The organism is Caulobacter ginsengisoli (genome assembly GCF_030814835.1).
Classification (GTDB): Bacteria; Pseudomonadota; Alphaproteobacteria; order Caulobacterales; family Caulobacteraceae; genus Caulobacter; species Caulobacter ginsengisoli.
In genome coordinates this window covers 220520-276571 of record NZ_JAUSVS010000006.1, presented here as the reverse complement: position 1 = coordinate 276571, position 56052 = coordinate 220520, and the positions used below count along the sequence as shown (strand labels likewise).

The following is a 56052-nucleotide window of genomic DNA, read 5'->3' as shown; positions in this document are numbered from 1 at the left end:
GACCCAGCCCGCTTGCGGTCTCTTCGACCAGGGACCCAACGGCCTACGCCCGCCAACATCAGGCATCAGCCCAACACCATCTGCAATACACAGGGGACCCAGGTGTTTTTCGTAGCTGACTTTCGGCCGCCCAGACCTGTCAGAACCGCCCCAAACAGCAAAAAGCCTGGGTCCCCGCTTTCGCGGGGATGAGCGGAATTAGGCCGAGGCCGGCTGAGCCTGCAGCGTCGCGCCGCGCTCGACGGGCGCGGCCAGGGCCGGGTTGGCGGGGGCGATCAGGCGCAGGGCCTCGAGCAGTTCGCGCAGCTCCTCGCGGGCCACCAGCCGGGGCGAGGCCATCGGCACGGGCCGCACGCCCGGCGACAGGTCGGCGATGGTCAGGCCGAACGGGAACATCTCGCGATAGGCCACCCGCTCGCCCAGGGACGGGCCCAGCCGGAAGCCGACCTGCGGCCCCAGCTGCTGCAACACCTCGAGCAGTCGGCGGCGGTTGCGGGCGTCGGACGCGCCCATGCGGTTGCGCACCACCACCCAGTCCAGACGGCGGCCATGCTCGTTGCGGATCTTCCGGGCGTCCAGCACCACCCGGCTGTAGAGGCTGGGCCGCAGCAGACGCAGGGTCAGCGGATCGACGGTCGCCAGCATGTCGAAATCGACGAAGCTGTCGTTCATCGGCGAGACCACCAGGTCGGCCTGCAGATGGGCGGCCCGGCCGACCGGGGAGTCGCCCCCGGGGGTGTCGACGACGACCAGGTCGGTGTCGGCCATGGCCATGCGCACCGCCTCGCCGAACCGCGCGACGATCTCGTCGGGGGAGGCCTCGGCCAGGGTGACGGTGTCCTCGGCCAGCTTGTATTCCAGCGGCACCGGGGCGGTGACGCCGGCGGCCGGCAGCCAGCGGCGGCGATTGGCGTAGAAGCGGCTCATGGTCTGCTGGCGCAGGTCCAGATCGATGACCGCCACCCGGGCGCCGCGATAGAGCATGGCCGTGGCGACCAGGGCCGCCAGGGTCGATTTGCCGGCCCCGCCCTTCTCGTTGGCGAAAACCACCACCCGCCCGGCCGCCGGGCCCCGGCTGGCCGCCTGGCGGCGGTGGGCCAGCATTGAAATGGGATCGTTGGTCATCTGCGCGCCGCCCCGTCACCGAACTGTCAGGAAAAACTCAATCCCCACAGCAACTTTCAGTAAAAAACCTTGGCCAGCACAACAGCGTTGTCAACCGCACTCGCGTCCGCCGCGTCATAACGCCCGGCCCTTCGCCCGCCGCGTGCCGTGGCTAACGCGCGATGCCGAAGACTTTGGCGTTGTTGGCCGGCCATGAGGGTTGGGGGGGAGGGCTGAAGCCTTCCGGGATCGATCGAAAGCGGACTGGTCGCTAGTGGCGCAGAGCCCAGAGGGCCAGGACCGACACCAGGATCCAGGGGATGGCGTTGAACACCAGCTGGCCCAGGCTCGGCGGGCCGCCGTCGCCGCGCGGCGTGAGATCGAAGAACTGCACCAGCCTGATCCTCGAAAGGACCGCCCCTCCCGTGAGTGGCGTGATGACAGGCATCTTACGCACGAGTCGGAAAAAATCTCTGAAAGAGTCGTCTCGGTTGCGCTCGCGGCCAGCGACCAAACGACGCGCGATCGGGCAGGTTGGCCCGAATTCGGCCCTAAGCCCGGCGGTTCATTGGCGCGTCAGGTTGCGGTCGCTATCGTGACCGCTTTCCTGCGCCAGAGCGGGTTGAGGAAAAGTGCGAAGCGGTTTTCCGCCCGCAACCCGGTCTGACTCTTAGATTTCGACGAGCACGATGAAATCGTGCTCTAGGAGCCGCGTTTTGTCTGAACCCTCTGTACTGGCGATCCGGGATCTCAAGGTCAGCTTCCAGACCCATGACGGCGTCATCGAGGCCGTCCGCGGCGTCTCGCTCGATGTCGCCCCCGGCCAGTGTCTGGGCGTGGTCGGCGAGAGCGGCTCGGGCAAGAGCCAGACCTTCATGGCGGTCATGGGCCTCCTGGCCCAGAACGGCCAGGCCAGCGGTTCGGCCAGGCTGATGGGGCAGGAACTGCTGGGCCTGAAGCCCCGCGATCTCAACCACTACCGCGGCTCGAAGATGACCATGATCTTCCAGGATCCGCTGACGGCCCTGACCCCGCATGTCCGCATCGGCGACCAGATCGCCGAGCCGCTGAAGCTGCATCTGGGCCTGTCGGACCGCGAGGCCAAGGCCCATGCGCTGGACTGGCTGCAGCGGGTCCGCATCCCCGACGCCCGCCAGCGGATGCGGCGGTATCCGCACGAGCTTTCCGGCGGCATGCGCCAGCGGGTGATGATCGCCCAGGCCATGGCCTGCGGCCCGACCCTGCTGATCGCCGACGAGCCGACCACGGCCCTGGACGTCACCGTCCAGGCCGAGATCCTCGACCTGATGGACGAGCTGAGGCATGAAACCGGCGCGGCCATGGTGCTGATCACCCATGACATGGGCGTCATCGCCCGCCTGGCCGACCAGGTCTGCGTGATGAAGGACGGCGAATATGTCGAGGCCGGGCCGGTCGGGGAGATTTTCTCCAGTCCCAAGACCGCCTACACCCAGGCCCTGCTGGCCGCCATTCCCCGCCTGGACCGCGACGACCGCGGCGGCCGTCCCATCCCGGGCCCGCCCGCCGCCGACGCTCCCGTCATCGTCGAGGGCAAGGATATCCAGGTCCATTTCCCGGTCAGCCAGGGGCTGTTCGGCAAGCTGCTGCTGCGGGCGGTCGACGGGGTCGATTTCCAGATCCGCCAGGGCGAGACCCTGGGCGTGGTCGGCGAGAGCGGCTGCGGCAAGTCCACCCTCTCGCGGGCGGTGCTCAAGCTGCTGCCCGAGAACAGCGCCGAGCTGCATGGAGCCATCACGGTCCTCGGCCGCGACATCACCGAAGCCGACCAGAAGTCGATGCGGGCCTCGCGCCGCGACCTGCAGATCGTCTTCCAGGACCCGCTGGCCAGCCTGGACCCGCGCATGACCATCGGCGATTCCATCGCCGAGCCGCTCAAGGTCCACCGCCCCGGCCTGACCCGCGCCCAGCGCGACCTGGAAGTGGCCGGCATGATGCAGCGGGCCGGCCTGCTGCCCACCCTGATCAACCGCTATCCGCACGAGCTTTCCGGCGGCCAGAACCAGCGGGTCGGCATCGCCCGGGCCATGATCCTCAAGCCCAAGCTGGTCATCTGCGACGAAGCGGTCAGCGCCCTCGACGTCTCCATCCGCGCCCAGATCATCGACCTCTTGATCGACCTGCAGAAGGAGATGGGCCTGGCGATGATGTTCATCAGCCACGACCTGGCGGTGGTCCGCGAGATCAGCCACCGGGTGATGGTGCTCTATCTGGGCCGGGTCATGGAGGTCGCCAGCCGCGAGCAGATCTACAGCGACGCCCGCCACCCCTACACCAAGGCCCTGCTCTCGGCCGCCCCGATCCCCGACCCCCGGATCGAGCGCCACCGCAAACGCGTGAAGCTGGCCGGCGAGCCCCCCTCGCCCACCGACCCCAGGGCGGCGTTGAGGTTCCTGCCCTCGCGGCTGGACAGCGAGCCGCTCTATCGGCCGAAACTGCTGGAGGTCGGCCCCGGCCACCTGGTCAGCGAGTTCGATCCGGTCTGAGCCGAAGGCCCTCCAGAAGTCGCCGGGCCGCCGTCCAGGCCTTGGCCCGCGCCGACTGGGCGTCCTTCGCCTGGGCGATGGCGGTCCCGGCCTGGGCCAGGGCGCCGAGCAGCAGATGGGCCAGCATGTCCACGCCATCGGAGTCGATCTCGCCGGCCGTCGCACAGGCCCTCAGCCCCGCCCGTAGCCGCGCCAGGGTGTAGAGCCCCTCGATCCGCCGCACCTCGTCCAGGCCCAGCACGGACGGAGCGTCGAGCAGGGATATCCGGCGGATTTCCGGGTCCAGGCAGGCCTCGAGGAAGGCCTGGCACCCCGCCATCAGCCCCCCCCAGGGGTCGGCCGCCCCCGACGCCGCCGCCGTCACGCGGTCGGCGAGCTCGGCCTCCAGGGTCTCGAACACCGCCAGAAAGATCGCCGCCTTGCCGTTGAAGTGGTGGTAGAGGGCCCCGCGCGTCACCCCCGCCTGGCCCAGAATCTCCTCGATCGAGGTCTCGGCGAAGCCTTGGCTCGCGAACAGCCGCCGGGCCGCCGCCATCACCGCGCCACGGGTGGCGCCCGACCGCTCCTCCTGGGTTCGTCTGCCCGCCGCCATGGCGCCTCCGTTTCGCTGCCGCGAGCCTAGCCGAGGGGCAGGCCGGTTGACAGGGCCGGGGATCCAGATAAAAACCGACTGTCGGTTTGTTTTATCGGGAGGATGAAATGGCGTTTTCGCAAGCGGCGGCCTGGCGGTCGCCGGACCTGGGCGAGCGGCGGATGGTGGAAACCCCGGCCGGACCGATGGCGGTCCATGAGCGCGGGGCCGGCCGCCCGCTGGTCTTCGTCCACGGCTGGCTGGCCAACGCCAACCTCTGGCGCGGGGTGACGGCGAAGCTGGCGCAGCGGTTTCGGACGGTGGCGCTGGACCTGCCGCTGGGCTCGCATCTGACCGCCATGGCGCCGGGCGCCGACCTTTCCCCGGCCGGCGTCGCCGATCTGATCCTGGCCGCGCTCGAACAGCTGGACCTGCGGGACGCGGTGCTGGTCGGCAACGACTCCGGCGGGGCCTACAGCCGGATCGCCCTGGCCAAGGACGCCAGCCGCGTCGCCGCCCTGGTCCTCAACGCCTCCGAGACGCCGGGGGTCTCCTGGCCGCCGGCGGTCTTCGCCCCGCTGCAGGCCGGGGCCCGGGCCGGACACCTGCGCGCCAGTCTGAAGTCCCTGCGCGACCCGGCCCTGCGGATGCTGGACGGCGCCTACGGTCTGGTGGTCGGCAAGCCGCTCGATCGCGCCGCCGGGGACAGCTACGTGCTGCCCGCCCTTGAGGATGACGGGGTGCTGGCCGACGTCCAGGCCGCTATTGCCCTGGCCACGACCGAGGCCATCGACGCCGCCTCGGCCCAGGTGGTCGCCAGTTTCGAGCGGCCGGTCGCCCTGATCTGGCCGGCCGACGACCAGGTCTTCCCGGAGGGTCTGGCCCGCGCCTACGCCGCGGCGCTGAAGGACGGCCGGTTCGAGACCATCGCCGACGCCCGCAGCTTCACGCCCGAGGATCAACCCGAGGCCCTGGCCGACCGGATCGCGGCCTTCGCCGACAGCCTGCCGCCGGCCCGGACATAGGCGGCGCGGGCCTTCTCCAACGCGTCCCGGGCCTGCGCCTCCCGCGCCTGCCAGTCCTCGCGCGCCGCCATCTCCTCGGCGACCAGCGCCTTGCGCCGCTCGGCGAAGTCGCGGGCCAGGGTCTTTTCCTCTTCGGCCAGCGCGGACAGCGCCTTCTCGGCGGTCGTCAGCCTGGCGCGATCCGGCGCCGGCCGTTTCGCCGTCTCGCCCTTCGGCAGCTTCGGCGCGCCCGCCTCCGCCTTGAACGCCCCCTTGTCCCCGATCGGCCGCAGCAGCGGCGCGCCCGGCTGGGCCAGGGCCGCCTTGATGGCGTCAGGGTCGTCGGCCTCTCGCGCCATGCCCTCGGCGAACAGGTCCTGGCGCACGCCCCAGGCCTCCAGCGCCTTGGGCCGGCTGGTCGTGGCCACCACGCTGTCGTGGAAGCCGAAGCTCGCCTGGAAGACCTTCAGTTTGGCCATGGGCGTGAAAGACCGGGCCCCGCCTGTCGGTTCCGTAACTTGACGATGGCCGCAATGCCCGCCCCACTGCCCCCAGCAAGCTGGGGAGATTTGCGCCATGGACCGCCGCCGCCTTCTGTTCACCGCCGCCGCCGGCGCCTTCACCCTGGCCACGGCCGCCACAGCCGCCAGCGCTGACGTCGTCCGCCGCACCCAGGGAAGCCTTTCCCTCGAAAACGTCCCCGAGACCCCGCCGGCCGTGCGCGAGGCGATCCGGCGCTACCAGAACGCCCGCTCGGCCAACTTCCAAGACTGGCTGCCCGACGGCTCGATGCTGATCACCACCCGGTTCGGTTCGACCAGCCAGCTGCATCATGTCGCCGGCCCCGGCCAGGAGCGGTTCCAGCTGACCTTCTTCGACGAGCCCATCGCCGGGGCGGCCGCCCAGCCGGGCTCGGACAACCGCTACCTGTTCACCCGCGATGTCGGCGGCGGGGAATATTTCCAGGGCTTCATGGCCGGCCTGACCGGCCCCGAGACGGTGGTCACCGAGCCGAACACCCGCAACCAGAGCTTCATCTTCTCGCGCGATGGCGCGCTGCTGCTGTGGAGCCGGGTCACCCCCGGTTCCGGCGACTACGACATCATGGCCATGGCCCCGGGCCAGCCAGCATCGCGCCGGGTCGTCTGGAAGGGCACGGGCGCGGTCCAGCCCCTGGCCATCAGCGACGACAAGACCCGGGTGCTGGTCCAGCGCGACATCTCCGCCACCTCGGGCGGCCTCTTCCTGCTCGACTACGCCAGCGGCCAGGTGAAGCCGATCAATCCGTCGGCCGAGGAGATCGCCTATGGCGGCGGCGTCTTCGCCCCCGGCGGCCAGTCGATCCTGGTGCTCGACGACGAGGGCAGCGACTTCAAGCGGCTGGTCCAGATCGACCTGGCCACCAACGCCAAGACGGTGCTGACCCCGCCGGACCTGAAATGGGATGTCGAGACCTTCGACCTCTCGCCCGACGGCAGGGTCCTGGCCTACGCCGTCAATGAGGGCGGCCAGTCCAAGGTCGTGGTCCGCGACTTCAGGACCAAACGGGCCCTGCCCCAGCCCAGCCTGCCGGTCGGGGTGCTGGGAGCGCTGAAGTTCTCGCCCGACAGCAAGAGCCTGGCCATCGGCCTGAACACCGCCACCGCCCCGGGCGACGTCTGGGCCTGGGACGTCGCCGGCGGCAGGCTGACCCGCTGGACCACCAGCGAGAGTGGCGGCCTCGATCCCAAGGCCCTGGCCGAGCCGACCCTGACCAAGGTCAGGTCGTTCGACGGCCTGGAGGTCCCGGCCTGGGTCTACCGGCCCGGAAAGATCAAGGGCCGAGCCCCGGTGATCATCGACATCCATGGCGGCCCGGAAAGCCAGGACCGCCCCTTCTTCAACAGCCGCCGCCAGTACTGGGCCGCGGAGCTCGGCATCGTCACGATCGCCCCCAACGTCCGCGGCTCGGACGGCTACGGCAAGGCCTACCTCAAGCTCGACAACGGCCCCAAGCGCCAGGACAGCGTCCGCGACATCGGCGCCCTGCTGGACTGGATCGCCGCCCAGCCCGACCTCGATCCGAAACGCGTCGTCGTCTATGGCGGCAGCTACGGCGGCTTCATGGTCCTGGCCTGCCTGGCCCTCTATAACGACCGCCTGGCCGGCGCCGTCGACATCGTCGGCATCTCCAGCTTCACCACCTTCCTGACCAACACCGAGGGCTACCGCCGCGACCTGCGCCGGGTCGAATACGGCGACGAGCGCGACCCGGCCATGAAGGCCATCTTCGACCAGATCAGCCCCCTGAACCTGACCGACAAAATGACCAAGCCGCTCTTCGTCATCGCCGGCAAGAACGACCCCCGCGTCCCCTGGACCGAGGGCCAGCAGATGGTCGAGAAGCTGCGCGCCAAGGGCGGCGAGGCCTGGTTCATGCTGGCCGCCGACGAGGGCCACGGCTTCAGGAAGAAGCAGAACGTCGACGCCCAGCGCGAGGCGGAGACGATGTTCCTGAGCAAGGTGTTCGGGCTGTGACCACCGCGCCCGGCACGACCTGGACCTGGTTCTCCCGACGGTGGACACCCGCAGGCGCCGTCAAAGGGCCCGGGTTGACCTATGCTCGCCTGCGACTGGTCACCGCCCTGCTGGTTTTTGCGCTGTGCGTTTTGATCCTGGCGGCCGGTCTCACCGCGGCCTTCCTCCACAGCCAGGGCGCGCTTGTGGCGGCCCTGCTTCTCACGGCCGCCAGCGTGGCCTGCACGGCGACCAACCACGGCGCCATGGCCTGGGCCGTACTCCGCATTGGAGCCTGGACTCTCAAGTCGCGTGAGCGGGTCCGGCGCGACGAACAGCCGGGTCGATTCTGGCTCCATCTCGTCCCGCAGATCGTCTACGCCATCCTTTTCGCGGCGACGGCCGTGTTGCTTGCGGTGGCGGCCGTCTCGGCGGCCAGCATGTCGTCGGACCTCTAGGCTGGTTGTCCGCCTGCGCGCGGGAGCCTCTCAACCCTCCCGAAAGGGTTGCGGCATTAAGCATGGTCGGCTTTCGCATGCTTAGGGGCGCGCCTTGGACATCTCGGTCGTCAAACCGCTGGAGCTGACCGGCATCGCCGTCGAGCGCTGGGCTGAGCTGCAGGCGGCCAATCCGGCCTTCGACACCCCCTTCCTGTCGCCCTATTGGGCCCGCGCGGTCGAGGCCGCCCAGGGCGAGAAGTCGGGGCTGCGGGTCGCGGTGATCGGCGACAACGACGGGTTCCTGGCCGTGCGCAAGGGCGCCTTCACCGCCATCCCCGCTGGGGCCCCGATGAACGACTACCAGGGCGTGGTCACCGCGCCCGGCGTCGAGGTCGACGCGGTGAAACTGGTCCAGGCGCTGGGCGTCGGCCGGCTCGACTTCAGCCACATGCTGGAGGACCAGGCCGCCTTCGCCCCCTTCAGCCGCGGCAAGAGCTTTTCCTGGGTCATCGATGTCGCGGGCGGCTACGAGGCCTACGAGGCCGACCGTCGGGCCCAGACCTCCTGCCTCAAGGACATCGACAAGAAGCGCCGCAAGGTCGAGCGGGAGCTCGGCCCCGTCACCTTCACCGCCTATAGCCGCTCGCGCACGGACCTCGACCAGCTGATCGCCTGGAAGCGCGGCCAGTGGCAGGCCACCGGCCAGACCGACCTCTTCGACACCCCCTGGACGCTCAGGCTGCTCGGCAGCCTGTTCGAAAGCCGCCAGCCCGACTTCGGCGGGGTGCTGTTCACCCTGCATATCGGCGACCGCCTGGCCGCCGCCCAGCTGGACCTGCGGGGCAACCGCACGATCCACAGCTGGATCATCGCCCACGACGCCGAGTTCGAGCGCTATAGCCCGGGCCTGATCCTCTTCCAGGACATCCTGCGCTGGATGGACACGACCCCCTATTCCAGCCTCGACCTGGGCGCGGGCGACTACCGCTTCAAGCGCGAGCTTTCCAACGCCCAGCGCTTCGTCAGCCATGGCTTCGTCGGCGTCGCCTCTCCCGCCGCCTTGGTGCGCCAGGCGGCCTACGGCATCCGGGCGGCGGCCGAATCCCTGCCGCTGGGCCAGTTCTCGGAACTTCCGGGCAAGGCCATGCGGCGCCTCGACCTCATGCGGGGGTTGCGGTGAGCTTGAAGGGCCCCTAAGCCCCTCGGGCGATGACCCTGACCCTCGACGACATCAAAGCGGCCGCCCAGCGACTGGAAGGCCATATCGAACGCACGCCGATCCGGCATTCCCGCACCCTCAGCGAGATTACCGGGGCCGAGGTGTGGGTGAAGTTCGAGAACCTGCAGTTCACCGCCGCCTACAAGGAGCGCGGAGCCCTCAACAAGCTGATGCTGCTCAGCGACGAGCAGCGCCAGAAGGGCGTCATCGCCGCCAGCGCCGGCAACCACGCCCAGGGCCTGGCCTATCATGGCGCCCGGCTCGGCGTGCCCGTCACCATCGTCATGCCCAAGGGCACGCCCTTCGTGAAGGTCGAGCACACCCGCCAGCACGGCGCCGAGGTGATCATCGCCGGCGAGACCTATGACGACGCCTATGGCCACGCCATGGTGCTGATGGCCGAGCGCGGCCTGACCTTCGTCCACCCCTTCGACGACCTGGACGTCATGGCCGGCCAGGGCACCATCGCCCTGGAGATGCTGGAAGAGGTCCCCGACCTCGAAGTCCTGCCGGTGCCGATCGGCGGCGGCGGGCTGATCGCCGGGGTGGCCACCGCCGCCCTGGCCCTCAAGCCCAACATCAAGATCTTCGGCTGCGAGCCGGCCATGTATCCCAGCTTCACCGCCCGCATGCGCGGGGTGATCCCCAACGCCGGCGGCCAGACCATCGCCGAGGGCATCGCGGTCAAGCAGGTCGGCAACCTGACCTATTCCATCGTCCGCCCGCTGCTCGAGGACGTGCTGCTGCTCGACGAGCCCTATTTCGAGCGCGGCATCTCGCTGCTGGCCAATGTCGAGAAGACCATCGCCGAGGGCGCCGGCGCCGCCAGCTTGGCCGCCCTGCTGGCCTATCCGGAACGGTTCCGGGGCAAGAAGTGCGGCCTGATCCTCACCGGCGGCAATATCGACACGCGCCTCCTGGCCTCGGTCCTGACCCGCGAACTGGTGCGGGCCCAGCGGCTGGTGTCCCTGCGCATCATCGGCGACGACCGCCCGGGTCTCCTGGCCACGGTCAGCATGGTGATCGGCGAGCATGGCGGCAACATCATCGAGGTGGCCCACAATCGCCTGGCCCTCGACGTGCCGGCCAAGGGCGCGGAGTTCGACATCATGATCGAGACCCGCGACGCCCAGCACACCCAGGAAATCATGGATAGCCTGCGCGAACGCGGCTACCCGCCCAGATTCGTTTAGAGCCATAGGAACGTCGATGAACCGTCTGCTGCTGGCGCTCGCCGCCGTCCTGGCCCTCGTCGCCTGCAAGCCCGGCCCCAAGGCCGCCGCCCCCATGGACGCCGCCGCCAGCGCCGCGGCCGCCAAGGCCTTCATGGACTCCAACGGCAAGAAGCCTGGGGTCGTGACCCTGCCGTCGGGCGTGCAGTACAAGGTCGTCCATTCCGGTCCGGCCGGCGGTGTGCACCCCGGCCTCAACGACGAGGTCAAGGTTCACTACGAGCTCAAGCTGCTGAACGGCGAGGTCATCGACTCCTCGTTCGAGCGCGGCGCCCCCGAGGTCATGGACCTGCGCAGCCTGGTCGGCGCCTGGAAGCTGACCCTGCCGGAAATGCGCCCGGGCGACGAATGGACCATCTGGGCCCCACCGGCCCTGGGCTACGGCGACGAGGACAAGGGCCCCATCCCCGCCAACAGCGTGCTGGAATTCAGGGTGCAGCTGATCGACGTGCTGCCCGAGGGCGGGGTTGTCGGGCGGGGCTGAGGCCCCGAGGGAATAGGGGCTAGGGACTAGCGCTTCTTCTGGCCCCTAATCCCTCGCCCCTAGCCCCTAATCCGTAAACACAACCGTCTTGCGCCCGTTCAACAGCACCCGGTCCTCCAGCCGCCAGCGCAGGGCCCGGGCCAGCACCCGCCGTTCGATATCGCGGCCCTTGCGGACCAGGTCGTCGGGACTGTCGCGGTGGCTGATGCGTTCGACGTCCTGCTCGATGATCGGCCCCTCGTCGAGGTCGCCGGTGACATAGTGGGCGGTGGCCCCGATCAGCTTGACGCCCCGCACATGCGCCTGGTGATAGGGCCGCGCGCCCTTGAAGCCCGGCAGGAAGCTGTGGTGGATGTTGATGCACCGCCCCTCCAGCTTGGCGGCCAGGCCGTCGGACAGCACCTGCATGTAGCGGGCGAGCACGACGATGTCGGTCCCCGTCGACTGGATCAGCGCCCACAGCGCCGCCTCCTGCTCCAGCTTGGTGTCGCGGGCGACCGGCAGGTGGTGGAAGTCGATCCCCGTGAAGTCGATGGCCGGATAGGTCTGCTCGGGGTGGTTGGAGACCACGGCGCTGATGTCCATGGCCAGCTCGCCGATCCGCCAGCGGTAGATCAGGTCGGCCAGGCAATGATCCGACTTGCTGGTCAGGATCATCACACGGTAGCGCTGCGAAGGATCGCGCAGGGTCCAGCGCATGGCCAGTTCATCGGCGATGGCCATGAATTGCGCCCGCAGGGCGTCGGCGTCCTGACCGTCGGGGGCGAACACCACCCGCATGAAGAAGGCCCCGGTCTCCGGGTCGTCATACTGCTGGGCGTCGAGGATGTTGCAGCCCCGCTCGAACAGGAAGGCCGACACCTTGGCGACGATGCCGCGGCGGTCGGGGCAGGAGAGGGTGAGGGTCAGCGGCTGGGTCATCGCCTCAGCGGTTAGCGGCCCACCGCTCTCGCCGCAAGCGCACGCACGGTCTAGAGAAGCGTCCATGTCCGCTTTGACGCCCGCTTCCGAAGCCCTCTCCGCCCGCGCCGTCGACCTGTTGCGGCGGCTGGTCTCCTTCGACACCACATCGCGCCGCTCCAACCTGGAGCTGATCGGCTGGGTCGAGACCTGGCTGGCCGAGCAGGGCATAGCCAGCCGCCGAATCGGCAACGCCGACGGGACCAAGGCCAACCTGCTGGCGAGCATCGGCCCCGATGTCGAAGGCGGCGTCGTCCTTTCCGGCCATACCGACGTGGTGCCGGTCGACGGCCAAGACTGGACCAGCGACCCTTTCGCTCTGATCGAGCGCGACGGGCGGCTGTTCGGGCGGGGCAGTTGCGACATGAAGGGCTTCCTGGCCCTCGCCCTGGCCGCCGTCCCCGACCTGCTGGCGGCCGAGCTGAAGCGCCCCGTCCACCTGGCCTTCTCCTATGACGAGGAGATCGGCTGTCTCGGCGCCCCGGCCATGATCGAGGTCATCGCCGCCGAACTGCCCCGCCCGGCCCTGGTGGTGGTGGGCGAACCCACCGACATGGTCGCCGTCAGCGCCCACAAGGGCATCATGTCGATCAAGGTGACGGTCGAGGGCCACGAGGCCCATTCCAGCCTGACCCACCTGGGCGTCTCGGCCAACATGGCGGCGGTCCGGCTGATGGCCTGCCTCTCGGATCTCGCCGACCGGCTGGAGCGCGAAGCCGACGCCGCCTCGCCGTACCTGCCCAAGCACCCGACCCTGACCATCGGCGTCATCGACGGCGGCACGGCCGGCAACATCCTGGCCCGCCGCTGCGAATTCATCTTCGACCTGCGCGCGCCGGGGACCTTCGACCGCTGGGGCGCGCTGCAGCCCTTCCTCGAGCTCTGCAAGCAAATCGACGCCGAACTGAAGGCCGACTGGCCCGATGCCGGCGTCTCCTGGAAACTGCTGGGCGAAGTCCCCGCCCTGGAGCCAGAGACCGACGGCCCCGCCGAAGCCTTCGCCCGCCGCCTGGCCGGCGACAACGGCCCGGCCCGGGTGGTCAGCTACGCGGCCGAGGCCGGCCAGTTCCAGCAGGCCGGCTTCTCGGTAGTCATCTGCGGCCCCGGCAGCATCGACCAGGCCCATCAGGCGGACGAATATGTCGAACTGGCCCAGATGCAGCGCGGCGGCGCCTTCATGGCCCGGCTGGTCGAGGCGCTCAGCGCGGACTGACCCTTTATTCCGCTCATCCCCGCGAAAGCGGGGACCCAGGCGTTTTTTGGGGGATGTCTACTGACGCGGTCCTGTCTCCAGGCGTTGCGGGATTTGAACGGTCCAAAACGGAAAAAGCCTGGGTCCCCGCTTTCGCGGGGATGAGCGGATTTTGGGTTAGCTGGCCAATGGCCCACTGGGCCGCATCCGCCACCATCGGCGACGGATCACCAGCCAACCGTTGCGCAGCAGGTAGCAGACTCGCATCCCCGCTGTTGCCGATGGCGTAGAGCACGTTCCTTACGAACCGATCCCGACCGATGCGCTTGATCGGGCTCTTGCGGAACAGGGCGCGGAAGGCGGCGTCGTCCAGGACGGCCAGCTCAGCGAGCGGCGGCGAGTCCAGGGCCTCGCGGGCGTGGAAAGCCGCCTCCTGGGCGGTGGCCGCGAACTTGTTCCAGGGACAGACGGCCAGGCAGTCGTCGCAGCCATAGATGCGGTTGCCCATTAGCGGCCGCAGGGCCGGATCGACCGGCCCGTCATGCTCGATGGTCAGGTAGGAGATGCAGCGCCGGGCATCCAGCCGGTACGGCGCCGGAAAGGCGTTGGTCGGGCAGATGTCCAGGCAGGCCCGGCAGCTGCCGCAGTGGTCGGCCTCGGCGGCGTCGGCCGGCAGGTCCAGGCTGGTCAGCACCGAGCCCAGGAACAGCCAGCTGCCCAGCTCGCGCGACACCAGGTTGGTATGCTTGCCCTGCCAGCCCAGCCCCGCCCGCTGGGCCAGCGGCTTTTCCAGCAGCGGGGCGGTGTCGACGAACACCTTCACCTCACCCCCGAACCTGGAAACCATCCAGCCGGCCAGCTGCTTGAGCCGGCCCTTGATCAGCTCGTGATAGTCGTCGCCCCGGGCGTAGGCGCTGATGTTTCCGGTGGACCGCTGGTCCAGCGCCGCCAGCGGGTCATGCTCGGGCCCGTAATTGATCCCCAGCACCACGGCCGACACCGCCCCCGGCCACATCGCCGTCGGATGCCGCCGCCGCTCCAGCGTCTCCTCCATCCAGCCCATCTGGCCCTGCAGCCCCTCGGCCACGAACTGGGCCAGCCAGTCGCCGTTCGGCCAGGGATCGGCGGCCGAGGCGAAGCCGCAGGCGTCGAAGCCCAGGCCAAGGGCGCGGGCCCGGATCTCGGCCCGTCCATCCCCGGCCAGGGCGGGCTTCATCCGCCGAGGGCGCGCAGGCGCTGGTTGTTCAGCTCGATGCGGCGGGCGACCAGCGGGCCGGCCTCCGCGGTCAGGGCCTGGGCGGCCGCGGGGTCTTCGGCCATCCTGGCCATGACCTGCCGGATCAGGGCGACCAACTGCAGTTCGACCTTGGCGCTCTCGTCATAGGTGGCGAAGGCGATCTCGATCCGGCGCTTCAGGTCGGGCGAGATGGAGCTGTCGGCCTGGCCCAGCGCGTACCGGGCCAGGGGCGCGACCTTGTTGGCCTGGCTTTCGGCCTCGTTCAGATCCTCGGCCATCTTGGTCGCCAGCTGCCGAAGCCTGCCCTCATCCTCGATCGCCTTGAGCATCTCGTAGAAGTCGGCGATCGCCTCGTTGCTGGCGATCATCGAGCGCGACAGCGCCGTCTGGGGCAGGCCCTCGCCGCTCATGGCCACGCCGATGGTCAGCAGGGCGTTCTCGGCCCGCAGAGCGGCGATGGAGCCGTCGATGAGGACGCCACGCAGCGCCAGGATCGCGGCCTGGTCGCCTAAGGCCGCCTTCTCGACCAGCGGCACGACCCTGTCGGCCAGGGTCAGGCTGTTGTCCGCCACGTCGCCGGCCACCTTGGGCAGCTTCGCCATGGCGGTCAGCAGCCGGGCGCCTTCAGGATCGCTGCGCACCGCGGCGAACCGGCTGCTGGGAAAGGCCGGCAGGGCCGCCCGCTCGGCGCGGATCCTGGCCTGGCTGGCCAGCACCCGGGCCTTCCAGGCGGCGACGTCGGCGGCGGCGGGCCGGGCTTCACTGGCCAGGACCAGCTGACCGCCGTCCATGACCTCGCCGAGGAACGCTTCGCTGGACAGCACCAGGGCCTGGTAGGGCGCGCTGGCCTGGACCAGCTGGGCCATCAGCCGGGAGTCGGCCGCCGCCGGCGGCGTGGCGGCGGCGGCGGCCGGCGCGGCCGGGGCCGCCGCCGCTGGCGCGCCCTTCTCGCCCGCCAGGACCGGCAAAGCGGCGCCCAGCAGCAGCACAGTGACGGTCAGAACCGAAAGACCACGCATGAACCTCAAACCGGCCCCACGGGGCCGCCCCCTTTTGAACAGGCCGGTAATTTCGCCGACCCGCCCTCGGAAGTCGAGTTCGGCGTATGGGAAGGCGGACGTTAGGCCCCCGTGAAGGTCTTCGAGGCGGCGGGCTTCATTGCGCGAACTGGGCCGTTCGCTGGGCTTGCAGGGCCGTGCGGCGGTCGACCAGGGGTCCGAGCTCCTCGTCCAGAATATTGCTCTCGCCATCCGGGTCGCGCGCCAGGGCCTCGATGCCCTTTTCCAGCACGTCGGCGATCTGAAGCTCGACCCTGCCGCTGTCGTCATAGGTGGCCAGCGCCGCGACGATGCGCGCTCTCAAAACCTCGGGCAGGGGTTCGGACTGCATGCGCAGGCTCATCAGGCGGGCCGTCGGCCCCATCTTGCGCGCCTCGGCCCGGCAAAGGTCCAGCTTGGCCCGCACCGCCGCCATCAGGGCGTCCGGGTCGACCTCCTCCCCATTCAGCTCGTCGTGGGTGTATTCGAGCAGCAGGATCAGGGCCTCGTTGCTGGCCCTGATCGTCCGCGACAGGATGGTCTGCGGATGTTCGGCGACGCCGGTGTTGATGGTGATGTCCAGCATCACGTTCTCGGCCTTCAGCGCCACGATCGTGCCCCGCAACAGCTCGCCGGCCAGCCGGATCCGGCTGTCATCGTCGCCGCCGATGGCCGCCTCGACCAACGGCACGATCGTGTCGGCCAGCTCCAGCACGCCGTCGGCGGACTGCGCCGCCGTCTGGGGCAGCTGCTCCATGCCCTCGGTCATGCGGCGGACCCGGGGATCGGACCCGAAGGCTTTGAAGGTGTCGCGCGGCCAGGGCGGCAGGGCGTTGCGGTGGGCCCGCAGCGAAGCGCTTTGAGCGGCGACCTTGGCCTTCCAGGCCGTCAGCCAGGCGCGGTCCGGCGGATTTTCGGTGTCGATGGCGCGGCTGGCGCCGTCGACGACCAGACCCAGCAGCTCATCGCCTTCCGAGACCAGGTCGCCATAGACGCTGGCGGCGGCGACCAGCTTGACCATGGCCTGGGAGAGCGGGTCGGCAGCCGGCGGCCCGGCGACCGGGACCGGCGGCGGTGCGGGCGGCGCGCCCTTTTCGCTGGCCAGGACCGGACCGGCGCACAGCAGGATCGCCAGGCCGGCCGCCAGGGCCGCCCTGACCGGAATGAACCAACGCATACGACCTAGACGACCAAGGCCGCCCCCCCACGATTACCGGGGCAGTGTCGCCGACCTGCCCTCAGAAGTCGAGTTCGGCGTAGTGGGAGGCGGGGGTCAGGCCCGGCTGGCGGTCGGCCAGCAGGGGGCGGAAGCAGGGCCGGGACTTCAGCTTCATGTACCAGGCGGTGAGGGCCGGGAAGTCGCGCCAGGGCAGGTCGCCCAGATAGTCGATCACCGACAGATGCGCCGCCGCCGCCATGTCGCCCAGCGACAGCCGCCGGCCGGCCAGCCAGTCGCGGGTCTGCAGCAGCTTTTCCAGATAGAGCAGGTGGTGGCGCAGGGCTTCGCGTCCGGCCCGCATGTTGGTCAGCGAGGGGGCGCCCAGGCCCAGCAGCCGCTTTTCCAGCTTCTCATGCAGCAGCGAGCCCCCGACCTCGGCGTCGAACTTGCGGTCGAACCATTGCGCCAGCCGCCGGGCCTCGGCCCGCTCGGCCGGCTCGCGGCCCAGCAGCGGCGGCTCGGGATAGCGCTCTTCCAGATGCTCGAGGATGGCGCGGGTCTCGCAGACCACCAGCGTTTTGCCGTCCTCCACCTCCACCAGAACCGGCGGCACCCCGGCCGGGTTGAGGGCGGCGAACTCGGGCGGCTGCTCCCAGTAGCGCACGATCACCTCGCTGAACGGCAGGCGCTTTTCGCCCAGCGCCAGCCGGACCTGCCGCGAGGCGGGGTCCAGGGGATAGTGGTGAAGGGTGCGGACGACGCTCATGCGGTTCTGACGGGGACTTTCAGTCGGAAGACGACGACGAATCAACGCCCCCACAACGCGCATACCCGCGTTAAGACCGCGTTTACCGCATCTCTTCCGTGAGGCTTTCCGCGCCCATCTCTGCAAACGCCCCGCCGTGCGGTTCGGCCCGGCCGCGCGGATCCAGGTGGATGATGATATCGGCGGCGGGGAAGGCGGCCAGGATCCGCTTCTCGGCCTCGACCACCGCGACATGAGCCTCGTCCAGGGTCAGGTCCGGGTCCATGTCGGCATGCAGCTGGATATGGATGTAGGGGCCAGAGGCGCGGGTGCGCAGCTGGTGGACATCGGTCAGGCGCGGATCGACGGTGACCAGCGCCGCGATGCGGGCCCGGGCTTCCTCGGGCAGTTCGCGGTCCATCAGCTGGTCGGCGGCCTGCCGGAACACCCCCACGGCGCCCCAGACCAGCCATCCCGTCACCAGCAGCCCCGCCGCCGCGTCGACCCGGGGCTCATCGAAAATCGCCGCCAGGGCGATACCGATCAGGGCCATGGCGTTGGAGGCCAGGTCGGCGGCGTAGTGGGCCCGATCCCCCGAAACCGCCACCGAGCTGGTCGCCTTCAGCACCCGCGCCTGGGCGAGGATCAATCCCAGGGTCAGCACGATCGAGACCGCCATGGCCCCCATGGACCAGGCCTCGGCCCGGATCAGGTAGGGATGCAGCAGCCGGTCGATGGCCTCGCGCCCGACCAGGGCGGCGGAACTGAACACCAGCCCGCCCTGCAGCAGGCTGGCGAAGGCCTCGGCCTTGCCATGCCCGAACCGGTGGCCGGCGTCCGGCGCCTTGGCGGCGTAGCGGACGGCGTAGGCGGTGATCAGCGAAGCCAGCAGGTCCAGCCCGCTGTCGGCCAAGGACGCCATCACGGCCATCGACCCGCTCATGATGTAGGCGACCAGCTTGACGGCGATCAGCACCGCCGCCGTCGCCGTGGACAGCAGGGTGATGCGCCGGGTCAGGACGGCGGCCTCGGCCGGCGGCAGGCCATGGACGTGGGGGGTCATGGGGGGGTTCTAGCCGAGGGGGCGCGATGACCCCAGCGCAAACGACTCTCGACTTTCGAACACGTCCGCCGCCGCTAGGATTTCCGCCTTTCGCCTGGCCCTAAGCCGCCCTTCTCGGCTCCGGCCCCACATACCGCGACTGCGGCCGGATCAGCCGCCCGCCCGCCAGCTGCTCCCGCGCATGGGCGATCCAGCCCGCCACCCGCCCCATGGCGAACACGCAGGTGAAGGCAGACGGCGGAAACGCCAACGCCTCCAGCAACAGCGCCGTGTAGAACTCGACATTGACGTCCAGCGCCCGATCCGGCTTGCGCTCCTTGAGGATGGTCAGGGCCGCCGTCTCCACCGCCTCCGCGAAGGCCAGGCGCCCCGGCAGGGCGTTGGAGCTCTCGGCCAGCCGGCCGATGGCCGTCTTCAGGGCGTCGGCCCTGGGGTCGCGCACCCGGTAGATGCGGTGTCCGAATCCCATCAGCCGGTCGCCATGGTCCAGGGCCGCCTCGATCCAGGCCCGGGCGTTCTCGGGCGTCCCGATGCCGTCCAGCATGTCGATCACCGGCCCCGGCGCTCCGCCATGCAGCGGGCCCTTCAGGGCGCTGATCCCGCCGACCACGGCGCTGGTCAGGCCGGCTCTAGTCGAAGCAATCACGCGGGCGGCGAAGGTCGAGGCGTTGAGGCCATGGTCGCAGACCGTGACCAGATAGGCGTCCAGCGCCGCCGCCTCGGCGGCTGAGGCGGGCGCGCCGCGCAGCATACGCAGGATATCGGCGGCGTGGCCCAGCTTGGGGTCCGGGGCGACGGCGGCCTGGCCGCCCTGCTCACGCACCACGGCGGCGGTGAAGACGGCCGGGGCGGCCAGCAGGCGGAAGGCGATATCCAGCGTGTCGCCATCCTGCAGCCGCGCGGTCAGGGCGCGCATGGCCTCGATCGGCGAGCGGGCCTTCAGACCGGCGTCCAGCGCCGCCACCTCGCCGAACACCTCGCCGCGGGCCCGGCCCAGGGCGGCGGTGAAGTCGCCGGGCAGGTCGTCGAAGAAGCCGTCGAACAACAGATGGGCGGCCTGTTCGAAACTGGTGCGCCCGGCCAGCTGGTTCAGGGGGTAGCCGCGGATCACCAGCCGGCCGGCCTGGCCGTCGACCTCGGACAGCACGGTTTCGGCGGCGACGACGTCATCCAGCCCGTCGGACATGGCGTTTTTCCTTCTCAATCCCTCATTCGCGGCTGACAGATCGCGCCATCGCGTGTTATCGTCAATCTTGATCAACTTGATCAATATAGGATTTGTCAATGTCCGGAGATCGGGACTGGCTGAGCGCCGACGAGGCGATGGATCGCCTGGGCATCCGGCCCCAGACCCTCTACGCCTATGTCAGCCGGGGCCGCATCGAGGCCCGCCCCGACCCCGACGATCCCCGCCGCAGCCGCTATCGCCTCGCCGATGTGGGCCAGCTGGCCGCCCGCAAGGGTCGTGGCCGCAAGGCCGCCGAGGTCGCCCAGAGCGCCATCGCCTGGGGGGAACCGGTCCTGGCCAGCGCCATCACCACCGTGGCCGGTGGCCGCCTTTGGTATCGCGGCCGCGACGCCGTGGTCCTCTCCGCCAACGAAAGCCTGGAGGGCGTCGCCCGCCTCCTGCGCGGCGGCCACGGCGCGGCCCTGAAGGCCGACAACCGCCCGGCCCCGCCGGCGCTGGCCTCGGGCCGCAGCCGCCTGTTCGCCACCCTGGCCAGCCGCGCCGGCGTCGACCCCCCCGGCCGGGGCCGAGCGCCCCTGGCCCTGGCCGTGGAAGCCGCCGGCCTGCTCGACGCCGTCGCCGACGCCGCCGCCGGCGAGACCGGCGATGGGGCGATCCATGTCCGCCTCGCCCGCGCCTGGGGCGGCGCGCCCGGTTCGGAGGACCTGATCCGCCGCGCCCTGGTCCTGCTGGCCGACCACGAACTCAACGCCTCGACCTTCGCCGCCCGGGTCACCGCCTCGACCGGCGCCTCTCTCGCGGCGGCCGCCCTGGCCGGCCTCTCGGCCCTCTCCGGCCCCCTTCACGGCGGCATGGCCCCCCGCGTCCTCAACCTCGTCGAAGAAGCCCGCCGCATCGGCCCCGAGGCGGCGGTCGCCGGCCGCCTGGCCCGCGCCGGCCCCCTCCCCGGCTTCGGCCATCCGCTTTATCCCGAGGGCGACCCCCGCGCCGAAGCCCTGCTCACCGCCTTCACCCCCGATCCCGAAATGCAGCGCCTGCGCGCCGCCGTGGAGGGCGGCACCGGCGAGGCGGCCAATGTCGATTTCGCCCTGGTGGCGCTGGCCCAGCACCTCAAGCTGGTGGAGGACGCCCCGTTCCTGATCTTCGCGGTGGCCCGCACGGCGGGCTGGATCGCCCATGCGGTGGAGCAGCTGCAGACAGGGCAGCTGATCAGGCCGCGGGCGCGGTACGTGGGTGAACCTGTCGGCGGATGAGCGCCAAGCCCTTCCCCCGCTGGCGGGGGAAGTGGCCTGAGATGCGCAGCATCGAAGGTCGTTGGGGGTCCTAGCGGCGTTGGCGGGTGGCACGCAGCCCGTAAAGGGCCCCCAACGAGCCTCCAGCTGCGCTGTCGGCCCACTTCCCCCGCCAGCGGGGGAAGGGCTGGTACTCTAAGCCAACTCCTGCTCGGCTAGTTGGTCGCTCAGGGGATGGCTGATCCGGCTGATCATCTCCTTGGGACACACCTGCCAGAACTGCCCCCGCACCCGGTCCCAATCCCGCAACAGACCCGCCGCGAACGCCGACCCCGTCTCCCGCGCATGCTCGGCGATCAGCTTCTTCAGCTCGCCTTCCCAATGGGCCGAGGCCAGGCGCTGCAGCACCACGCTCTCCTTGTTCACCCGCGGCGTAACCCGGTCGTGCTGGTCCAGCACGAAGGCCATGCCCCCGGTCATCCCGGCCGCGAAATTCCCGCCGATGGGACCCAGGATCACCGCCGTGCCGCCGGTCATGTATTCGCAGCCGTTGGCGCCGCAGCCCTCGACCACGGTGACGGCGCCGGAATTGCGCACCGCGAACCGCTCGCCGGCCTGGCCCGCCGCCAGCAGCTTGCCGGACGTCGCGCCATAGAGGCAGGTGTTGCCCAGGATGGTGTTGGCTTCCGGCGCCGTCAGCTGCGGGGCCGGGCGGACGATCAGGGTCGCCCCCGACAGACCCTTGCCGACATAGTCGTTGGCCTCGCCGGTCAGCACGATGCGCAGGCCGCGCACCGCGAAGGCCCCCAGGCTCTGGCCGGCCGAGCCGCGCAGTTCGACCGTCAGGTGGTCGCTGGGCAGGGCGTTCATGCCGAACTTGCGCACCAGATGGCTGGAAATCCGCGCCCCGATGGCCCGGGCGGTGTTGCGCACCGTATAGGTCAGCTGCATCTTCTCGCCGCGCGACAGCAGGGGCGCGGCGTCGCGGACGATCTGAGCGTCCAGGGTGTCGGGCACCTCGGTGCGGCCCGCGACGGTGCAGTAGGGCTTGTTGCCGCCCGGATCGGCCCGGACCAGCAGCGGGTTGAGGTCCAGGTCGTCCAGATGCTCGCCGCCCCGGCTGACCTGGGCCAGCAGGTCGGTGCGGCCGACCACGTCGATCAGCGACTTGAAGCCGAGCTCGGCCAGGATCTCGCGCACCTCCTCGGCGATGAAGCTGAACAGGTTGATGACCTTGTCGGGCGTGCCGGTGAACTTGGCGCGCAGGGCCTCGTCCTGGGTGCAGACCCCCACCGGGCAGGTGTTGGAATGGCACTGGCGGACCATGATGCAGCCCATGGCGATCAGGCTGGCCGTGCCGATGCCGAACTCCTCGGCCCCCAGCATGGCGGCCATGACCACGTCCCGTCCCGTCCGGATGCCCCCATCCGTCCGCAGGCGAACGGAGTGGCGCAGGTTGTTCAGGGTCAGCACCTGGTTGGCTTCGCTCAGCCCCATCTCCCAGGGCGAACCGGCGTACTTGATCGAGGTCTGGGGACTGGCCCCCGTCCCGCCGACATGGCCGGAGATCAGGATGACATCCGCCTTGGCCTTGGCCACCCCGGCGGCGATGGCCCCGATGCCGGTCATCGAGACCAGCTTCACGCAGACCCGGGCGTCCGGGTTGATCTGCTTGAGGTCGTAGATGAGCTGGGCCAGGTCCTCGATCGAGTAGATGTCATGGTGCGGCGGGGGTGAGATCAGCATTACGCCCGGCGTCGCATGGCGCAGCCTGGCGATCAGCTCGGTGACCTTGAAGCCGGGCAGCTGGCCGCCCTCGCCGGGCTTGGCGCCCTGGCTGACCTTGATCTCGATCTCGCGGCACTCGTTGAGATATTCGGCCGTGACGCCGAACCGGCCCGAAGCCACCTGCTTGACCGCGCTGTTGGGGTTGTCGCCGTTGGGCAGCGGCCGGTAGCGGGCCCGGTCCTCGCCGCCCTCGCCCGAGACCGACTTGGCCCCGATGCGGTTCATGGCGATGTTGAGGGCGCCATGGGCTTCCGGGCCCAGGGCCCCCAGGCTCATGCCGGGGGTGACGAAGCGCTTGCGGATCTCGTTGACGCTCTCGACGTCGTCGACCGGCACGGGCGTGCGGCCGGGCTTGAAGTCGAGCAGGTGGCGCGGCTGCTGCGCCGCCTGCCGCCGCAGGGCCGCCGAATAGAGCCGGTAGGAGCCATAGTCGCCGTTGTCGCAGGCATGCTGCAGGGCGTGGATCAGCCGCGCCTCGAAGGCGTGGGCCTCGCCAGAGCGACGGGCCTTGTAGAAGCCGCCGACCGGCAGGACGTTGGCCGCCCCGCCCCAGGCCTTGCGGTGAATCTCCACCGCCTTCTTCTCCAGGCCCGCCAGGCCGATGCCGGAGATGCGCGAGGGCATGCCGGGGAAGAACTCCGCCACCAGGGCCCGCGACAGGCCCACCGCCTCGAAATTATAGCCGCCGCGGTAGGAGCTGATCACCGCGATGCCCATCTTGGAGATGATCTTCAGAAGGCCCTGCTCGATGGCCGTCTTGTGGTTCACGCAGACGTCGCGCAGGGTCATCTCGCCGCTGAGGCCGCGCTCCAGCCGGTCCTGGAAGCCTTCCTGCACCAGATAGGCGTTGACCGCCGTCGCCCCCACCCCGACCAGCACCGCATAGGCATGGGTGTCGACGCACTCGGCCGCCCGCACGATGATCGACACATAGCTGCGCAGCCCCTTGCCGACCAGGTGGGCGTGGGCCCCGCCGGTGGCCAGGATCATCGGCAGGGCGACCCGGCCCGGACCGCTGTGCTCGTCGGTCAGCACGATGGTCGAGCAGCCGCGCAGGGCGGCGTCCTCGGCCTCGGCCCGCACCCGGTCCAGATTGGCGCGCAGGGCGTCGCCACCCCTCGCCTCGGGCGCCGGTATGGGCATGGTGCAGTCGATGACCGCGACGTTCTTCTCGCCGATATAGGTCAGGATGCGCTCGTACATCCCGGTGGTCAGGACCGGGCTTTCCAGCACATAGACGTCGGTCTGGGCCGCATCCTGGGCCAGGATGTTGCCCAGGTTCTTGAAGCGGGTCTTCAGGCTCATCACCCCGGTTTCCCGCAGCGGGTCGATGGGCGGGTTGGTCACCTGGCTGAAGTTCTGGCGGAAGAAGTGGCTGAGCGGCCGGTACTGGTCGCTCAGCACCGCCAGCGGGGTGTCGTCGCCCATCGAGCCGACCGCCTCCTTGGCGTCCTCGACCATGGGGGCCACGACCAGCTCCAGGTCCTCCAGCGTCATGCCGGCGGCGGTCTGGCGGCGGATCAGCTCTTCCTTGCCGAACTGGCGGGGCTCGGGCCCCGGGCCGATCTTCTCCTCGAGATTGACCATGTTGCCGAGCCACTCGGTGTAGGGATGGGCGTCGGCCAGGTGGTCGATGATCTCATCCTCGCCGTAGAGCTGGCCTTCCTGCAGGTCGACGGCGATCATCCGGCCGGGCGAGATGGCCAGCTTGCGGGTGATGCGGTCTTCGGCCACGCCGCACATGCCCGCTTCCGAGCCGACGATCAGCAGGCCGTCGTCGGTATAGGCCACCCGCAGCGGCCGCAGCCCGTTGCGGTCCTTGCCGGCCACGACCCAGCGGCCGTCGGTGGCGCAGACGGCGGCCGGGCCGTCCCAGGGCTCCATGACGGCGTTGCAGTAGGAATAGAGCGCCTTGTGCGACGGCTTCATCTCGGCGTCGGACTTGGAGTTCCAGGCCTCGGGGATCAGCAGCGACTTGGCCATGGGCGCATCGCGGCCGGCCCGGACCAGCACCTCGAAGGTGTTGTCGAGCGCCGCCGAGTCCGAGCCGCCCGGCTGGATCACCGGCTTCACGTCGTCGTCGAACTCGCCGAACGCCTGGGCGGCCATGCGGATCTCATGGCTCTTCATCCAGTTGACGTTGCCCTTGAGCGTATTGATCTCGCCGTTATGGGCCAGCATGCGGAAGGGCTGGGCCAGCCGCCATTGCGGGAAGGTGTTGGTCGAGTAGCGCTGGTGGAAAATGGCCACCGCCGCCGTGAACCGCTCGTCGCGCAGGTCCGGGTAGAACTCGTCGATATGCTCGGCCAGGAACATGCCCTTGTAGATCAGGGCCCGGGCCGACAGCGAGCAGATGTAGAAGTCGTTGATCGCCGAGGCGGCCACCCGCTTTTCGATGCGCTTGCGGCAGAGGAACAACGCCCGTTCCAGGGCCTGGCCGTCCAGGCCGGGGGGCGGGGCCAGCATGATCTGCTCGATCTCGGGCCGGGTGGCGTTGGCCTTCTCGCCGATCACGGCGGTGTTCACCGGAACCTGCCGCCAGCCATAGATGTAGAAGCCGAACCGCAGGGCCTCGGCCTCGACGATGGTCCGGGCCGCCTCCTGGGCCGTGAGGTCCGTGCGCGGCAGGAAGACCTGGCCCACGGCGATGGGGCCGGGGCGCAGGTTATGGCCGCTGCCCTCGACCTGTTCGGCGAAGAAGCCCTGCGGAATCGACACGAGGATGCCGGCGCCATCGCCGGTCTTGCCGTCGGCGTCGACCGCGCCCCGGTGCCAGACCGCCTTCAGCGCCTTGATGGCCAGCTCGACCACCTCGCGGCGCGGCTGCCCGTCGATGGCGCAGACCAGGCCCACGCCACAGGCGTCGCGTTCGTCGGCCGGGTTGTAGGCGTGGCCGGCGATGAGGAGGTCGCGGTTCTTCAGGTAGCGGTCGAGTTCAGCGCTCATTGGGGCGCTCCAGCAGCGGGATTGAGAATCCTCCCCCGGAGGGGGAGGGGGACCGCGCCGAAGGCGTGGTGGAGGGGGTTTGAGCTACATTCAGGCGTCAGGAAAAATCGCGGCGGTTCGGCTGCGGGCCCTCGGGCAAAGGTGGATGCAGCGGCAACCCCCTCCACCATGCTCCGCATGGTCCCCCTCCCCCTCCGGGGGAGGATTGGCATGGCGTGCGTCATCGCCTTCACTCCGCCGCCACGAGCGCGGGCGAAACCCGGGCCAGCAGGTCGGCGTGGATCGCCGCCGCCGCATCCCGGCCGTCGCGGATCGCCCAGACCACCAGCGAGGCGCCCCGGACGATATCCCCCGCGGCATAGACGCCCGGCAGGCTGGTGCGCTTGGCTCTACGGTCGGCCAGCTGCACCGTGCCGGCGCGACCGACCTTCAGATGCGGGGCGCCGAACAGGGTCGGCAGGTCCTCGGGCTCGAAGCCCAGGGCCGTGATCACCAGCCTGGCCGGCAGGTCATAGTCGCTGTCCTCCATCGGCTCGGGGCTGGAGCGGCCCGAGCTGTCCGGCGGGCCCAGCCGCATGCGGTGGGCGCGGACGCCGTCCGCCGCCTCGGCCTCGCCCAGCACGGCGCGCGGCGCGGCCAGCCAGTCGAACACTACGCCCTCCTCCTCGGCATGGGCGACCTCGCGCATCGAGCCGGGCATATTGGCCCGGTCGCGGCGGTAGAGGCAGGTCACGGACGTGGCCCCCTGGCGCACGGCGGTGCGCACGCAGTCCATGGCGGTGTCGCCGCCGCCGATGACCACCACATCCTTGCCGTCGGCGTCGAGCACGCCGCTGTCGAAGGCCTCCACGGCGTCGCCCAGACCCTTGCGGTTGGAAGCGATCAGATAGTCGAGCCCCTGGACCACGCCCTGCGAGCCAGCGCCGGGGACGGTCAGGTCGCGGGCCTGGTAGACGCCGGTCGCCAGCAGGATGGCGTCATGCTTCCCGCGCAGATCATCCAGCGAAGCGTCGCGGCCGACCTCGAAGTTCAGCCTGAATTCGACGCCGCCGTCCTCGAGCCGCCGGGTGCGGCGCTGGACGACGTCTTTTTCCAGCTTGAAGCCCGGGATGCCGTAGATCAGCAGCCCGCCCGGCCGGTCATGGCGGTCATAGACGGTGACGCTGTAGCCCTGCTCGCGCAGCAGCTCGGCCGCCGACAGCCCGGCCGGTCCGGCGCCGATGATCCCCACCGACTGGCCGCGATCGGCCCCGGGGGTCAGGGGCTGGACCCAGCCCTCCTCCCAGGCCTTGTCGGTCAGGTATTTCTCCACGGAGCCGATGGTCACCGTGCCATGGCCCGACTGCTCGATGACGCAGTTGCCCTCGCACAGGCGATCCTGCGGACAGATGCGGCCACAGATCTCCGGCATGGAGTTGGTGGCCTGGGAGAGTTGATAGGCCTCCTCCAGCCGCCCGGCGGCGGTCAGCCGCAGCCAGTCGGGGATGTTGTTGTGCAGGGGGCAATGGGTCTGGCAGAAGGGGACGCCGCACTGCGAACAGCGCGAGGACTGCTCGGCAGCCTTGGCGTCGATGAAGTCGGCATAGATTTCGTGAAAGTCGCGGTCGCGCGCCTGCGCGTCCCGCTTTTCAGGGGTGGAGCGCGCGACGGTGGTGAACTTCAGCATGCGCTCGGCCATGCCAAACCCTTTCAGTGCCTGTGCGGGCGGAGAAAACTTTCACAGCGGGCTCCTTATCGCGCCCAAAGGGGAAGAAAAATGCGTTGGTCAACTTCAGGGACCAAATTTCGCGCGACTGACGGATAAATGAACGGCTTCGCGGTTCGTAACGAAATAACTGGTCCCATCTTGGGACAATAGCTTTGGGGAAGCCGAAATGGCCGACTGGCTGAACGCCATTATCCTGGGTCTGGTCGAGGGCCTGACCGAGTTCATCCCGGTGTCGTCCACCGGCCACCTGCTGCTGGCGGCCAGGCTGCTGGGCCTGGAAGACCCGTCCTGGAAGACCTTCGTGGTGCTGATCCAGCTGGGCGCCATCCTGTCGGTGGTGGTGCTCTATTTCCAGCGGCTGTGGGACGTGGTCCTGCGCCTGCCCAGCGATCCGGCGGCCCGCCGTTTCGTGCTCAGCGTGCTGATCGCCTTCCTGCCGGCGGTGGCCGCCGGTCTGGGCCTGCACAAGGTGATCAACGGGACCTTCATGGAGAGCGTCAGCCTGATCTGCTGGTCGCTGATCATCGGCGGCGTCCTGCTGATCGTCCTGGACCGCTGGCGCCCCACGCCCCGGCACGAGGACGCCATGACCCTGCCGCTGCACACCTCGCTGATCATCGGCCTGGTGCAGTGCCTGGCCCTGGTCCCGGGCGTCTCCCGCTCGGGCGCCACCATCGCCGGCGCCATGCTGGCCGGCGTCGACCGCAAGGCCGCCGCCGAGTTCAGCTTCTTCCTGGCCATGCCGACCATGGCCGGCGCCTTCACCCTGGACCTGTGGGACGCCCGCGACACGCTCAACTCCAGCCAGGCCTGGCTGATCGCCATCGGGTTCGGGGTGTCGTTCCTGGTCGGGCTGGCGGTGGTGAAGTGGATGATCGGCTTCGTGGGAAAGCGCGGCTTCAGCCTGTTCGGCGTCTGGCGGATCGTCGTCGGGGCGCTGGGGCTGTGGCTGATCAGGGGCTAGGGGCTAGGGGCTAGGGGCTAGCAGCCTGCGCCATCCCTAATCCCTAATCCCTAGCCCCTAACCTCAGAACGCCCCTTCCGGCGCCTCGGCGTACTGGCCGCCCTTGCGGTAGCGGTAGAGGTAGCTGGGGACGATGGCCTCGATGCTCTTGGGAACGATGCCCAGGGCCTCGAAGCCCTGGCCCGAAGCGACATTGTCGCTCTTCAGCGCGGTGACCTGGTCGGAGGTGATCGGGGCCGGGACCAGCGGGATGTAGCCATAGACCAGCGCGGCCAGGTCGCCGCCCATGCCGATCAGCCCGGCCACGGGCCAGGGAAGCGGCAGCAACAGCCGGCTGCGGCCGGTCTCGCGCAACACGAACTCCATCAGTTCCTTGAAGCTGAACACCCCCGGGCCGCCCAGTTCGTAGGTCTGGCCCTGGGTCGCCGGGTCCTCGATGATTCGGGCGATGGCCTCGGCCACGTCGGCGACATAGGCCGGCTGGAATTTCGTATGGCCGCCGCCGAACAGCGGCAGGGCCGGGCTGAGCGCCGCCAACTGGGCGAACTGGTTGAAGAAGCGATCCTCGGGGCCAAAGACGATCGAGGGCCGCACGATGGTCACGCCTGGATAGGCCTCGCGGGCCGCCGCCTCGCCCATGGCCTTGGTGCGGGCGTATTTCGAGGCCGAATGCTCATCGGCGCCGACGGCCGAGATCTGCACCAGCCGGGTGACGCCGGCCGCCGCGCAGGCCTCGGCGACGGTCTTGGCCCCCATGGCATGGATGGTCTGGAAGCCCTGGCGGCCCACCTCCTGCAGCACGCCCACCAGGTTGACGCAGCCCTCGGCGCCTTCGAGCGCCCGGGCCACCGAGGCCTTGTTGCGGAGGTTGGCCTGGACCACCTCGATCTGGCCGACATCGCCCAGCATGCGCAGGCGATAGCCCCGCCCGGGGTTGCGAGCGGCGACCCGGACCCGCAGGCCCCGCTTGGCCAGGGCGCGCACGACCTGGCGGCCGACAAAACCGGTTCCCCCAAAGACGGTGACCAGACCCTGCATGCGCGCCGCGCTCCTAAGAAGAAGAGGTTCGGATAGACGATGCCCCCTCAAGAGGCAACGGCCGCTGTTGACCGTCCGATGACGGCGCCCTAAGAGGCTCGCCTCGCGCCGATCCGAAAGGGTCGGAGATGCGGGCCCAGGTGGCGGAATTGGTAGACGCGCTGGCTTCAGGTGCCAGTGGCTTAACGGCCGTGGAGGTTCGAGTCCTCTCCTGGGCACCACCCTTCGCTCTCTAACGAGAGCTTCGGATGGCGAGCCACCCTTACCTAGGTGGCAATTTTGAATAGCCGTCATCACTCTCTATAGATGCGCCCTTGGGAGCGTGGAGCGAGCCTTGGCCAATCATCTGCATGAGGGCGACCTGCCGGAGGGCCTGTTCGAGGGCGCGAGCAGTCTCGCCATCGATTCCGAGACCATGGGCCTCAACCTGAGGCGGGATCCCCTCTGCGTGGTGCAGCTGTCGGCCGGGGACGGCGACGCCCACATGGTGCGGCTGGACCGCTCGAGCTACGACTGCCCCAACCTCAAGGCCCTGCTGCTCAATCCCTCCATCCTGAAGATCTTCCACTTCGGGAGGTTCGACATCGCCATGTTCGAGCTCTATCTGGGCGTCACCACCACGCCGGTCTGGTGCACCAAGATCGGCTCCAAGATCGCCCGCACCTATACCGACCGCCATGGCCTCAAGGACGTGGTCAAGGAGCTGGTCGGGGTCGACCTCTCCAAGGCCCAGCAGAGCAGCGACTGGGGCGCCGCCAAACTCAGCCCCGAGCAGCTGGCCTATGCCGCCACCGACGTGCTGCATCTGCATGCGGTCAAGGAAAAGCTTGAAACCATGCTTATCCGGGAAGGCCGCATGGGCCTGGCCCAGGCCTGTTTCGACTTCCTGCCGCACCGCGCGCGCCTTGATCTGGCGGGGTGGGGGGAAATGGACATCTTCGCTCACAGCTAGGCCGACCTATATAGCCCCCACATGACCCACGCCGCCGCCCATGGTTTCGAGCCCCGCCGCATCGGCCCCGCCATGGGCCGGTGGCGCCGGCGTTCGGCCCTGATCAAGGCCCTGCGCTGGGCCCTGCCGCTGGCCATGGGGCTGATCGCCGCCTTCCTGGTGGCCATGGTGGTGCTGAGCGGGGTCAAGAGCGCCAAACCCGACCTCAAGGCCGCCTCCACCGCCATCCGGCTGGTCAACGCCCGCTTCATGGGCCGGGTCAAGGACGGCCGCAGCTTCCAGATCGGCGCCCGCGACGCCATGCGCGACGAGAAGAACCTCAACCTGGTCATCCTCAGCGAGCCCAACCTGACCATCGGCGGCGAGACCCCGACCCCGGCCCGGCTGGCCGCCAGGCGCGGCGAATATGACGAGGTCAAGCGCATCCTGACCCTGATCGGCGATGTGCGGATCGACGACGGCAGCGGCCGGCGGGTGAACAGCGAGCGGGCGGTGGTCGATACGCGGACCGGCAAGGTGGTCGGCCAGTCGGGCATCACCGGCGACGGGCCCATGGGCCAGTTCAGCGCCCAGTCATACAATGTCGACCAAAAGAGCAAGAAGCTCGAATTCAAAGGCAGGGTTCGCGCCCGGATGAATACGAAGTAGTAGGAACCCGATGACCACCAAGAGACTCAGCATGACCGGCGCGCGCAACCGACTGAGCCTGGCTATTCTGGCGGCGGGCCTGCTCGCCCCGACCCTTGCCCTGGCCCAGCTCGACACCCGCTCGCCCATCGACCTGTCCGCCGACTCCTCGGTGGTCGACAACGCCACCTGCATCTCGGAATGGAAGGGCAATGTCGAAGCCCTGCAGGGCCGCACCCGCCTGCGCTCCGACTCCATGAAGGTCTATGGCGTCAAGGGCGACTGCGCCCAGGCCGACCGGCTGGTCGCCGACGGCAACGTCTATTACGTCACCGCCGACCGCAACGTGAAGGCCGACCACGCCGTCTATGACGCCGGCAGCGAGATCATCACCCTGACGGGCGGGGTCATCATCGTGCAGGGCAAGAACGTGGTCCGCGCCGACAAGGCGGTGATCAACACCAAGACCGGCGAGACCCAGCTGCAGTCGGCGGGCCGCGCCAATGGCGGCCGGGTGCGCGGCGTCTTCTATCCGTCCGACAAGCCCGCCGCCAAGAAGCCCTGACCGATGGACGCGGCGGTAACCGACAAACCGGTTCTGGCTGACGAAGGCCTTGTGGTCGAGCGGATCGGCAAGGCCTTTGGCGACCGCCATGTCGTCAAGAATGTCTCCCTGCGCCTCAAGCGCGGCGAGGTGGCCGGCCTGCTGGGCCCCAACGGGGCGGGCAAGACCACCTGCTTCTACATGATCACCGGCCTGATCCCGGCCGACTACGGCAGGATCAGCCTGGACGGCGCCGACATCACCGCCCTGCCGATGTTCCAGCGGGCCCGGATGGGGGTCGGCTATCTGCCGCAGGAAGCCTCGATCTTCCGCGGCATGACGGTCGAGCAGAACGTCCTGGCCGTGGTCGAGCTGCGCGAGAAGAACCGCGACAAGGCCCGCGACACCGTCACCGCCCTGCTGGAAGAGCTGCACATCGCTCATCTGCGGGCCGCCCCGGCCATCTCGCTGTCGGGCGGCGAGCGGCGGCGGGTGGAAATCGCCCGGGCCCTGGCCAGCGAGCCCAGCTTCATGCTGCTGGACGAGCCCTTCGCCGGCATCGACCCCCTGGCCATCCAGGACATCCGCGACGTCATCGCCTACCTCAAGGGCCGCGGCATCGGCATCCTGATCACCGACCACAATGTCCGCGAGACCCTGGAGATCATCGACCGCGCCTCGATCATCGCCGGCGGCGAAGTGCTGTTCGAGGGCGCGCCGAAGGAGATTACGGACAACCCGGAAGTGCGGCGGGTCTATCTGGGCGACCGGTACTAGCTTCCTTCAAATCCTCCCCCGGAGGGGGAGGGGGACCGCCCCGAAGGGGTGGTGGAGGGGGTTGAAACTACAACCACTTCTGCACGCGGGAACGCGGCTTATCGGCTGCGCCCAATCCTGACGCCTGGATGTAGCGTCAGACCCCCTCCACCATGCTCCGCATGGTCCCCCTCCCCCTCCGGGGGAGGATTCAGGGGCGGGGCCGCCGCCGCGATCCGATCAGGTCGAAGAAGGCTAACCCAAAGCCGCCGCCGACGAGGACCGCCGCGAACAGCAGCTGGCCGCCCAGGCTGGACGGCGTCTCGGTTCCGATCAGCAGCCAGTGCAGCCCCAGGAAGGCGAGGACACCCAAAGCCAGGCCCGCCAGGAATCGAACCAGACGATTCCTGGCTTCGAGGATGAACGCCCGCCCGCGTTCACCGCCTTTGCTCAGCAGGTGATTTAGGACCATACCGGTGACCACCAAAACCACGCCAAGTAGGGCTCCGATGACGCCGGCGATGGCGCCTCTGCGCACATCCCCGACGCTCAAATATTGGTAGGCGTATGCAGCGCCGAGGAGCAGGACGACAGGGATGTCGAGCCACAGCCTTGAGGGGATGCTTCGCTGCCAACGGACCTTATGCGGACCATTGGAAGCCGAGCCGTCCACCCTCTCGGGCAGACCTGGGGTCGGTTCTGGCGGCTTCATTGGAGACACCCCTACTGACAGAAACTAGCGTCGTCCGCCATCAGCCGGCAAGACCGGCCCCGATCTTGCAGGGCCTGTCAGCCCTCCGTTAACCCAATGCGCGTCAGATGGCCCTTCGAGCATTCGGAGAGGGCGTGGACCTTGGCGTTGGGACCCAGACTTGAGCTTCGGCAAGGCCAGAGCCTGGTCATCACGCCGCAGCTGCAGCAGGCGATCAAGCTGCTGCAGCTGTCGAACATCGAGCTCGAGGCCTATGTCGAGGCCGAGATCGAGCGCAATCCGCTGCTCCAGAAAGACGAACGCGACGCCGAGCCGGAGGCCGAGGCCGTCAAGGCCGAGTCCACCGATGACTGGAGCGTCGACAACGCCCCCGACAGCGTGGCGGCGGCCGAGTTCGACGGCGGCGAGGGCGACGCCTCGCCCGGCGAACGGGCCACCGGCGATGGCGATTTGGGCGCCCAGCAGGCCGGCGGGGCGGTCGACTGGTCCAAGGCCGGCAAGGGCGGCAGCTTCGAGGGCGGCGAGGACGACCTGGAAGGCCGACTCACCCGCGCCAAGACCCTGTCCGAACATCTGCACGACCAGCTGGCCGTGGCCGGCCTCAACGACGCCGAGCGGGCCGTGGCCGCCCAGCTGATCGACGCCGCCGACGAGGGCGGCTACATGCGCGCCGACCTCTGGGAGATCGCCGAGCGGCTGGGCTGCGAACTCGGCTTCGTCGAGGGCGTGCTCACCGTCCTGCACGGCTTCGAGCCGACCGGCGTCCTGGCCCGCGACGTGCGCGAATGCCTCGCCCTGCAGCTCAAGGAGCGCGACCGGCTCGATCCCGCCATGGCCGCCCTGCTGGACAATCTCGAACTGCTGGCCCGCCGCGACATGAATGCTTTGCGCCGCGCCTGCGGGGTCGATGACGAGGACCTGCGCGACATGATCGCCGAGCTGAAGTCGCTGACGCCCCGCCCGGGCGCGGCCTTCGGCGGCGAGCCCAGCGCCCCGGTCGTCCCCGACGTCTTCGTCCGTGAAGGCCTGGGCGGCCTGTGGCTCGTCGAGCTGAACACCGACACCCTGCCGCGGGTGCTGGTCGACCAGCGCTATCACGCCCGGGTGGCCGGCGGGGCGCGCACCGACCAGGAAAAAACCTTCGTCTCCGACTGCCTGGCCACCGCCAACTGGCTGGTCAAGAGCCTGGACCAGCGGGCCAAGACCATCCTGAAAGTCGCCTCCGAGATCGTCCGCCAGCAGGACGGCTTCCTGGCCTATGGCGTCGAGCATCTGCGGCCGCTGAACCTCAAGACCGTGGCCGACGCCATCGGCATGCACGAATCCACCGTCAGCCGGGTGACCTCGAACAAATACCTGGCCACCCCGCGCGGGGTCTATGAGATGAAGTTCTTCTTCACCTCCTCCATCGCCTCGACCTCGGCCGGCGCCGAGGCCCATTCGGCCGAGAGCGTGCGCCACAAGATCAAGCAGCTGATCGAGGCCGAGCGCAGCGAGACCGAGGTGCACAGCGACGACCATATCGTCGACATCCTCAAGGAAGCGGGGGTCGATATCGCCCGCCGGACCGTCGCCAAATACCGCGAGGCGATGCGGATTCCGTCGTCGGTCGAGCGACGGAGAATGTTACGCGCCTCGGTGTGATCCTTTTCACATCGGCGTGCGTTGAACGCCTATGACCCTGGTCCTCGAAGCCCCCGACCCGGCCGCCCCCCATCCTCCCGGCCGCCGGCTCTCGCGGGCCCTGCGTGACATCCGCGACGAGGGCGCCGACTCGGTCGCCGTGCATGAACTGACCACCCGCATGGGCGAGCGGGCGTTCGGGGCCCTGCTGGCCCTGTTCTCCCTGGTCAACCTGCTCCCCGCCCCGCCGGGATCGGGCGTCATCCTGGCTGCGCCGCTGGTGCTGATCGGCGCGCAGGCGGCGCTGGGCGCCCGGGCCCCCTGGCTGCCCCGCTTCGTGCGCCACCGCCGGATCAGCCAGCCCCGCTTCGGCAAGGCCCTCAAGCGCACCCTGCCGGCCCTCGACTGGCTGGAAGCCTTTTCGCGGCCCCGCCTGACCTTCCTCTTCAACCCACCGGCCGAGCGGCTGATCGGCCTGGTCTGCGCCATCCTGGCCATCGTCTCGATGATCCCGATCCCCTTTGCCCACATGGCCCCGGCCATCGCGGTGGGGATCTATGGCCTAGCCCTGATGCAGCGCGACGGCGTGCTGCTGATCGTCGCCATCGGCCTGACCCTGCTCTCAGCGGTGCTGTTCATGCTGGGCGCGGGGGCGGTGGTGACACTTCTTCATCACCTTTCGCCTATCGTCTCGGGTGGGGTCCAGGCCCCCCTCTAGGACTGTTGGGGGGGTTCACGAAACTGCGATCCCCAGTGGGTCGGGTTTTCTTGACACCTTGGCGCAGGAGGCGCGTTGTCTAGCCATGCAAGTGCATGTTTCCGGCAAGCAAGTCGACGTCGGGGAGGCCCTGCGTTCGCGGGTTTCCGACGAACTTTCCACCAGCATCGGCAAATACTTCGATCGCGGCGGCTCCGCCGACGTGACCGTCGGGCGGGAGGGTCACTCCTTCCGGGTCGATTGCGCCCTGTCCCTGGATTCGGGCGCCAGGCTGCAGAGCCACGGCCTGGGCGGCGACGCCCACGGGGCCTTCAGCGCCGCCCTCGCCAAGATCGAGACGCGCATCCGCCGCTACAAGCGACGGCTCAAAAGCCACAGCGAGCAGTCCAGCGCCCGCCAGGCCGAGACCGCCGCCTTCTATGTGCTGCGCGGCGCCGATGACGTCGACGACGGCGTCGACAGCTGGGGCGACGACCACCACGACCACGAGCCGCCCCAGAGCATGATCATCGCCGAATCCGAGGCGGATCTGAAAACAATGACTGTTTCCATGGCGGTTATGGAGATGGACTTGACCGAATCCCAGACAATCGTGTTTAGGAACGCCGCTCACGGCGGGTTGTCCGTGGTCTACCGTCGCCCGGACGGCCATATCGGCTGGATCGACCCTTCGAGAACGAACAAGCCGAACGGAAATTAGGGCAGGTGGGCCGTCAGGCCCGCCCCCCACCGCTTCCTCCCCCCGGCCTCTAATAGAGCAGGCATGCCAGTATGCTGATCGGTGACTTGTTGGATTTGCGCGCCATAGCCCCGCATGTCAGCGGCGGCTCCAAGCGACAGATCCTGGGCGTCATCGCCGACGTCGCCGCCCGCAGCTACGGCCTGGAGGCGGCCGTGGTGCTGGACGCGCTTCTCGAGCGGGAGTCCGCGGGCTCGACAGGCCTGGGCCACGGCGTCGCCGTGCCGCACGCCCGCATCCCGGGCCTGAGCGGCATGAAGGCCGTCTTCGTCAAGCTCGACACCCCCACGGCCTTCGAGGCGGTGGACGACCAGCCGGTCGACCTGCTGCTGGCCCTGCTGGCCCCCGAAACCGGCGGCTCCGAACACCTGCGCGCCCTGGCCAGCGTCTCCCGCCGCCTGCGCCAGCCGGAACTGCGCCAGCAGCTGCGCCAGGCGCGGACGGCGGACGCCATCCATGCGCTGCTGGTGCGGGAAGCGCGGTCGACCGCGGCGTAGGCTGATCCTCCCCCGGAGGGGGAGGGGGACCGCCGCGAAGCGGTGGTGGAGGGGGTCAACCCCTACATCCACCTCGATCCAGCGTATCTCAGCCGATCCGCCGCGCCCTATCCTGACGCCTGGATGTAGCTCAAACCCCCTTCCACCATGCTCCGCATGGTCCCCCTCCCCCTCCGGGTGAGGAAAGTCAAAATGACGCCCTCGTCACCTTTTTCATTGACCCTTAACCCATATATGTGGACAGTGTTCACATTGCCCAGAGGCCCGCCCGGGGCCCGGCAAACCCAGGCCGGAGGAGCGCAGCGTGACTGACAAGAACATCACCAAGGACGCCATGTACGACGCCGTGGCGCCGGACGATTTCGAGTCCATGCTGGAGCTGGACCGCTACAACGCCCGCTCGACGGCGTTCGACAAGATCATCAGCGCCACCCACGACCACTTCTGGGATCCGCTCGACAAGAACTACATCGACTTCGACGAGCCCTTCGACATGGAGAACCAGCCGCTGGTTCCCGAGGACTTCGTGGTCGCCCTGCAGACCGACTACGTCTCCAACCACCTGTCGGACCCCAAGGAGCGCATCCGCTTCATCAACGAGTCCACCCTGCGGATCTTCTCCTCGATCCTGCACGGCGAGCAGGGCGCGCTGAACCTGTCGGCCAGCCTCTGCCACGTGCTGAAGGACCAGGGCGCGCAGGAATACGCCGCCAACCAGACCCGCGAAGAAGCCCGCCACGTCACCGCCTTCGCCAAATACATCAAGGCGCGCTGGGGCCGGCCCGTCGAGTGTGGGCCCACGCTGAAGAACCTGCTGGTCGAGATCATCCACGCCCCGGAGGTCTACAAGAAGATCATCGGCATGCAGATGCTGGTCGAGGGCCTGGCCATGGGCGCCTTCGCCTCGCTGTTCAACTCGATCAACGATCCGCTCGGCAAGAAGCTGCTGCAGCTGGTGATGACCGACGAGGCCTTCCACCACAAGTTCGGGAAGATCTGGGCCGACCGCACCGTGCCCAAGCTCTCGGCCGAAGAGCACAATGTCATCGAGGACTGGGCCGCCCACTGCTTCCAGGCGGTGCTGTTCAACCTGGTCGGCCCGGCCCAGCAGAAGGACCTCTATGAGTCCTTCGGCCTGGACCCGGACAAGGTCATCGCCGAGTTCGCTCAGATCATGACCGACGACCAGCGCCGCGAGAACATGAAGGAGCAGACCAACATCTTCCGCGTGCTGGTCAAGACCCTGCTCAACGCCGGCATCATCACCGACCGCACCAAGGCCTTCTACGGCATGTATGTCGACCTGGAAGAGCTGCGCGGCGAAGGCGACCGGATGGTCGGCGACGACATCGCCGAAGAGGGCATCCGCTACCTGCAGACCATCAACTTCCGCGACGGCGCCAACAAGCCGGTGAGCATCGCCGCCGAATAGCTCAGCCTACGCCTCACTGAGGCCGCAAGCGCCCCGCATCACTGCGGGGCGCTTTTCGTTGGGCGCGTAATCGGTAAAAATCCCCCGCATGAAGATCGTTTCCGCCCTGCTGGCGACCGCCCTGCTGTTCGCGCCCGCCGTCGGCCCCTCTGTTGCTTGGGCCAAGTCGGCCCCGCAGCCGGTCAAGCCCATCGCCGCCAGCTTCTACAGCGGCCGCTGGTATGAGATCGCCCGCACGCCCAATTCCAACCAGCGCGACTGCCAGGCCCCGACCAGCGAGTTCACCGCCAACGCCGGCGGCCGCTATCAGATCGTCCAGACCTGCCACCGCGGCGCCCCCACCGGCGAGGCCAAGGTGTTCAAATCCACCGCCGCCCTCGTCCCCGGCGCCCAGAACGCCAAGTTCACCGTCACCTTCTTCGGCCTGGCCAAGCAGGAATACTGGGTGCTGGACTGCTCGGGCGACGGCCAGTGGGCGATCATGGCCACGCCCGGCGGCAACTATGTCTGGCTGCTGTCGCGCCGGCCGGTGATGAGCGCCGCCGCCAAGGCCCAGGCCCTCGCCCGCATCAAGGCGCTGGGCTATGACACCGGACGGCTGGAGCTTCCCCGGCAGCTGGGGAGCTAGAGAGGGCCCGAATGGCCAAGAAATATCCCGACACGGCCGAAAAGCTGGCGGCGCTCAGCCTCGATGCGGTCAACGCCGAGATCAACCGCTTGCGGGTCGCTTACGAAGACGCCGACGACCCGGCCGACCGCAAGGCGCTGTTCGACCGCCTGCTCTGGGTCGAGGCGGTGAGGGAGGAGTTGCACATGATCCCGCCCAAGGCCCGCAAGTTCGTGGCCCAGAAGGCCGCGCCCAAGCCTAAGGGGCCACCGGTCGCTGATCCGGAGAGCGGGGAATCCGACTGATATCCATGGCCCAGGGCATGGCCGAGTCGCACCAGTACTGAGCCTTTGGGGTCAGTTCGGCCCGCTGCCGGATCGCCCCCAGGCGCAGATTGAAATGGGTCGGGTTCTCCTGCCGGTGCGAGAACAGCGCCGAGCCGCAGTTACCGCAGAAGGCCAGCACCGCCTTGGCCCCGCTGCTCCCCGTCTTCACATAGGTCGAGGGCTCGCCCCGCAGGTGGAACTTCTCAGGCAGCACCGGCACATTGGCCCGATACGGGGCGCCGGAGTTGGTCTGGCAGTCCGTGCAGTGGCAGATGATGACGTATTTCGGATTGATCTCGGCCTCATAGCCGATCCGGCCGCAATGGCAGCCGCCTTGGATTTGCATCGCTCTTGTCCGTCTCTTGGTTTGCCGGACCATTATACCACCCGCCCAGGGCGCGCCGCTTGACACCGAACGAAACAGGAACTTCCATGGCGGCATGGAGGCCGTCCTCACCCTCGTCACCATCTCGCGCCCGGAGACCACCCTGTCGGTCACCCGGGGCGCCGGGCGGCTGATGCTGGACCTGGGCTATGCGCCGGTGGCTGAGGTCGGGCTGCCGAACGGGCGGCGGGCCGACCTGATGTGCCTGGGCCCGCGCGGCGAGATCGCCATCGTCGAGGTCAAGTCGAGCGCCGAGGACTACCTGACCGACCGCAAGTGGGGGGAATACCTGCCCTACTGCGACCGCTTCTTCTTCGCCGTCGCCCCCCACTTCCCGCGTGACCTGCTGCCGGAGGAACCCGGCCTGATCGTCGCCGACGGCTTTGGCGGGGCGGTGCTGCGGGAAGCGCCCCACACCCCGCTGGTCGGGGCGCGGCGCAAGGCGTTGACGATTGCGTTCGGGCGGCTGGCGGCGATGCGAAGCGCGATGTTCTGAGGTCCTCAAATCCTCCCCCGGAGGGGGAGGGGGACCATGCGGAGCATGGTGGAGGGGGTTTGAGCCTACATGCAGGCGTCAGGATAGAACGCGGCGGGTCGGCCGAGGGAACCTCCAGGCGTGGATGTAGTGGCTGACCCCCTCCACCACGCCTTCGGCGCGGTCCCCCTCCCCCTCCGGGTGAGGATTTGAAGGAGGGGGCGTCTTAGCCTCAGTCCATCAGCTTCTGGCTGAGATACGCATACTCCAACGCCACCCGCCGCGCCTTCTCGTTGAGGTTGGCCGCCGCGGCGTGGCCGCCGTCGATGTTCTCGTAATAGAGGAACTTATATCCCAACGCCTCCAGCCGGGCCGCCGCCTTACGGGCGTGGGCGGGGTGGACGCGGTCGTCCTTGGTCGAGGTCTCGATATAGACTTCCGGATAGGGCATGCCGGCCCGCAGGTTCTGGTAGGGGCTGTATTTTTCGATCCAGGCCCGCTCGGCCGGGATGGCCGGGTCGCCATATTCGCCGACCCAGGAAGCGCCGGCGCCGATCTGGGTGTAGCGGATCATGTCGAACAGCGGCACCTGGATGACGATGGCGTTGTAGAGCTCCGGATGCTGGGTCAGGGCCACGCCCATCAGCAAGCCGCCATTCGACCCGCCCATGATCCCCAGCCGCCGGGGCGAGGTGATCTTGCGGGCGATCAGGTCGCGGGAGACGGCGAAGAAGTCGTCATAGACCAGCTGGCGATGCTCCTTCAGGCCCGCATTGTGCCAGGCTGGCCCGAACTCGCCGCCGCCGCGGATATTGGCCACCACATAGACCCCGCCGCGCTCCAGCCACAGCTTGCCGATGGTGGCCGAATAGCCCGGGGTCATCGAGACCTGGAAGCCGCCATAGGCATAGAGGAGGGTGGGGTTGGCGCCGTCCAGCTTCATGCCCTTGGGGTGGACGACGAAATACGGGATTTTCGTCCCGTCGCTGGACACCGCCTCGAACTGCTCGACCTCGTCCTTGGAGGCGTCGAACTTGGGCGGCAGGGTCTTGACCTGCTCGACCGTGTCCCTGGCCCCGTCGGCCAGCCACAGGGTGGTCGGGGTCAGATAGCTCTCCACCGAAACGAAGAAGCGGTCGGTCTGGTCCGAGGCCGATCCCAGGCTGACCGAGGCGTTGGCCGGCAGGTCCAGGGTCCTGGTCGTCCAGCCCTCGCCTGAGGGGCTCATCACCAGCGCCTTGCCCTTGACGTTCTCATAGAGGGCCAGGACCAGGGTGTTGCGGGTCGTGGTAATGCCCTCGATGGCCTGGCGCCCGGTCGGCCGCAGAACCAGCCTGGGCGCCGCCCTGGCCGCATCGGCCTTCAGGGCGGCGAGGTCGTACTCGGCCAGGTCGCCCTGCTTGAGGTTCTTCTCCGGCCAGTCCTGTTCCAGGGTGAACACCAGCCGGCCCTTGACCAGGCCCTGCACCGAGGACTTCAGCGGGAAGGGCAGCTTCACCGTTTTGCCGCCCTCGATCAGGTAGTATTCCGCCTCGAAGAAGCTGACCGCCCGCGTCGCCATCACCGCGGCGACCTTGCCGTCGGCGTCGCGCAACACGAAGGGCTGCACCGCCACGTCGTCCACCGTGCCCCGGAACACTTCGGTCGCCGACGACAGCGGCGTGCCGCGCTTCCAGGCCTTCAGCACATAGGGATAGCTGGACTTGGTCAGGGTCGGCTGGCCCCCTCCTCCCGCTTTGGTGTCCTCGCCCCAGTCCCGGGCGATCAGCACGGTGTCCTTGTCCAGCCAGCTGTAGTTCTGCTTGCCTTCGGGCGCGGTAAAGCCGTCCTTCACGAAGCTCTTGGTGACGGTGTCGAACTCGCGGAACGACACCGCATCCTTGCCGCCGTCCGACAGGGTGACCAGGCAGCGGGTATAGTCGGGAGCCAGGCAGTTGGAGCCTTCCCACACCCAGTTGGCCTTCTCTTCCTTGGCCAGGGTGTCGACGTCGAGGATGGTCTCCCATTGAGGCTCGGCGGTCCGATAGCTCTCCATCGTCGTGCGCCGCCACAGGCCCCGCACATGGTCGGGGTCCTGCCAGTAATTTCGCAATTCACGCTCGCCGGGCCCGGAGAAGGCCACCGCCGGGATGCGGTCCTTGGCGTTGACGATCTTCAGGGCCTCGTCGAGGAAGCCCTGGTAGCGCGGATCGTTCTGCAGCACCGGCAGCGAGCGGGCATTCTCGGCCCGGGCCCAGTCGAGGGCGCGGGTCCCCTCGATCTCCTCCATCCAGGTGAAGGGATCGTCTGAGCTGGCGGCGGGAGCGGCGGCTCCGGTGAGCGTGGCGGCGGTCATGATGGCGGCGAGTAGATACGAACGCATTGGGCCTCAGTCCATCAATTGGCGGGTCAGGTAGACATAGTGCATGGCCCAGCGCCGGGCGTTGGCCTCGGGGTCGGCCCCGTTGGCGTGGCCGCCGTCGGTGTTCTCGAAATAGAGGTAGGGATCGCCCATCTCGCCCAGCCGGGCGGCGAACCGCCGGGCATGGCTGGGATGCACCCGGTCGTCCTTGGTCGAGGTGGTGATATAGGCCAGCGGATATTTCACCCCCGGCTTGAGGTTCTGCATGGGGCTGTATTTGGCGATCCAGGCCGCCTCGGCCGGTACGTCGGGATCGCCGTATTCGCCCACCCAGGAGGCGCCCGCCGACAGGTGGTTGTAGCGCAGCATGTCGAGCAGCGGGCTTTCCACCACCACCGCGTTCCACAGGTCCGGCCGCTCGGTCAGGGCCACGCCCATCAGCAGGCCGCCGTTGGAGCGTCCGTAGGCGCCCAGGCGCCGCGGCGAGGTGATCTTGCGGGCGATGGCGTCCTCGGCCACCGCGAAGAAGTCGTCATAGGCCCGCTGGCGGTTTTCCTTCAGCGCCGCCTCGTGCCAGGCCGGCCCGAACTCGCCGCCGCCGCGGATATTGGCGACGATGAACACCCCGCCGCGCTCGAGCCACAGCTTGCCGACCAGCGGGTCGTAGAGGGGCAGCTTGGAGAGCTGGAAGCCGCCATAGGCGAACAGCAGCGAGGGGCTCGACCCGTCGTACTTGATGTCTTTCCGATGGACGACGAAGTAGGGGACCAGCGTGCCGTCCTTGGACTTGGCCTGGAACTGCTCGACCATCAGCCCGTCGGCGTTGAAGCGGCCGGGCATCCTGAAGGCGACCTCGGCCTTGGCGCTGGCGGCGTCGGCCAGGTTCAGCTCGGTCGGAACCAGGAAGCTCTCGACGCTGTAGAAGACCTGGTCGTCCCTGTCGGACGCGCTGGCGAGGTTGATGGAGGAGTTGTCGGCGGCCGGCAGGGCGGTCTGCGGCCAGCCCCACTCGCCTCGGTCCGCGAAGCTGAAGATGCGGCCCCGGACGTTGTCATAGACCACGGCCACGACCCGGCCCCGGGTGACCTTCACCTGGTCGATCGACTGGCGCGGACCCGGGGTGAAGATCACCGGCACGGCGTTCGAAATGACGATCTCGTCCCCCGACGGCGGGACCAGCAGCGCCGGGTCGGCGGCGGCCAGCGAGCCGGCCTTGATGTCGGCCCCGGAATACTTCCAGTCCTCGCCGGTGGTCAGGATGATCCGGCCGTGCAGCAGGCCCTGGATGTTGGACTTCTGCGGCAGGGCCAGCTCCACCGTCCCCTTGTCGGTCAGCTGCCAGTAGCGGGTGTGGAAGAAGTCGACCCCGCGCTCCAGCAGCACCACCTGCCTGCCCTCGCCGTCGCGCAGCACGTTGGGCTGGGCGCTGACGTCCTTGGGATCGCCCCGGAACACTTCCTTGGCGTCGGACAGGGCCTGGCCACGCTTGAGCGTCTTGACGATGTAGCCATAGCCGGACTCGGTGAGCGTACCCGGCCCCCAGTCGCGGGTCAGGATCAGGGTGTCGGGGTCCAGCCAGGCGACGGTCTGCTTGCTCTCGGTCAGCTTGAAGCCGCCGGCCACGAAGCTCTTGGTCTTCAGGTCGAACTCGCGGATCTCGACGGCGTCCTTGCCGCCGTTCGACAGCTCGACCAGGCAGCGGTCATAGGCAGGCGCCCGGCACTCGGCGCCCTTCCAGATCCAGTTGGCCTTCTCGGCCTTGGCCAGCGCGTCCAGGTCGATGACGGTTTCCCAGGTCGGCTTGCCGGTCCGGTAGCTGGCCAGGGTCGCGCGGCGCCAGACGCCCCGCACATGCTCGCGGTCCTGCCAGAAGTTGAACACGGCCTCGCCGATGAAGTCGGGGGCCGGGATGCGGTCGGTGGCCGACAGGATGGCCAGGGCGTTGTCGTGCAGCAGCTGATAGCGCCTGTCGCCCTGCAGCACCGGCAGGCTCTTGGCGTTCTCGGCCTTGACCCATTCCATCGACCTGGGCCCGTCGATGTCTTCCAGCCACAGATTGTCGGGCAGGGGGGCGGGGCTCGCGCAGGTGAGCAGCGCGGCGGCGAAGGCGGTCAGGAACATGCGGGAAGGCTCAGCGATGAGGGTCGGGCCGCGCGAGCATAGGCGTCGCCGCGAGCGGGCGGCAAGTTAATCCCAGGAAAGGTGCGCCGGCCCACGATCTCGCCTATATCTGCGGGCGAGATGAGCCGTCCGTTCCTGAAGATGAACGGGGCCGGCAACGACTTTGTCGTGGTCGAGGCCCGCAGCCAGCCGTTCGCGCCGACGGTGGAGGAGGCGCGCGCCATCGCCGCCCGCGACGGCGGCATAGGCTGCGACCAGCTGATCGCCATCGAGCCCTCCGCCACCGCCGACGCCTTCATGCGCATCTGGAACGCCGACGGCGGCCAGGTCGAGGCCTGCGGCAACGCCACCCGCTGCGTGGCCTGGCTGACCATGCAGGCCTCGGGGCGCGAAGCCGTCACCATCGAGACCGTGGCCGGCACGCTCAGCGCCACGAGAGCCGGGGAGACCCTGATCAGCGTCGACATGGGCGAGCCCCGGCTGCGCTGGGACCAGATCCCGCTCGAGAACGAGATGGACACCCGCAATATCGAGCTGCAGGTCGGCCCCATCGACGATCCGCACCTGCACACCCCGGGCGCCGTCAACATGGGCAACCCGCACGTGGTCTTCTTCGTCGACGACGCCGAGACCGCCCCGGTCCGCGAAGCCGGCAGCCTGATCGAGCACCACCCGCTGTTCCCGGAAGGGGTCAATGTCGGGTTTGCCCAGATCAAGAGCCGAGACCGTATCCGCCTGCGGGTCTGGGAGCGCGGCGCCGGCCTGACGAGAGCCTGCGGCACGGGCGCCTGCGCGGCCCTGGTGGCGGCCCATCGCCGGGGCTTCGTGAACCGCAAGGCCACCCTGGAAATGGACGGCGGCGAGTTGGTCATCGAGTGGCGCGAGAGCGACAACCACGTGATCATGACCGGCCCGGTCGAGGTCGAGTTCGCGGGCAGGCTGTAGCTCGGGAAAATCCTCACCCGGAGGGGGAGGGGGACCGCCCCGAAGGGGTGGTGGAGGGGGTTGAAGCTACAACCACTTCTGCCGGCAAGCCCGCGGCTTATCGGCTGCGCCCTATCCTGACGCCTGGATGTAGCGTCTGACCCCCTCCACCATGCTCCGCATGGTCCCCCTCCCCCTCCGGGGGAGAATTTGTGGAGTTTCCTTCCGCAAATCCCCCGCTAAAGTCCCCCGCCTGACAGTTCCTCGGGGGAGTATCCGCATGCGTCTCGTTCTCGCCGCCGCCATTGCAATGGTCCTCGCGGCCCCGGCCCTCGCCAAGCCCCCCGCCGGCCCCGACAAGATCTTCACCGCCCGCGACCTCTTCAGCCTGGAGATCGCCTCCGACCCGCGCATCAAGCCGGACGGCTCGGCCATCGCCTACGTCCGCTCGACCTACGACATCATGGGCGACAAGGCGGTCAACACCATCTGGCTGGCCGATGCGAACGGCGGCGGCCAGGCGCCCATCGCCGCGGGCGCGGGCTCCTACGGCTCGCCCCGCTGGTCGCCGGATGGCAAGCGGCTGGCCTATGTCGCCTCGACCGATGGCGGCAGCCCGCAGCTCTATGTCCGCTGGATGGCCACCGGCGTCGCCGCCCGCCTGGCCACGCTCGCGGAGAGCCCCGGCGACATTTCCTGGTCGCCGGACGGCAGGTCCATCGCCTTCACCATGTTCATCCCCGACGAGGGCGAAACCCTGGGCTCGCCCCTGGCCAAGCCCGAGGGGGCCAAATGGGCCGCGCCGCTGACCATCATCGGCAAGGTCAACTACCGGGCCGACGGGGCCGGCTACCTGCGCCCGGGCTACAACAAGGTCTTCGTCATCGACGCCGACGGCGGCGCCCCGCGCCAGTTGACCTTCGGGGCCTATGACGACACCGGTCCCCTGGCCTGGACCCCCGACGGCAAGGCGGTACTGTTTGCCTCCAGCCGCGGCGCGGACTGGGAGCGCGACCCGGTCGAGAGCGAGATCTACCGCGTCACCGTCGCCGACGGGACGGTCGCGGCCCTCACCGACCGCAACGGCCCCGACTTCAACCCGGTGGTCTCGCCGGACGGCAGGACGCTGGCCTGGCTGGGCTTCGACGACAAGGGCCGGGCCTATGAGGACAACCTGCTCTACGTCATGCCGCTGAGCGGCGGGACGCCCCGGGCCGTCACCACAGGCCTCGATCGCGCCGTCGACGGCGCGCAGTGGTCGGCCGACAACAAGTCCCTGGTCATCCAGTACACGGACCACGGCATCACCAAGCTGGCCAGGGTTACGCTCGATGGGACGCTCACCCCCATCGCCCAGGGCCTGACCCCCCGCGCCCTCGACCGCCCCTATGCCGGCGGTGAGTTCAGCCTGGCGAACAACGGCATGGTCGCCTTCACGGCGGGCGATCCCAACCATCCCTCCGACCTGGCCGTGGCGACCAAAAGCGGGACCAAACGCCTGACCCGGCTCAATGACGAACTCTTCCAGGGCAAGGCCCTCGGCCAGGTGACGCCGCTGCTGGTCAATTCGTCCTTCGACGGCAAGAAGATCGACGCCTGGATCGTCACCCCGCCCAATTTCGATCCGAGCAGGAAGTATCCGCTGCTGCTGGAAATCCACGGCGGTCCGTTCGCCGCCTATGGCCCGGTCTGGAGCAGCGAGGACCAGCTCTACGCCGCCGCCGGCTATATCGTGGTCTACGCCAACCCGCGCGGCTCGACCTCGCAGGGCGCGGCCTTCGCCAACCTGATCGACAAGGACTATCCCAGCCACGACTACGACGACCTGATGAGCGTGGTCGACGCCGCCATCGGCCAGGGCTCGGTCGATCCGAACAACCTGTTCGTCACCGGCGGCTCGGGCGGCGGGGTGCTGACCGCCTGGATCGTCGGCAAGACCCACCGCTTCAAGGCCGCCGTCAGCCAGAAGCCGGTGATCAACTGGTCCAGCTTCGTGCTGACCTCGGACGGCTATCCGCTCTACGGCCCCTACTGGCTGGGCAAGCAGCCCTGGGAAGACCCCACCGGCTACTGGGCCCACTCGCCCCTGTCCCTGGTCGGCAATGTCACCACGCCCACCATGGTCCTGGTCGGCGAGGAAGACCGCCGCACCCCGCCGAGCGAGTCCGAACAGCTCTACCAGGCCCTGCAGCTGCGCAAGATCCCGACAATGCTGGTCCGGGTGCCGGGGGCGTCGCACGGGGGGTTGGCGGAAAGGCCGAGCCAGCTGGCGGCGGAGAACGCCGCCATCGTGGCCTGGTTCGAGCGGTATCGGACGAAGTAGCTCCCTCTTCTCCCTTCCTCCTCGATGGAGGAAGGGCGGGGATGGTGGTGGTGGCAGTGCGTTTCCGGAAGCACGCGGGGAGGCGACCACGCCACCCTGAGCCAGTCACCCATATCCCGAGGGCACACCACCAACCCTGCCCTTCCTCCATCGAGGAGGAAGGGTGGTGAGAAACCACCAGCGCCGAGGCGTCGCCCTTCCGCCCAAAGTTTGCTATAGCCCGCGCCAAGGGCGGCCGCGTTGGCCGCCCGCTTGCGTTTGGATCATGAGCGACACCGCCGCCATCATCGCCCAGACCCCCGAGGTCGAGGTCGTCACCTTCGGGTGCCGGCTGAACGGCTATGAGTCCGAGCAGATTCGCGCCCAGGCCCAGGCCGACGGGCTCTCCAACGCCGTGGTCTTCAACACCTGCGCCGTCACCGGCGAGGCCGTGCGCCAGGCCCGCCAGGCCATCCGCCGCGCCCGCCGCGAGCGGCCGGACGCCCGACTGATCGTCACCGGCTGCGCCGCCCAGATCGACCCCGCCGCCTTCGCCGCCATGCCCGAGGTCGACCTGGTGGTCGGCAACGCCGACAAGGCTTCGCCCGGCGCTCTGGCCGCTGACGGCGCCCGCATCCGCGTCAACGACATCATGAGCGTCACCGAGACCGCCGGCCACCTGATCGACGGCCTGCGCGACCGGGCCCGGGCCTATGTCGAGGTCCAGAACGGCTGCGATCACCGCTGCACCTTCTGCATTATTCCCTTCGGGCGTGGCGCCAGCCGCTCGGTCCCCGCCGGCCAGGTCGTCAGTCAGATCGGCCGCCTCACGGCCGAAGGTTACCGAGAAGTGGTGCTGACCGGGGTCGACCTGACCAGCTGGGGCGCCGACCTGCCCGGCCAGCCGACCCTGGGCCAGCTCGTCGCCCGCATCCTCAAGCTGGTCCCCGACCTGCCGCGTCTGCGCCTCTCCTCCATCGACGCGGCCGAGATCGACCCGGACCTGATGCGGTGCCTCGCCGAAGAGCCCCGGCTGATGCCTTACCTGCACCTGTCGCTGCAGGTCGGCGACGACCTGATCCTCAAGCGCATGAAGCGCCGCCACCTGCGCGCCGACGCCCTGAAGCTGATCGCCGATGTCCGCGCCGTCCGCCCCGAGACGGCGTTCGGGGCCGACTTCATCGCCGGCTTCCCGACCGAGAGCGAGGCGGCCTTCCAGAACACCCTGGACCTGGTCGATGAGGCGGGCCTCGCCTTCCTGCACGTCTTCCCCTACAGCGCCCGCCCCGGCACGCCCGCCGCCCGCATGCCGCCGGTGAACGGCAAGGCCATCAAGGACCGCGCCCGCCGCCTCCGCGAAGCCGGGGCCGCCGCCCTGACCCGCCACCTGGACGCCCAGGTTGGCCGCACCCTGAACGGCCTGGTCGAAAAGCCCGGCGTCGCCCGCGCCGACGACTTCACCGAACTGGCCTTCGAGGGCCCCGCTCCGGTGGGCGAGATCGTCCCCTTCAAGATCACCGGCCATGACGGCGTCCGCGCCATAGCAGTGCAAGATTGGGCGGTGCTGGCGTGAGGAGCGGCGGCTGCCAGTGCGGCGCCGTCCGCTTCAAGGTCGAGGGCGATCTGGGCCGCCCCAGCCTCTGCCACTGCCGCATGTGCCAGAAGGCGTTCGGCGGGCCCTATGGCGCGCTGGTCTCGGTCAAGACCGACCGCCTGACCTGGACGCGCGGCGCGCCCAGCCGCTTCCAGAGCTCCAACCTGGTCAGGCGCGGCTTCTGCAGCGCCTGCGGCACGCCCCTGACCTTCGAATGGAGCGACAAGGTCACGGACCTGGCCATCTTCGCCTTCGATGAGCCGGCGGACATCGTGCCGGTCGTGCAGATGGCCACCGACACGGCCCCGCCCTGGGTCATGGATGTCGGCGACATCCCGCACCGCTCGCCCGAGGAATCCGAAGCCGCCGCCGGCCACTATGCCGCCGTGGTCTCCAACCAGCACCCGGACCGTGACACCTAAGGTTTCAGGTGCTGGACGAACCAGTCGCGGGCTGCCGCGCTGGCCTCGTCGAAATGGCTCTCGTAGACGTCGAAATGCCGGGCGCCCTTGATCACATGCAGCCGCTTGGGTTCGCCCGCCTGGGCGAAGGCCTGTTCCTGCAGGTCGGTGGGGGTGATGACGTCGGTGTCGGCGATGACCATCAGCAGCGGGGTCGGGGCGATCTGGGCGATCAGTTCGGCGGGGGCGTAGCTGAAGATCATGTCCCGGCTCTGCAGGGTCAGCTGCGGGCTGTAGCCGGTGGTCTCGTGGCCGGCCATCAGGCAGTCCCAGCCCTCCTCGCCCGGCTCGAAGGTGTTGACCATCACCGGCGCCTCGCCCCGGGCCCGGGCGTCGGCGTCCTGGGCGATCCAGGCCCTTAAGCCCGTCATCACCTCGGGCGAAATCGAGCGGGTCAGGGTTTCATAGCCGTGGGTGATGGGCGCCTGGCTGACCACGCATTTGACCCGGGAGTCCCGGGCCGCGACGCTCAGCACATGGCCGCCGGAATAGCTGGTGCCCCACAGGCCCAGCCGCTCGGGATCGACCCCCTCCAGGGTTCGGGCATGGGAGATGGCGATGCGCATGTCGCGCACCTGCCGCCAGGGGTCGGCCTCCTGGCGCGGGGTTCCGCCGCTGGTTCCGAAATTGCGGTGGTCATAGGCCATGCAGACGAAGCCGGCCTCGGCGAAGGCCGCCGCGAAGCGCGGGATGTGCTGGGCCTTCACCGCCGAGAGGCCATGCGACAGCACGATGACCGGCGCGGGGCCTGTCCGGCGCGGCGGCCGCATGACCCAGCCCGACAGCGTCACGCCCTCAGCGTCGAAAGTGAAATCCTGCATGCTCTCCTGCCGCATCCTGGCCTCCCGGTTTCCCGCTGATACGCAGGGCCGGCGGCGGCGGATTGGTCAGGGGCGGTCTTCCTCCTCCGGCCCCGGAAAGCCCGGCAGCGACCAGCCAAACAAGATGGCCCCGGCCCGCACGCCCAGCGCCACCGCGAACCCGATGCCGCCGGCCAGGAGCTGGTCGACGCCCAGGCTCGCCAGGCCGACAAACACCGCCGCCCCCAGCAGGGCCGCGCTGACATAGATCTCCCGCCGCAGCAGCACCGAGGGCTCGTTCGCCAGCACGTCGCGGATCACCCCGCCGAAACAGGCCGTCAGCACCCCCATCACCGCCGCCGCGATGGGATGCACGCCCAGCCCCAGCGCCTTGGCCGCCCCGACCACCGCGTAGGCGGCCATGCCCAGCGCATCCAGCCACAGCAGCGCCGAGAACCGCCAGGTCCGCCGCCCGGTCAGCCAGACCACGACCGCCGCCGCCAGGCAGACCAGCAGATAGCCCGGCCGCTGCACCCAGATCACCGGCGCCCCGATCAACAGGTCCCGCAGCGTGCCGCCGCCCACCCCGGTCACCGCCGAGAAGAAGGCGAAGGTGACGATGTCATGCTTGCGCCGCGCCGCCGCCAGCGCCCCGGTGGCGCCGAACACGGCCACGGCGGCGTAGTCGAGGACCAGGATGGCGGTGTCGATGACGCTCATGGGTGCTGTCTAGCGCGCCTGCGAGAAGAAGGGAGTCCACGAACCACACGAACCACACGAACGGGGGCTGGGTCCGCCGACGCCGTGACTCGGTCAGGCGTGGGTTTTGGGTCGCTTCGCGACAGGAAGATAAGGAAGCGAAGAAGAGCAAGGGGTAGGGGCAACCCCGAAGCGCCGCAGGCGATCAAATCGGAAGGACAGCCTGCGGCGCATCCAGCGATGCCGCTATCGCTTGCTCTTCTTCCCTTAAACTTCTCTTCCTTCCCGCGAAGCGGCATTCTTTCAAGCCGAACCCGCCGCAAAGCGCAAACCGTCACGCCCACCCGTTCGTGTGGTTCGTGTGGTTCGTGGACAAAATCTCTCCCGCGCCGCGCAAAGGGTGACGCCGCGAGGCCGGCAGGCTAAAGGCCGCCCATGGCAGAACAGAAACAAGGCTGGTTCCAGCGGCTGACCAGCGGTCTCTCCCGCTCGTCCAAGGCGATGACCGAGCAGGTGGCGGAGATCTTCCGCAAGCCGCTCGACCAGGAACAGCTCGACGCCCTCGAGGAAATGCTGATCGAGGCGGACCTGGGCCCCCATGCCGCCGCGCGGATCACCAAGGCCTTCGGCGAGGCGCGGTTCGGCAAGTCGGCCTCCGAGGACGAGGTCAAGGAGGCCCTGGCCGAGGCGGTGGCCAAGGAGCTGATCCCCCGCCAGGGCGAGTTCGACCCCCTCGCCGGCCCCAAGCCCTATGTGGTGCTGTTCATCGGGGTCAACGGCTCGGGCAAGACCACCACCCTGGGCAAGATCGCCGCCGACCTGACCGGCAAGGGCGCCAAGGTCCTCATAGCGGCCGGCGACACCTTCCGGGCCGCCGCCGTCGAGCAGCTGAAGATCTGGGCCGACCGGGCCGGGGCCGACTTCATGTCCAGGCCGACCGGGGCGGACGCCGCCGGCCTGGCCTATGACGCCATCGAGAAGGGCCGGGCCGAGGGTTATGACGTGGTGCTGATCGACACCGCCGGGCGGCTGCAGAACAAGCAGGGCCTGATGGACGAGCTCCTGAAAGTCATCCGGGTGGTCAAGAAGATCGATCCCGACGCCCCGCACGAGACCCTGCTGGTCCTCGACGCCACGGTCGGGCGCAATGCGCTCGCCCAGGAAAACATGTTCGGCAACCAGATCGGGGTCTCCGGCATCGTGATGACCAAGCTGGACGGCACCGCCCGGGGCGGGGTGCTGGTGCCGGTGGCCCAGGCCTCGGACTCACCGATCAAGCTGATCGGGGTCGGCGAAGGCATCGAGGATCTGCAACCTTTCGACGCGCGGGCCTTTTCGCGTTCGCTGGTTGGGCTGGAGGCGTGATGGCGACCGTGGAACCCCGCAAGAATCCCAAATGGGTCCGCCCGGCCGTCGACTACGGCGGCCTTGTCCTCTTCCTGATCGGCTTTCTGATCCACCGGAACCTGATGGAGGCCACCTGGTGGCTGGTGGCCGGCAGCGCCATTGGCCTCATCGTCGGCTTCGTCTTCGAAAAGCGGCTGGCGACCATGCCGCTGCTGGCCGGCGGGGCGGCCCTGGTGTTCGGGGGCCTGACCCTCATCTTCCACGACACCCGGTTCCTGAAGGTCAAGCCGACCATCATCAACCTGGCCTTCGCCGTCTTTCTGCTGGGCGGCACGGTGCTGAAGCGCAACCCGCTCAAGCATCTGATCGGCGAGGCCCTGCACCTGACCGACGCCGGCTGGCGGACCCTGACCCTGCGCTATGGCCTGTATTTCCTGTTCGTCGCCGCGCTCAACGAGGTGGTCTGGCGCACACAGAGCGACACCACCTGGACCTTCTTCCGCTTTCCCGGCCTGCAGGTCCTGGCGCTGCTGTTCTCCTTCAGCCAGGTGCCGTTGATCATGAAGAGCGCCGGCGAGGCGGAGGCCCTGCATGTCGGCGACAAGCCGGTCGCGCCTGACGAGTGAGGAGCGATTAGAACCGCCCACGGAATGTCTGTCGTCAAACCGACGTGATTGCTGGACTATAGGGTTTCTCCGTCAACGGGGAATACGGCGATGGCCAAGACCAAGACGGGTTCGAAACACTCGGACGGAACATTGGACCGCTCGCCGGGCCATCTGCTGCACCGCGCCCAGCAGCGGGCGCTGGACTTCTACGCCGCCGCCGGTCCGGCCGGGGCGGTGACACAGCGTCAGTATGCGGTGCTGGCCGCCGTGGCCGCCCGTGAGGGCGCCGCCCAGGCCGAGCTGGTGGCCGCCACCGGCATCGACCGCTCGACCCTGGCCGAGCTGGTGGCCCGGATGATCGGCAAGGACCTCCTGGCCCGCGAACGCTCCAAGGCCGACGCCCGGGCCAACGCCGTCCACCTGACCGAGGCCGGCCGGGCCGCCCTCGACGCCGCCGCCCCCCAGGCGACGGCGGCCGACGCCCAGCTGCTGGCGTTGCTGCCGCGCGGCAAGCGGGATGTGTTCGTCGACCTGCTGCGGCTGCTGACCGGCGACGAGGCCAGGCCCGAGAAGGTCAAGAAGGACAAGGCGGAAAAGGCCGAGCGCAAGGCGGCCAAGGCGGAGAAGAAGAAAAAGAAAGCGGCGAAAACCGTGAAGGAAGCGGTGGAGTAAAGCTCCTCACCCGTAGGGGGAGGACGACCGCGCCAGAGCGCGGTCAGGAGGGGGTCTTCGGGCAAGGGCGCGCCGTTTCCCGGTTACGCTGGGGTGTTTTGCAGTCAGCCCGATAGAAGCCGGTCGGCCCCAGCCTCTGCCCAAACACCCCCACCGGGCCGGCCACGGGCGCGCTGCAAGCGCGCCTCGGGCGGGCCGTCCGCCCCCTACGGGGGCGGAGTTCTAAGCCACCCAGGCCGCCTCATCCCCATCCCCGCCCGCGATCCGGGCGATCTCGCCCAGCAGCACCGGGGGCGAGATCGGCTTGCCGACGACCCCGTCCATGCCGGCGGCGCGGTAGGCCTGGGTCTGGTGGGCCAGGACGTTGGCGGTCAGGGCGATGATCGGGATGCGGGCGGCCGCGCTGGTCAGGGCGCGGATGCGGCGCGTGGCCTCCAGGCCGTCGATGCCGGGCATCTGGATATCCATCAGGATCAGGTCGTGACTTCCCTGAGACGCCGCCTCGACCCCCAGCTCGCCGTCGGCGGCGGTCTCGACCTGGCAGCCCAGGGCCTCGAGCAGGCGGGTGGCCACCAGGCGGTTGGTCGGGTTGTCCTCGACCACCAGCACCTTGAGGCCCTCGAGGAATTCGCCGCGGGCCTGTTCCGACATCGCCAGGGCGGGGCAGGCCGGGGCGACAATCTCCAGCTGGAAGGTCGAGCCCTGGCCCGGGATCGAGACGAAGCTGACATCGCCGCCCATCATCTGGGCCAGCCGCCGGGTGATGGCCAGACCCAGGCCCGAGCCGCCAAACCGGCGGGTGGTCGAGGCGTCGGCCTGGTGGAAGCGCTCGAAGAGGCCGGCCTGGGCCTCCAGCGGAATGCCGACCCCGGTGTCGGCGATCTCGAAGCTGAGCCCATCCCCATCGAGACGCCGGGCGAGGATGGTGACGCTGCCCTTCAGGGTGAACTTCACCGCGTTGCCGACCAGGTTGAACAGGGCCTGGCGCAGGCGCACCGGATCGGTCCGCACCCAGCCCAGCGCCGTCTCGCCGACCAGCCGCAGTTCGACATCCTTGGCCGCCGCCTGGGCCTGCATCAGGCCGGCCACGCCCTGCAGCAGGGCGCCGACATCGACCGGCTCGTCGGTCAGTTCCAGGGCGCCGGCCTCGATGCGCGAGAAGTCGATGACATCGTCCAGCAGGGTCGCCAGCATCTCGCCGCAGCCCGCCGCCTCGGCCAGCAGCCGCTGGGCGTCGGGCGACATCGGCTCCTTCTTCAGAAGGTGCATGACCCCCATCACCCCGTTCATCGGGGTGCGCAGCTCGTGGCTCATATTGGCCAGGAAGCGGGCCTTGGCCTCGCCGGCCGCCAGGGCCGCGTCCCTGGCCTCCGCCATGGCCGTGACGTCCTGCGAGATGCCCTTCAGCGCGAACCGGCCGCTGGCCCGGGGCTCGGTGCGGAAGGTGGCGCGCAGGGTCAGCCAGCGGCCGTCCTTGGTGATCATCCGGTGATCGATGCTGGTCCCGATCCCCTTCAGGGCGCCCCGGGCGAAGGCCTTCCTGGCCGCCTCGACATCGTCGGGATGCAGTTTGGCGTTGAAGTCGTCGGGGTCGCCGATCTCGCTCTGGGTCCAGCCGGTCAGCACGGTGATGTCGTGCGACCACTCGATCACCCCCCGCTCCGGCTCGAAGTTCCAGCTGCCGATCCCGGCCGCCTCGGACAGCATCGCGCGGGTCCGGCGGGCCGCCGCCAGCTCGTCCTCGCGGTCGCGCTCGAGGGTGACGTCGCGCATGGTGCCGATCATCTCGTTGTCGGGACCCAGCCTGGAGCGGCCCTCCAGCCACAGCCAGCCGCCCTCCTTGGTCCTCACCTTCAGGCAGTTGAGCGCGAAGCCATCCTTGCGCATGCGCTGGGCGGTGGCCCGGCCCTCGGCCTGGCTCTCGGGCAGGATGAAGTCGAGCACCGGGCGGTCCAGCGTCTGGTCGCGCAGCCAGCCGGTGACCCGCTCCCAGGCCGGATTGACCTCCTGGATCACCCCTTCGCTGTCGATGACGATGAAGATGTCGAGCGCATTCTCGAAGAACCAGCCGGCCGCGTCGAACCGGACGCTCGAGGGCGTGCGTTTGGGTCTGCGGAAATTCTTTCCGTCGCTCATTCCCGCCACCCTAGGCCGGAGGCGTGAATCATCGGTTTGCAGAGGCGGATCGCGACGTCCGGTCGCAGGGGATGGGCCAGTGCTCTGCTCTCTCCTCGCCCCTAGGGCGAGGTGGCAGCGAAGCTGACGGAGTGGGGAGCACGCCCGGCACACATGGGCAGAACGAAACCTCGCCGGCGGGGGAACGCCTTTTCTTATGTGCTGTAATCGCTCCCCACTCCGGCCCTCCGGGCCACCTCGCCCTAGGGGCGAGGAGAGTCCTGGCGGCGGCTGAACGCCTAAACCTCCGCCCACATCCGCAGGAGGTTGTGATAGGCGCCG

Annotated in this window: 51 protein-coding genes and 1 tRNA gene (1 of these 52 running past the window's edge); 30 read left to right on the top strand and 22 right to left on the bottom strand. The window is 69.1% G+C overall.

Annotated features, from left to right (window positions below; all coding sequences use genetic code 11):
* Positions 1-198: 198 nt before the first annotated feature.
* Entirely contained in the window at positions 199-1125 is a 927-nt protein-coding gene (locus tag QO010_RS16225) for a division plane positioning ATPase MipZ (protein WP_307350790.1), read from the bottom strand.
* 250 nt (positions 1126-1375) lie between these two features.
* Complete coding sequence (locus QO010_RS16220) at positions 1376-1498, bottom strand: hypothetical protein (RefSeq protein ID WP_307350789.1); 123 nt, start codon at positions 1496-1498, stop codon at positions 1376-1378.
* A 322-nt stretch (positions 1499-1820) separates the two neighbouring features.
* On the opposite strand from QO010_RS16220, the gene QO010_RS16215 reads away from it, so the two are divergent.
* Positions 1821-3629 (top strand): ABC transporter ATP-binding protein, encoded by a 1809-nt coding sequence (locus QO010_RS16215; RefSeq protein ID WP_307350787.1) that lies wholly within the window; start codon positions 1821-1823, stop codon positions 3627-3629.
* Here QO010_RS16215 and QO010_RS16210 read toward each other — a convergent pair.
* On the bottom strand, positions 3607-4221 hold the full coding sequence (locus QO010_RS16210; RefSeq protein ID WP_307350784.1) for a TetR/AcrR family transcriptional regulator: 615 nt from the start codon (positions 4219-4221) through the stop codon (positions 3607-3609). The two genes, QO010_RS16215 and QO010_RS16210, sit on opposite strands and share 23 nt — an antisense overlap.
* Before the next feature lie 107 nt (positions 4222-4328).
* Between QO010_RS16210 and QO010_RS16205 the strand changes: the two genes are divergently transcribed.
* Positions 4329-5225, top strand: coding sequence for an alpha/beta fold hydrolase (locus QO010_RS16205; RefSeq protein ID WP_307350782.1), 897 nt, complete (start codon positions 4329-4331; stop codon positions 5223-5225).
* On the opposite strand, the gene QO010_RS16200 is transcribed toward QO010_RS16205, so the two are convergent.
* Positions 5159-5683 (bottom strand): efflux RND transporter periplasmic adaptor subunit, encoded by a 525-nt coding sequence (locus QO010_RS16200; protein ID WP_307350781.1) that lies wholly within the window; start codon positions 5681-5683, stop codon positions 5159-5161. The two genes, QO010_RS16205 and QO010_RS16200, sit on opposite strands and share 67 nt — an antisense overlap.
* A gap of 97 nt (positions 5684-5780) precedes the next feature.
* On the opposite strand from QO010_RS16200, the gene QO010_RS16195 reads away from it, so the two are divergent.
* From QO010_RS16195 to QO010_RS16175, 5 genes are all read left to right on the top strand, one after another.
* Entirely contained in the window at positions 5781-7721 is a 1941-nt protein-coding gene (locus tag QO010_RS16195; protein WP_307350779.1) for a S9 family peptidase, read from the top strand.
* On the top strand, positions 7718-8158 hold the full coding sequence (locus tag QO010_RS16190) for a hypothetical protein (RefSeq protein ID WP_307350777.1): 441 nt from the start codon (positions 7718-7720) through the stop codon (positions 8156-8158). Before QO010_RS16195 ends, QO010_RS16190 begins: the two co-directional genes overlap by 4 nt.
* Positions 8159-8252: 94 nt before the next feature.
* Positions 8253-9320, top strand: a complete 1068-nt coding sequence (locus QO010_RS16185; protein ID WP_307350775.1) for a GNAT family N-acetyltransferase — start codon at positions 8253-8255, stop codon at positions 9318-9320.
* A 29-nt stretch (positions 9321-9349) separates the two neighbouring features.
* Entirely contained in the window at positions 9350-10552 is a 1203-nt protein-coding gene (locus QO010_RS16180) for a threonine ammonia-lyase (protein ID WP_307350773.1), read from the top strand.
* Positions 10553-10568: 16 nt separating this feature from the next.
* Positions 10569-11075 (top strand): FKBP-type peptidyl-prolyl cis-trans isomerase, encoded by a 507-nt coding sequence (locus QO010_RS16175; protein ID WP_307350772.1) that lies wholly within the window; start codon positions 10569-10571, stop codon positions 11073-11075.
* Positions 11076-11141: 66 nt separating this feature from the next.
* Here QO010_RS16175 and purU read toward each other — a convergent pair whose 3' ends face one another.
* Positions 11142-11984 (bottom strand): formyltetrahydrofolate deformylase, encoded by an 843-nt coding sequence (gene purU / locus QO010_RS16170; protein ID WP_307350809.1) that lies wholly within the window; start codon positions 11982-11984, stop codon positions 11142-11144.
* Between the two features lie 85 nt (positions 11985-12069).
* Here purU and argE point away from each other — a divergent pair, with 85 nt between their 5' ends.
* Positions 12070-13248 (top strand): acetylornithine deacetylase, encoded by a 1179-nt coding sequence (gene argE / locus QO010_RS16165; RefSeq protein ID WP_307350807.1) that lies wholly within the window; start codon positions 12070-12072, stop codon positions 13246-13248.
* A 13-nt stretch (positions 13249-13261) separates the two neighbouring features.
* Here the strand turns inward: argE and queG are convergent, their stop codons facing one another.
* From queG to QO010_RS16135, 6 genes are all read right to left on the bottom strand, one after another.
* Positions 13262-14443 (bottom strand): tRNA epoxyqueuosine(34) reductase QueG, encoded by a 1182-nt coding sequence (queG, locus tag QO010_RS16160; RefSeq protein WP_307350771.1) that lies wholly within the window; start codon positions 14441-14443, stop codon positions 13262-13264.
* Positions 14440-15483, bottom strand: coding sequence for a hypothetical protein (locus QO010_RS16155; protein ID WP_307350769.1), 1044 nt, complete (start codon positions 15481-15483; stop codon positions 14440-14442). Before QO010_RS16155 ends, queG begins: the two co-directional genes overlap by 4 nt.
* Before the next feature lie 136 nt (positions 15484-15619).
* Positions 15620-16678 carry a hypothetical protein gene (locus QO010_RS16150; protein WP_307350768.1) on the bottom strand — a complete coding sequence of 353 codons (1059 nt, stop codon included), beginning with the start codon at positions 16676-16678 and terminating at the stop codon, positions 15620-15622.
* Between the two features lie 61 nt (positions 16679-16739).
* Positions 16740-17426, bottom strand: a complete 687-nt coding sequence (gene fzlA / locus QO010_RS16145; protein WP_307350766.1) for an FtsZ-binding protein FzlA — start codon at positions 17424-17426, stop codon at positions 16740-16742.
* A gap of 82 nt (positions 17427-17508) precedes the next feature.
* Positions 17509-18468 carry a cation diffusion facilitator family transporter gene (locus QO010_RS16140; RefSeq protein ID WP_307350764.1) on the bottom strand — a complete coding sequence of 320 codons (960 nt, stop codon included), beginning with the start codon at positions 18466-18468 and terminating at the stop codon, positions 17509-17511.
* A gap of 100 nt (positions 18469-18568) precedes the next feature.
* A complete protein-coding gene (locus QO010_RS16135) occupies positions 18569-19654 on the bottom strand; it encodes a citrate synthase/methylcitrate synthase (protein WP_307350762.1) in 1086 nt (361 codons plus the stop codon).
* A 98-nt stretch (positions 19655-19752) separates the two neighbouring features.
* Here QO010_RS16135 and QO010_RS16130 point away from each other — a divergent pair, with 98 nt between their 5' ends.
* Positions 19753-20910, top strand: coding sequence for a citrate synthase family protein (locus QO010_RS16130; RefSeq protein WP_307350760.1), 1158 nt, complete (start codon positions 19753-19755; stop codon positions 20908-20910).
* Positions 20911-21084: 174 nt separating this feature from the next.
* Here QO010_RS16130 and gltB read toward each other — a convergent pair whose 3' ends face one another.
* Both gltB and QO010_RS16120 read right to left on the bottom strand, forming a co-directional pair.
* Positions 21085-25623 (bottom strand): glutamate synthase large subunit, encoded by a 4539-nt coding sequence (gene gltB, locus QO010_RS16125; RefSeq protein WP_307350758.1) that lies wholly within the window; start codon positions 25621-25623, stop codon positions 21085-21087.
* 229 nt (positions 25624-25852) lie between these two features.
* Positions 25853-27301, bottom strand: a complete 1449-nt coding sequence (locus QO010_RS16120) for an NAD(P)-dependent oxidoreductase (protein WP_307350756.1) — start codon at positions 27299-27301, stop codon at positions 25853-25855.
* A gap of 196 nt (positions 27302-27497) precedes the next feature.
* Here QO010_RS16120 and QO010_RS16115 point away from each other — a divergent pair, with 196 nt between their 5' ends.
* Complete coding sequence (locus QO010_RS16115; RefSeq protein ID WP_307350754.1) at positions 27498-28295, top strand: undecaprenyl-diphosphate phosphatase; 798 nt, start codon at positions 27498-27500, stop codon at positions 28293-28295.
* A gap of 63 nt (positions 28296-28358) precedes the next feature.
* On the opposite strand, the gene QO010_RS16110 is transcribed toward QO010_RS16115, so the two are convergent.
* Positions 28359-29333, bottom strand: a complete 975-nt coding sequence (locus QO010_RS16110; protein WP_307350752.1) for a complex I NDUFA9 subunit family protein — start codon at positions 29331-29333, stop codon at positions 28359-28361.
* A gap of 134 nt (positions 29334-29467) precedes the next feature.
* Between QO010_RS16110 and QO010_RS16105 the strand changes: the two genes are divergently transcribed.
* The 5 genes from QO010_RS16105 to lptB all read left to right on the top strand — a co-directional run bounded on the left by QO010_RS16105 (position 29468) and on the right by lptB (position 32233).
* Positions 29468-29554, top strand: a tRNA-Leu gene (locus tag QO010_RS16105).
* Between the two features lie 113 nt (positions 29555-29667).
* On the top strand, positions 29668-30285 hold the full coding sequence (locus QO010_RS16100) for a ribonuclease D (protein WP_307350750.1): 618 nt from the start codon (positions 29668-29670) through the stop codon (positions 30283-30285).
* Between the two features lie 21 nt (positions 30286-30306).
* The gene (lptC, locus tag QO010_RS16095; protein WP_307350749.1) at positions 30307-30933 is read left to right on the top strand and encodes an LPS export ABC transporter periplasmic protein LptC; all 627 of its coding nucleotides are present in this window, start codon (positions 30307-30309) and stop codon (positions 30931-30933) included.
* A gap of 10 nt (positions 30934-30943) precedes the next feature.
* The gene (locus QO010_RS16090; protein WP_307350748.1) at positions 30944-31477 is read left to right on the top strand and encodes an LptA/OstA family protein; all 534 of its coding nucleotides are present in this window, start codon (positions 30944-30946) and stop codon (positions 31475-31477) included.
* Between the two features lie 3 nt (positions 31478-31480).
* Positions 31481-32233 carry an LPS export ABC transporter ATP-binding protein gene (gene lptB / locus QO010_RS16085; protein ID WP_307350746.1) on the top strand — a complete coding sequence of 251 codons (753 nt, stop codon included), beginning with the start codon at positions 31481-31483 and terminating at the stop codon, positions 32231-32233.
* 190 nt (positions 32234-32423) lie between these two features.
* On the opposite strand, the gene QO010_RS16080 is transcribed toward lptB, so the two are convergent.
* Positions 32424-32924 carry a hypothetical protein gene (locus tag QO010_RS16080; protein WP_307350744.1) on the bottom strand — a complete coding sequence of 167 codons (501 nt, stop codon included), beginning with the start codon at positions 32922-32924 and terminating at the stop codon, positions 32424-32426.
* A gap of 141 nt (positions 32925-33065) precedes the next feature.
* Here QO010_RS16080 and rpoN point away from each other — a divergent pair, with 141 nt between their 5' ends.
* The 7 genes from rpoN to QO010_RS16045 all read left to right on the top strand — a co-directional run bounded on the left by rpoN (position 33066) and on the right by QO010_RS16045 (position 38845).
* Positions 33066-34568 (top strand): RNA polymerase factor sigma-54, encoded by a 1503-nt coding sequence (rpoN, locus tag QO010_RS16075; RefSeq protein WP_307350742.1) that lies wholly within the window; start codon positions 33066-33068, stop codon positions 34566-34568.
* A gap of 31 nt (positions 34569-34599) precedes the next feature.
* Positions 34600-35265: an exopolysaccharide biosynthesis protein gene (locus QO010_RS16070; protein WP_307350740.1), complete on the top strand. Its 666-nt coding sequence runs from the start codon at positions 34600-34602 to the stop codon at positions 35263-35265.
* 85 nt (positions 35266-35350) lie between these two features.
* Positions 35351-35965: a ribosome hibernation-promoting factor, HPF/YfiA family gene (gene hpf / locus QO010_RS16065; RefSeq protein WP_307350739.1), complete on the top strand. Its 615-nt coding sequence runs from the start codon at positions 35351-35353 to the stop codon at positions 35963-35965.
* A gap of 71 nt (positions 35966-36036) precedes the next feature.
* Positions 36037-36501, top strand: coding sequence for a PTS IIA-like nitrogen regulatory protein PtsN (ptsN, locus tag QO010_RS16060; protein ID WP_307350738.1), 465 nt, complete (start codon positions 36037-36039; stop codon positions 36499-36501).
* Positions 36502-36805: 304 nt separating this feature from the next.
* Positions 36806-37933, top strand: a complete 1128-nt coding sequence (locus QO010_RS16055; protein ID WP_307350737.1) for a ferritin-like domain-containing protein — start codon at positions 36806-36808, stop codon at positions 37931-37933.
* Between the two features lie 88 nt (positions 37934-38021).
* Positions 38022-38561 carry a lipocalin family protein gene (locus tag QO010_RS16050; RefSeq protein ID WP_307350735.1) on the top strand — a complete coding sequence of 180 codons (540 nt, stop codon included), beginning with the start codon at positions 38022-38024 and terminating at the stop codon, positions 38559-38561.
* An 11-nt stretch (positions 38562-38572) separates the two neighbouring features.
* Positions 38573-38845, top strand: coding sequence for a hypothetical protein (locus QO010_RS16045; protein ID WP_307350733.1), 273 nt, complete (start codon positions 38573-38575; stop codon positions 38843-38845).
* Here QO010_RS16045 and QO010_RS16040 read toward each other — a convergent pair.
* Positions 38799-39212 (bottom strand): GFA family protein, encoded by a 414-nt coding sequence (locus tag QO010_RS16040; RefSeq protein WP_307350732.1) that lies wholly within the window; start codon positions 39210-39212, stop codon positions 38799-38801. The two genes, QO010_RS16045 and QO010_RS16040, sit on opposite strands and share 47 nt — an antisense overlap.
* Before the next feature lie 94 nt (positions 39213-39306).
* On the opposite strand from QO010_RS16040, the gene mmcB reads away from it, so the two are divergent.
* Positions 39307-39747, top strand: a complete 441-nt coding sequence (mmcB, locus tag QO010_RS16035) for a DNA repair putative endonuclease MmcB (protein WP_307350729.1) — start codon at positions 39307-39309, stop codon at positions 39745-39747.
* Positions 39748-39958: 211 nt separating this feature from the next.
* Here the strand turns inward: mmcB and QO010_RS16030 are convergent, their stop codons facing one another.
* Positions 39959-42088, bottom strand: a complete 2130-nt coding sequence (locus QO010_RS16030; RefSeq protein WP_370873770.1) for a prolyl oligopeptidase family serine peptidase — start codon at positions 42086-42088, stop codon at positions 39959-39961.
* Positions 42089-42094: 6 nt separating this feature from the next.
* Positions 42095-44188, bottom strand: a complete 2094-nt coding sequence (locus QO010_RS16025) for a prolyl oligopeptidase family serine peptidase (RefSeq protein ID WP_307350728.1) — start codon at positions 44186-44188, stop codon at positions 42095-42097.
* 120 nt (positions 44189-44308) lie between these two features.
* Between QO010_RS16025 and dapF the strand changes: the two genes are divergently transcribed.
* From dapF to QO010_RS16005, 4 genes are all read left to right on the top strand, one after another.
* On the top strand, positions 44309-45133 hold the full coding sequence (gene dapF / locus QO010_RS16020) for a diaminopimelate epimerase (RefSeq protein ID WP_307350726.1): 825 nt from the start codon (positions 44309-44311) through the stop codon (positions 45131-45133).
* Positions 45134-45392: 259 nt separating this feature from the next.
* Positions 45393-47435 (top strand): S9 family peptidase, encoded by a 2043-nt coding sequence (locus QO010_RS16015; RefSeq protein ID WP_307350724.1) that lies wholly within the window; start codon positions 45393-45395, stop codon positions 47433-47435.
* 265 nt (positions 47436-47700) lie between these two features.
* Positions 47701-48987 carry a tRNA (N(6)-L-threonylcarbamoyladenosine(37)-C(2))-methylthiotransferase MtaB gene (gene mtaB / locus QO010_RS16010; protein WP_307350722.1) on the top strand — a complete coding sequence of 429 codons (1287 nt, stop codon included), beginning with the start codon at positions 47701-47703 and terminating at the stop codon, positions 48985-48987.
* Positions 48984-49430: a GFA family protein gene (locus tag QO010_RS16005; RefSeq protein WP_307350720.1), complete on the top strand. Its 447-nt coding sequence runs from the start codon at positions 48984-48986 to the stop codon at positions 49428-49430. The genes mtaB and QO010_RS16005 overlap by 4 nt, the downstream gene beginning before the upstream one ends.
* On the opposite strand, the gene QO010_RS16000 is transcribed toward QO010_RS16005, so the two are convergent.
* Complete coding sequence (locus QO010_RS16000) at positions 49427-50290, bottom strand: alpha/beta hydrolase (protein ID WP_307350719.1); 864 nt, start codon at positions 50288-50290, stop codon at positions 49427-49429. The two genes, QO010_RS16005 and QO010_RS16000, sit on opposite strands and share 4 nt — an antisense overlap.
* A gap of 66 nt (positions 50291-50356) precedes the next feature.
* On the bottom strand, positions 50357-50989 hold the full coding sequence (locus tag QO010_RS15995) for a trimeric intracellular cation channel family protein (protein WP_307350717.1): 633 nt from the start codon (positions 50987-50989) through the stop codon (positions 50357-50359).
* A gap of 414 nt (positions 50990-51403) precedes the next feature.
* On the opposite strand from QO010_RS15995, the gene ftsY reads away from it, so the two are divergent.
* The 3 genes from ftsY (at position 51404) to QO010_RS15980 (ending at position 53595) form a co-directional block, all read left to right on the top strand.
* Complete coding sequence (gene ftsY, locus QO010_RS15990; RefSeq protein WP_307350715.1) at positions 51404-52333, top strand: signal recognition particle-docking protein FtsY; 930 nt, start codon at positions 51404-51406, stop codon at positions 52331-52333.
* A complete protein-coding gene (locus tag QO010_RS15985; protein WP_307350714.1) occupies positions 52333-52941 on the top strand; it encodes an inner membrane-spanning protein YciB in 609 nt (202 codons plus the stop codon). The genes ftsY and QO010_RS15985 overlap by 1 nt, the downstream gene beginning before the upstream one ends.
* Positions 52942-53031: 90 nt before the next feature.
* Complete coding sequence (locus QO010_RS15980) at positions 53032-53595, top strand: MarR family winged helix-turn-helix transcriptional regulator (RefSeq protein WP_307350712.1); 564 nt, start codon at positions 53032-53034, stop codon at positions 53593-53595.
* A 222-nt stretch (positions 53596-53817) separates the two neighbouring features.
* Here the strand turns inward: QO010_RS15980 and QO010_RS15975 are convergent, their stop codons facing one another.
* Both QO010_RS15975 and QO010_RS15970 read right to left on the bottom strand, forming a co-directional pair.
* Positions 53818-55731, bottom strand: coding sequence for an ATP-binding protein (locus tag QO010_RS15975; protein WP_307350710.1), 1914 nt, complete (start codon positions 55729-55731; stop codon positions 53818-53820).
* 278 nt (positions 55732-56009) lie between these two features.
* A protein-coding gene (locus QO010_RS15970) for a Fe2+-dependent dioxygenase (RefSeq protein WP_307350708.1) crosses the window boundary here: on the bottom strand, positions 56010-56052 show its final stretch. Its footprint extends 641 nt past the window's final position; 43 of the gene's 684 nt are visible here — the last part of the coding sequence; its start codon lies beyond the right edge, outside the window — the gene reads right to left on this strand; the stop codon is at positions 56010-56012.

Excerpts from the sequence above, each read along its gene's own strand:
- QO010_RS16225 (WP_307350790.1), bottom strand. The coding sequence starts at position 1,125 with ATGACCAACGATCCCATTTCAATGCTGGCCCACCGCCGCCAGGCGGCC.
- QO010_RS16210 (WP_307350784.1), bottom strand. The coding sequence starts at position 4,221 with ATGGCGGCGGGCAGACGAACCCAGGAGGAGCGGTCGGGCGCCACCCGT.
- QO010_RS16205 (WP_307350782.1), top strand. The coding sequence starts at position 4,329 with ATGGCGTTTTCGCAAGCGGCGGCCTGGCGGTCGCCGGACCTGGGCGAG.
- QO010_RS16200 (WP_307350781.1), bottom strand. The coding sequence starts at position 5,683 with ATGGCCAAACTGAAGGTCTTCCAGGCGAGCTTCGGCTTCCACGACAGC.
- QO010_RS16195 (WP_307350779.1), top strand. The coding sequence starts at position 5,781 with ATGGACCGCCGCCGCCTTCTGTTCACCGCCGCCGCCGGCGCCTTCACC.
- QO010_RS16180 (WP_307350773.1), top strand. The coding sequence starts at position 9,350 with ATGACCCTGACCCTCGACGACATCAAAGCGGCCGCCCAGCGACTGGAA.
- QO010_RS16175 (WP_307350772.1), top strand. The coding sequence starts at position 10,569 with ATGAACCGTCTGCTGCTGGCGCTCGCCGCCGTCCTGGCCCTCGTCGCC.
- queG (WP_307350771.1), bottom strand. The coding sequence starts at position 14,443 with ATGAAGCCCGCCCTGGCCGGGGATGGACGGGCCGAGATCCGGGCCCGC.
- QO010_RS16155 (WP_307350769.1), bottom strand. The coding sequence starts at position 15,483 with ATGCGTGGTCTTTCGGTTCTGACCGTCACTGTGCTGCTGCTGGGCGCC.
- QO010_RS16150 (WP_307350768.1), bottom strand. The coding sequence starts at position 16,678 with ATGCGTTGGTTCATTCCGGTCAGGGCGGCCCTGGCGGCCGGCCTGGCG.
- fzlA (WP_307350766.1), bottom strand. The coding sequence starts at position 17,426 with ATGAGCGTCGTCCGCACCCTTCACCACTATCCCCTGGACCCCGCCTCG.
- QO010_RS16140 (WP_307350764.1), bottom strand. The coding sequence starts at position 18,468 with ATGACCCCCCACGTCCATGGCCTGCCGCCGGCCGAGGCCGCCGTCCTG.
- QO010_RS16135 (WP_307350762.1), bottom strand. The coding sequence starts at position 19,654 with ATGTCCGACGGGCTGGATGACGTCGTCGCCGCCGAAACCGTGCTGTCC.
- QO010_RS16130 (WP_307350760.1), top strand. The coding sequence starts at position 19,753 with ATGTCCGGAGATCGGGACTGGCTGAGCGCCGACGAGGCGATGGATCGC.
- gltB (WP_307350758.1), bottom strand. The coding sequence starts at position 25,623 with ATGAGCGCTGAACTCGACCGCTACCTGAAGAACCGCGACCTCCTCATC.
- QO010_RS16120 (WP_307350756.1), bottom strand. The coding sequence starts at position 27,301 with ATGGCCGAGCGCATGCTGAAGTTCACCACCGTCGCGCGCTCCACCCCT.
- QO010_RS16115 (WP_307350754.1), top strand. The coding sequence starts at position 27,498 with ATGGCCGACTGGCTGAACGCCATTATCCTGGGTCTGGTCGAGGGCCTG.
- QO010_RS16110 (WP_307350752.1), bottom strand. The coding sequence starts at position 29,333 with ATGCAGGGTCTGGTCACCGTCTTTGGGGGAACCGGTTTTGTCGGCCGC.
- lptC (WP_307350749.1), top strand. The coding sequence starts at position 30,307 with ATGACCCACGCCGCCGCCCATGGTTTCGAGCCCCGCCGCATCGGCCCC.
- QO010_RS16090 (WP_307350748.1), top strand. The coding sequence starts at position 30,944 with ATGACCACCAAGAGACTCAGCATGACCGGCGCGCGCAACCGACTGAGC.
- lptB (WP_307350746.1), top strand. The coding sequence starts at position 31,481 with ATGGACGCGGCGGTAACCGACAAACCGGTTCTGGCTGACGAAGGCCTT.
- QO010_RS16080 (WP_307350744.1), bottom strand. The coding sequence starts at position 32,924 with ATGAAGCCGCCAGAACCGACCCCAGGTCTGCCCGAGAGGGTGGACGGC.
- QO010_RS16070 (WP_307350740.1), top strand. The coding sequence starts at position 34,600 with ATGACCCTGGTCCTCGAAGCCCCCGACCCGGCCGCCCCCCATCCTCCC.
- hpf (WP_307350739.1), top strand. The coding sequence starts at position 35,351 with ATGCAAGTGCATGTTTCCGGCAAGCAAGTCGACGTCGGGGAGGCCCTG.
- ptsN (WP_307350738.1), top strand. The coding sequence starts at position 36,037 with ATGCTGATCGGTGACTTGTTGGATTTGCGCGCCATAGCCCCGCATGTC.
- QO010_RS16050 (WP_307350735.1), top strand. The coding sequence starts at position 38,022 with ATGAAGATCGTTTCCGCCCTGCTGGCGACCGCCCTGCTGTTCGCGCCC.
- QO010_RS16045 (WP_307350733.1), top strand. The coding sequence starts at position 38,573 with ATGGCCAAGAAATATCCCGACACGGCCGAAAAGCTGGCGGCGCTCAGC.
- QO010_RS16040 (WP_307350732.1), bottom strand. The coding sequence starts at position 39,212 with ATGCAAATCCAAGGCGGCTGCCATTGCGGCCGGATCGGCTATGAGGCC.
- mmcB (WP_307350729.1), top strand. The coding sequence starts at position 39,307 with ATGGAGGCCGTCCTCACCCTCGTCACCATCTCGCGCCCGGAGACCACC.
- QO010_RS16030 (WP_370873770.1), bottom strand. The coding sequence starts at position 42,088 with ATGCGTTCGTATCTACTCGCCGCCATCATGACCGCCGCCACGCTCACC.
- QO010_RS16025 (WP_307350728.1), bottom strand. The coding sequence starts at position 44,188 with ATGTTCCTGACCGCCTTCGCCGCCGCGCTGCTCACCTGCGCGAGCCCC.
- dapF (WP_307350726.1), top strand. The coding sequence starts at position 44,309 with ATGAGCCGTCCGTTCCTGAAGATGAACGGGGCCGGCAACGACTTTGTC.
- QO010_RS16015 (WP_307350724.1), top strand. The coding sequence starts at position 45,393 with ATGCGTCTCGTTCTCGCCGCCGCCATTGCAATGGTCCTCGCGGCCCCG.
- mtaB (WP_307350722.1), top strand. The coding sequence starts at position 47,701 with ATGAGCGACACCGCCGCCATCATCGCCCAGACCCCCGAGGTCGAGGTC.
- QO010_RS16000 (WP_307350719.1), bottom strand. The coding sequence starts at position 50,290 with ATGCAGGATTTCACTTTCGACGCTGAGGGCGTGACGCTGTCGGGCTGG.
- QO010_RS15995 (WP_307350717.1), bottom strand. The coding sequence starts at position 50,989 with ATGAGCGTCATCGACACCGCCATCCTGGTCCTCGACTACGCCGCCGTG.
- ftsY (WP_307350715.1), top strand. The coding sequence starts at position 51,404 with ATGGCAGAACAGAAACAAGGCTGGTTCCAGCGGCTGACCAGCGGTCTC.
- QO010_RS15985 (WP_307350714.1), top strand. The coding sequence starts at position 52,333 with ATGGCGACCGTGGAACCCCGCAAGAATCCCAAATGGGTCCGCCCGGCC.
- QO010_RS15980 (WP_307350712.1), top strand. The coding sequence starts at position 53,032 with ATGGCCAAGACCAAGACGGGTTCGAAACACTCGGACGGAACATTGGAC.
- QO010_RS15975 (WP_307350710.1), bottom strand. The coding sequence starts at position 55,731 with ATGAGCGACGGAAAGAATTTCCGCAGACCCAAACGCACGCCCTCGAGC.